This window comes from Nitrosomonas cryotolerans ATCC 49181 (assembly GCF_900143275.1).
GTDB classification, from domain to species: Bacteria; Pseudomonadota; Gammaproteobacteria; order Burkholderiales; family Nitrosomonadaceae; genus Nitrosomonas; species Nitrosomonas cryotolerans.
Genome location: NZ_FSRO01000001.1, coordinates 2,306,855 through 2,364,525, shown reverse-complemented (window position 1 = coordinate 2,364,525; position 57,671 = coordinate 2,306,855). Strand labels below are relative to the sequence as shown.

The window sequence follows — 57,671 nt, the reverse complement described above, 5'->3', positions numbered from 1 at the left end:
CAATCCTTAAAAGATTTTATTCCTTTACCTAATTTTTATCCGGCTGGAAGACTGGATGCAGATAGTGAGGGGCTGGTATTACTGACAGATGATGGTAAATTACAGAGCAGAATCAGTAATCCAAAATATAAATTGCCTAAAACGTATTGGGTGCAGGTAGAAGGCTTGTTAAACCAGGCCGCATTAAGAAAATTGCGTCAGGGGGTAGTTTTAAAGGATTTTAAGACAAAACCTGCTCAATCGTGTTTGATGAATCAACCGGATGACCTTTGGCCACGTATTCCGCCCATTCGTTTTCGTAAGAATATTCCAACATCCTGGATGGAACTTGTACTTTCTGAAGGTAAGAATCGCCAGGTACGGCGTATGACGGCAGCCGTATTTTTTCCTACATTGCGGTTGATTCGTTATGCTATTGGCCAATATACGTTGCAGGGTATTGCGCCCGGTGAATGGCGTATGCAAGATCATTTATTCTGAAATATATGGGAAATGGAACTATTTTTAGTTTTGTATTCTCATAGACATGTGCTTTTAGAGTTACATGGAATTCGGTATTAGATATATATTGACTAATAAGAAGCAATAAGGGTTTGATTTCTTAGGATAGAGATAAATCCTGTTAAACTAATCCTGCGGTACGGCAAGACTAAACTTCTTGAGAGTGGATGAGAAAACCAAATGGCTTGCTTGAGAAATGAACCAGAGGTTTGACTATTTTTTATGAATGGCTTGGAATGATGTAAACAGGAGACTTATAGTTGTTGGTTTAAAAAGATGTATGTAGGATGTATGTATTTTGTTAACAGAATTTCTTGACTATGCATTAGTTTACCTTTAAATTTGGATACGCCTATCTCTTTTTAGAGGTTTTTTTAGAAGGATTTTAATTAAATGATTTCAGAATTTCTTGATTTAATTTCAGGAGTTATCGATTTGCCCTGGTGGGGGTACATCGTTGTTATGTTGATTTTTACACATATTACAATTGCTAGTATAACTATTTATTTGCATCGTCATTCTGCACATAGAGCATTAGAGCTGCATGCTATTCCGAGTCATTTTTTTCGTTTCTGGTTATGGCTAACGACGGGTATGGTTACTAAGGAATGGACAGCGGTTCACCGTAAGCATCATGCAAAGTGTGAAACAGAAGAGGATCCGCATAGCCCAATAATTTACGGTATAAAGAAAGTCTTAAGCGAAGGGTCAGAGCTGTATCGCATAGAATCCAAAAATAAAGAAACATTGGAAAGATATGGATATGGAACACCTGATGACTGGATGGAACGTAATATTTATAGCAAGCGTAGTGTCATGGGTGTTGCAAGCATGCTGATTATTGATGTTCTTTTGTTTGGTCCCATAGGGATTACCATATGGGCAGTCCAGATGATGTGGGCACCTATTACGGCTGCAGGCATTATTAATGGTGTTGGTCATTATTGGGGTTATCGTAATTTTCAGGCAGAAGATGCGAGTCGAAATATAGTTCCCTGGGGAATTTTAATCGGTGGTGAAGAGCTGCATAATAACCATCACGCGTATGCTACATCGGCGCGCTTATCTAATAAATGGTATGAATTTGATATTGGCTGGATGTATATTCGTATTTTAGAAACAATGGGGCTGGCTAAGGTGAAAAAAATTGCACCTAAATTACGCCTTGATAAAGCAAAAACTCAGTGCGATATTGATACATTACAGGCTGTTATTTCTCATCGTTACGAAGTACTTGCGAAATATACACAGTCACTTAAAGCGACATTTGCGAAAGAAATTGATGATTTGAAAGAAGCGGCAGTACACTATGGGATAGATCATCCCACGTTGAAACGTTGGGTATTGGCTGATTCTAAAACCTTGCAGGAGCATGAGCGTGTTAAGCTGAATCAAGTTTTAAGTGAAGCAAAAACACTCGATAAGGTTTATACGATGCGCGATGAGCTTGCTACAATTTGGCAACGTTCTGCTGCATCTAAGGATGAATTGGTAAAACAGTTGGAGGATTGGTGTCGTCGTGCAGAGGAAAGCGGTATTGAGGTACTTAAAACTTTTTCTCAGAGATTGCGATGTTATGCATAACGGATAGTTGAATAGAAATAAAAAAGCCTGCTAATAGCAGGCTTTTTTATTTCTATTTTAGCTTTGTCTCTTTATATTTTACGTGCTTGCGTACAGTTGGATCAAATTTCATGATCTCTATTTTCTCTGGATTTGCACGTTTATTTTTAGTGGTTGTGTAGAAATGTCCTGTCCCGGCGGAGGATTCAAGCTTTATCTTTTCGCGCATAGTGATACTCCTTAACTTACCAAGTGACTGTTAATACTGATTGGGACTTTAGAGGTTTAGATGCTTTTACCTTGTAAACGCATTTTAGCCAATACAGCATCGATACCATTTTTATCTATTGTACGCAATGCAGCATTAGATAAACGCAAATTAATCCAACGATTTTCACTCCCTACCCAAAACTTGCGGTTCTGTAGATTAGGTAAAAAGCGTCGTTTGGTTTTGTTGTTAGCGTGGGAAACGTGGTGGCCTGACATTGGTTTTTTGCCAGTAATTTCACATACTCGTGCCATAATACGTACTCCAGAATTCTGAAAAGGGCTTATTATATCCCGATTAAGAAGATTTCCCAAAATTAAATCAGACCTTGTTCTGCAAATGACATGGTAGACTCATTGCCAATAATAAAGTGATCCAGGACCTTTATATCAATTAATGCAAGTGCTTGTTTCAGCGACTGAGTTAAGATTTTATCGGCATGACTGGGTTCGGCTACGCCAGAGGGATGATTATGAGCAAAAATTATTGCGGCCGCATTATAATATAATGCGCGTTTAACTACTTCACGTGGATAAACGCTAGCTTGGGTAAGTGTGCCACTAAATAATTCTTCGGTAGCAATTGCACGGTTTCTGGCATCGAGGAAAATTCCTATGAAAACCTCATGTTGCTTATCTTTAAGACAAAGACGTAGAAAATCACGTACTAACTCGGGAGAATTCATAACATCTCTGCTCTTCAACTCTTCTTTGAGAGCGCGACGTGCCATTTCTAATACCGCTTGAAGTTGTGCATATTTTGCGGCTCCCATTCCTGGTAATTGACAAAAAACATTTTGCTGTGCGGCGAACAGGCTAGTTAAGTTACCAAAATGCAGCAATAGCTCTCTTGCAAGGTCCACCGCACTTTTGCCCGTAATGCCGGTGCGCAAGAATATTGCTAATAGTTCAGTATCTGAAAGGCTTGCTGCACCATTTGCCAAGAGTTTTTCACGTGGACGTTCAGATTGAGGCCAGTCGGGTATAGCCATGTGAGTAATGTTGGACTATTGAGTTAAAAAACACACACTATAAAAGTGAAAAAATAATTTATTATTTTCTATCAGTATTGAGATTGGTAATTTTGTAATACTACGGCATCCAATTCAGTAATATTGAATAGAATAAAGCAAAATATGTTTGCTAATACTCGTTAAACTATCCGCTGTCTAAAAAGAAAATGAATAATGCAGCTAACAGCATATATATTATTAGCCTACTTCTAAAATTATGATGACCAATCTATCCATGCTTAAGGGTAAGCATTTATTGTTCGGAATCACCGGTGGCGTAGCTGCTTATAAGGCTGCAGAATTGGCACGACTATTGGTTCAGAGTGGTATAGATGTACAAACAGTAATGACTGAATCGGCTTGTCGTTTTGTTGGTCCAGTGACACTGCAATCGTTGACGGGTAAGCCGGTATTTACAGATTTATGGGCAACCAATACAACTGACAATATGGCGCATATTAATCTTTCGCGGAATGCGGATGCTATTCTGATTGCGCCCGCCAGCGCAAATTTTATCGCTAAATTAGCGCATGGATTGGCTGATGATTTATTAGCAACACTGTGTCTTGCTCGTGATTGCCCATTGATAATCGCGCCTGCTATGAATCGACAAATGTGGGAAAACTCAGCTACTCAGCGCAATCTTGCATTATTGCAATGCGCGGGCGTGACAATAGTGGGTCCTGCTGCTGGTGAACAAGCTTGTGGTGAAGTAGGTATGGGCCGTATGCTTGAAGTATATGAGCTGCTAGAAACGGTACAGATTGCATTATTACCGGGCCTGCTGCGAGATAAACATGTTCTGGTTACCGCAGGCCCCACTTACGAAGCTATTGATGCCATAAGAGGTATTACCAATTTAAGTTCTGGGAGAATGGGCTATGCAGTAACACGTGCTGCACTAGAGGCAGGTGCGAAGGTTACTCTAATTTCCGGGCCGACATGTCTCTCTCCTCCGGCATCCGCTAAATTGATCAGCGTAGTGAGTGCGAGAGATATGTTTAATGCGGTGAAAAAAGAAATACTGGATACTGATATTTTTATCAGTGTTGCAGCAGTAGCCGATTATCGCGTGGTTAAAGAGAGAGAACAGAAAATAAAGAAAACAAATGAGAATCTTATGCTGGAGCTTACACCGAATCCGGATATCTTAATGTATGTGGCAAATCTGCCAGCTGCTCCCTTTTGTGTCGGGTTCGCAGCAGAAACAGAAGACCTGGAAAAAAATGCGGAAATTAAGCGTCACAAAAAGAAATTGCCGCTGCTTGTTGCCAATCTGGCTCAGAGAGCCATAGGTTCCGACGAGAGCGCCTTGATTCTATTTGATGATGAAGGTAAGTATTATTTGTCACAAGCGCCCAAAGCCGATCAGGCGCGCCATTTAATTCGGCATATCGCACAATTATATGAAAAACAGAAATCCAAAGATATTACACATGAAAAAAATTGACATAAAAATTCTTGACTCACGTTTGAATGACCAGCTTCCAGCTTATGCTACTCCCGGTTCTGCCGGGTTAGACTTAAGAGCCTGTATTGATCAGTCTGTCACTATAGAGCCAGGAGAAACGAATCTGATTCCAACGGGTATTGCAATTCATCTTGCTGATCCCAATTTCGTAGGGATGATATTGCCACGCTCTGGATTAGGCCATAAGTCTGGAATTGTATTGGGAAATCTGGTAGGTCTGATTGATTCAGATTATCAGGGGCAAATACTCATTTCATGCTGGAATCGTGGACAAAACTCGTTTCAGCTGAACCCACTGGAGCGTATTGCACAGCTTGTCATTGTGCCTGTCATACAGGTAGATTTTAATGTGGTTGATGATTTTGATCAAAGTTGTCGAGGTGATAGCGGTTTTGGCAGCACTGGCCGGCACTGATGCACCTATTTGTTATCCTTTCTGTTTTATTATTGACGACATCGTTAAGTGCTAGCACATCCAAACCTCTTACTGTTCCTCTGAAGATATCTAGCTATACACTTCTTGCAGAAATTGCTAATACTCAGTTATCTCGTGCAAAAGGATTAATGTATCGCGAGTCGCTGGATGAAAATAGTGGCATGCTGTTTGTATTTCCGAAGGTTGGTTATTATGGTATGTGGATGCTTAATACTTATATCCCATTGAGCGTGGCTTTTGTGAGCGAAAATGGCATTATTCTCAATATCGTAGATATGATTCCCCAGACTCAGATAGCCCATAATTCTGCAGGTATGGCTAAATATGCGCTTGAAATGAATCTGGATTGGTTCGCAGCAAGAAAAATTAAGGCAGGCATGCAGATTATCGGAGTGGAGCAGATATCAGCAGAAAACTAGCCTGCATTCTCTAATCTGGGATTAAATTAGATTGGATGAGATATGGTTCTATCCTAGTCGTGGAAGCATTCCCTTTAATCCTCGCATCATTTTTGTCATGCCACCTTTATTCATCATCTTCATCATTTTTCTGGCCTGTTCAAATTGCGATAGCAGACGATTGACTTCTTGAACGGTCACACCCGAGCCTGCAGCGATACGTCGTTTACGGGATGCTTTTAAAATTTCTGGCTTGGCACGTTCTTGTCGTGTCATAGCATTGATGATACCTTCAGTACGAGAAATAACTTTATCATCTACTTTTACATTTTGTGCCGCTTGGCTCAGTTGTGCGGGTAATTTATCCATCATTGCGGTTATGCCGCCCATTTTCTTCATTTGTTGGAATTGCATTTTGAAATCGTCCAGGTCAAATCCTTTGCCCGATTTCATTTTCTTCATCAGTTTTTCAGCTTCACGTTGATCTGTGCTGCGTTGAGCTTCTTCGATCAAGCCAAGCACATCACCCATACCCAGAATGCGTGAAGCCATACGATCAGGATGAAAAGCTTCTAAACCGGTGAGTTTTTCAGCTATACCGGTAAATTTAATCGGTTTTCCAGTAATATGTTGAACGGATAAGGCCGCACCCCCGCGCGCATCACCATCAAGTTTAGTTAGAATAATACCAGTCAGGGGGAGCGCATCAGCAAAAGCTTTGGCAGTATTAACGGCATCCTGTCCCTGCATGGCATCTACAACAAATAAAGTTTCAATAGGTTGCAGTAATGTTTCTAATTGACTAATTTCCTGCATCATTGCATCATCGATACCGAGTCGCCCGGCGGTGTCTACAATCATGACATCATGATGGTGTCTGCGTGCATAATCCAGTGCCGCAGTTGCGATTTCATTTGGTTTTTGCCCGGGTTTTACTGGAAAGAAATCTGAGTTAACCTGTTCCGCCAACAGTTCCAATTGATGAATTGCAGCGGGGCGATAAATGTCACAAGAAACCAACAGTACTTTTTTCTTTTTTTGCTCCATCAACCATTTGGCTAATTTTCCGCTGCTGGTGGTTTTACCCGCGCCTTGTAATCCCGCCATGAGAATGACGGCAGGGGGCACCGTGGAGAGATTAATGTCAGATTTTTCTCTTCCCATAATTGAGATAAGTTCTTGGTGTACTACACCTACTAGCGCCTGTCCGGGTGTAAGGCTATTCATGACTTCGTGGCCAACCGCTTTTTCCTTGACACGAGCAATGAAATCTTTGATGACTGGTAAAGCCACATCAGCTTCTAGTAATGCTAGGCGAATTTCTCGTAGCGCTTTCTGGATATTGCTCTCAGTTAGTCTTGTTTCTCCACGTAATGTCTTAATAACGCCAGATAATTTTCCGGTCAGATTGTCAAACATGTTTAAATCCTCATAAAATAGATTGGGACGTAATACTATTAGAAACTAAAATTCATGAAATATTTGGGTTAGCACTTTGAATTTATTAAGGTGCCATGTAGACTAACCAAATATTTCTGCTTTTTATAGTGTTAATATTAATGCTCAGTATTCTAACTTATCTTACGGCTTCCTTGCTGTATACACTGGTCGGCTGGTATTTCTGGCGAAACAGGTGGAATATCGCTGTTTCACCTGCTAAGAGTCAGGAAGGCGGGGTAGTGGCGATTGTGTGGGAGCGTTATGCTATGCTTGCACCACTGGTGTTGCATGGTATTACGCTTTATCAATCTATGCTTATAGGTACAGGATTAAGTTTTGGTGTTGGTAGTGCGATTTCCTCTATCGTATGGCTCACTGCATTCATTTACTGGTTCTCGAGATTTTTTAATCGCCTGGAGGGATTGCAGACATTAATCGCCTCATTGGCCTTTGTCGCTGCTATAGCCGTATTTCTACCCTTAATCTTTCCTTCGTCCCGTCCTCTAGATAACACAGAGTTACCTGCATTTAAAGCGCATATGCTTGTTGCAATGATGGCATACAGCTTGCTGACTATCGCAGCGCTACATGCATTGCTAATGACAGTAGTGGAACGTCATTTGCATCATCCTGCGCCTCCTTCCATCTTAACTAACCTGCCGCCTCTGTTAACGATGGAAAAATTACTATTTCGTATTATCTGGGCAGGATTTGTGTTACTCACACTAACGCTTCTTAGTGGTGTCGTTTTTTCTAAAGAGGTATTTGGCCAACCACTTACATTCTCACATAAAACTTTGTTTGGTTTTATTTCCTGGGGTGTATTTGCCGCATTACTAGTCGGCAGACAGCTTTATGGCTGGCGAGGAAAAATAGCTGCTCGCTGGACACTCGCTGGCTTCATTGCATTGCTTCTCGCTTATATTGGAAGTAAATTCGTATTGGAGATTGTATTAAACCGATAATAACTTGTTTATCTTAACTCCCGGAAAATCCCGATCTTAAGGCCGAGGATAGATAGGGAGTCAGCTTCGCTGATACTAAAGCCTGTTTTTCACCTATTTCTGTTAAAGTGTGTTAATGGAAATTAAGCACGCATACAAATTCGGGTTTTACCCAACTTTTGAGCAAGAAACTATTCTGGCTCAAACATTCGGGTGCGCCAGATTTATCTATAATCGCATGTTGCGCGTTCGCTCTGATGCTGGGTATACCGAGAAAAAAAGAATCGGATATCATGCTACCTCCTCTTTGTTGACTGAGTTAAAAAAAGAGCCTGAATTTGAATGGCTGAACAAAGTTTCCAGTGTTCCTGTGCAGCAATCTCTCCGTCACCTGCAAGCGGCATTCAGTAATTCTTTTGCTAAACGAACTAAATACCCGTCATTCAAGCGCAGGCATGACAAGCAATCGGCTGAATACACGTCCAGCGCTTTCAAGTGGGACGATAAATCTCTGAAGCTGGCAAAGATGAAAGATCCACTGAATATCAGATGGTCGCGCGCCCTTCCTAAGGGAGCAAAACTAACCACTGCAACAGTCTCTAAAGACTCAGCGGGTCGATACCACGTTTCCATGTTTTGCGACGATTCTGTTGCGTTAAAGCCAAAGGTTAGCGGCAAAATCGGCATTGACTTAGGATTGACGCACTTCGCTATTCTTTCTACGGGCGAGAGCTTGTGGGCATTGACCGATGGTATCCAAGCAGCAAGTGCTGCTCGAGATGTGGACATACCGTAAACAAGATGCCTTTGAATGTGCGCAAATGGACTTGTCCGGAATGCGGATCAATTCATGATCGAGACATCAACGCAGCGCGTAATGTTTTGGCCGCTGGACTGGCGGTGTCAGCCCTTGGAGAATCTGTAAGTCCTGTTTGCATTTAGGTGCGTCCGGGTTGGATTCGTTGAATTGGGAATCTCCTTCGTTTACGGAGGGGGGCAGTCAATTGAATTGCTAATTTAAGCATTTAAACTGATGGCCCTAGACTGAGAGAATAATTCAATATGAAAATATTGCGTGGAAAAGCGCTTCTGGATGATCCAGCACAAACAAAATCAACTGCATTTACGCGTGATGAGCGTGATAAATATGGACTGCGTGGATTATTGCCTTATGATATCGCAGATGTTGAGAAACAAAAGGAGCGTGTGCTAGGTAACATACGTCGTCAAAGTAGTGATATCGAGAAATATATTTTTCTGATTACTTTGTTGGAACGGAATCAGCGTCTTTTCTATCGAACCATGATTGATCATATAGAAGAGATTATGCCATTAGTCTACACGCCAACGGTAGGTGAAGCATGCAAAGAATTTGCACATATTTTTAGAAAACCACAGGGTCTTTATATTACCCCTGAAGATCGCGGCGATATAAAACTGCTATTGGGTAACTGGCCTGAAACTGATATCCGAATTATCGTCGTGACAGATGGAGAACGTATTCTGGGTCTTGGCGATCTGGGTGCGAATGGCATGGGGATTCCAATTGGAAAAATTGCGTTATATATTGCTTGTGCTGGGATTCATCCTGCTCAATGCATGCCAGTCATGCTGGATGTAGGCACCAATAATGTTTCGTTGCGTGAAGATCCTTTGTATTTGGGTTATCCTTTTCCACGTATTAATGGGGTTGTTTATCAATCACTCGTTGATGAGTTTGTGAAGGCAGTTCAGCTTCTGTTTCCTAATGCATTAATTCAATTTGAAGATTTTCTTGCACCAAATGCTTTTGAATTTCTGGATCGTTACGGGAAACAGGCTCGCTGTTTTAATGATGATATTCAAGGGACGGCTGCAGTTACACTCGCTGGAGTTTACACTTCATGCCGTATCACCCGAAAAAAATTTTCCGATTTGACAATTATGTTTCTTGGCACCGGTTCTGCTGCAGGTGGCATTGCGGAGTTAATGGTCGATGCTTTTTGTGCAGCAGGGTTGAATAAAAAGGAAGCACAGGCACGCCTCTGGTTTGTAGACAGAAAAGGTCTTGTTGTAGCCAATCGAGAAGGTATAAAACCACGTATCGAAGCATTCGCACATAAATACGGAAGACATAATTTTCTTGACGCAATCAGCAGTATAAAACCGGATGTTCTGATTGGTGCTACGGGTGTTGCAGGGACATTTACTGAAGATATTGTACGCAAGATGGCTGAAATTAATGAACATCCTGTTATCATTGCGCTATCGAATCCGACTTCCCATACAGAGTGTACTGCGATAGATGCTTATACATGGAGCGATGGACGCGTCATTTTTGCCAGTGGAAGTCCCTTTAAGGCGGTACAGCTTGGAGAGAAATTATTTAAACCAGCGCAGGGCAACAATGCGTATATATTCCCTGGTGTTGGTCTGGGCGTGCAGGCCTGCGCAGCGCGCCTTGTTACTCAAAGTATGTTTCTGGCTGCAGCAGAAGCACTTGCCAATATCGTTTCAGAAGAAGAAATTAGCGTAGGAGCTGTCTACCCTTCTCTCAAGCGAATCCGTGAAGTATCATACACAATAGCAGTGGCCGTGTGTCGCGTTGCGTTAAGTGAAGGTTTGACCGAAGTTGATTTGCCAGATGACTTGGAAACTTATGTAGAGTCGTTGATGTATCAACCTGATTATTGATAGTTGATTATTTATTTTTGCAACCTCGGGTGAATATTAGGAATAACCAACTTATTGGGTCGAGGCTTTGTTGCACTGGCGTAATTATAATTTCTTAAAGAGACACGGGTTGTTATCTAATCCAAAGTTATTTGCTAGCGTCACCCATCTTGGAAGTAGATCTCCTGGTGCGGATGAAATGGAGAATATCTGAGGGTGGTTTGATATAGGATCTTACTGGTTTATTGACTTGCTGAATCATGGCGAAAAATACGGTGTGTTGCTCTCAATACATTCTATTGATCAATATTCAATTAACCAGTAAGCTTCTGCTATAGCGGTGCTCGATTCAATAAGGGATCACCTGAACAAGTTGATAATCCCATCAAGACCCACATGATTGATTGAATAAGTGGCTTGTTGCTGCACAATCGGTTTAGCATGATAGGCTATGCTGATTCCAGCTTCTGCCAGCATGTCCAGATCATTAGCCCCATCTCCAACCGCGATTACCTGCTCTCGTTTTAGCCCCAGTTTATTGCGTATTTGTTTTAGCGCTTCAGCCTTTCCTTGTGCGCCGATAATCTCACCCGCAACCTTTCCGGTTAGTTTTTCATCCTCAATTTCAAGTGTATTAGCGATGGCATAATCCAGTTCCAGCTGCACTTTGATTCTGTCGGTGAAAAATGTGAATCCCCCTGAAATAACCATTGTTTTGAGCCCGGCTGCTTTCAGTTTTTGTAGCATTTCCTCTGCACCAGGACTGAGTTGTAGGCGCTCATCGTAAACTCTTTGTAGTGCGTCTTGATGTAAACCTTGTAGTAACTGAGTACGACGCGTGAGGCTCTCGGCAAAACCAATATCACCTTTCATGGTACTGAGTGTAATCTCAGATACTTGAGGTTTAACGTTGCACATATCGGCGATTTCATCAATGGACTCTATTGCAAGGAGAGTTGAATCCATGTCAGTCGCAAACAAACCAAAATAGGTCAGTGGCATGTCTTGTGCAATAAAAGCGAAATCAAGCTGGGCATCTGCACAGTATTCCGAAATATCTTGTTGTTGATTTGCACCAACCAATCGGAAAGCCTGGCCTGTAATGCGCTCAATAGAACTGGCGCTGGAGAGTTTTGCTAGGTTTCTAAGGTCATTGTTATGGATATCAAGACCCTGGATAATTAAATTCATAGAATTCTCGTTAATTTGTTATTCAATTCTTAAGTGATGGGTTCCATTCTACAATTCTATTTCTACCTGCATGTTTGGCAGAATAAAGCGCGAGATCTGCTGCTTTTAACATATCTTCATGACAGGCGAAACGTATACCGTTATCCATATTGACTGCAACACCAATGGACACAGTTATGTTGATACAAGTGCCATTATCAAGTTTATATGAAATTGCCGCAATATTATCTTTTAATCGGGTGAGAAGTTTCATAGAGATGGCCAGTGTGGTGCCGGGTAAAATTAACGAAAATTCTTCGCCACCATATCGACTTAAAACATCGTCTTGGCGAATTTGACCGAGAATTTTTCTTACAATTGCAACGAGGAGGATATCACCCGCAACATGTCCGTGGGTGTCATTAACCTTTTTAAAGTAATCGATATCAATCATAGCAATCGTCAGTGGAAATGCATTCTCTTGTGAGAGATGAAATTCCTTCTGAAGTGTGTTATCAAAAAATAATCGATTATGTGCGCCTGTTAAGCCATCACGTTGTGTTTTATCTTCTAATTCGCGCACTGTCGTTAAGGAATGGATTGTTAGTAATTCTTTTGCTTGAGCTATGATGTCGGCAATTTCAGTCGGGTGATGGATTGTGACTTCAAATAATTCCGCAACGGAATGAATTTCCGTTTCCATAGTATCGATAATTTCTTTTAATTCCATACTATCGATCCCTAGCCAGCGTTGCACAGCATTGGTAACGGTCGCTACATTGCCGGCTTTTTTAGGATCTAGAAAATAGTCTGCAATATAGCCTGATGCAGCAATGCAATCAAATGATGTTGGCGCCATTGCATCAGGGGCTGGTTGGTGATGGCTTGCTAAGCATGCGATAGAGATATGATCGGGAATATGCCATTGCTTTAAAAGCAAGTAGCCTATTTCGTCGTGTCCTGTGCCAAAGGCTTTACGTTCAGATTTTAGCAATGTACCGTGGTCGCAGGCAGATGAAAAAACCGGGCTGTATTCTTCTGGCATGAGGGCGCTAAGAGCAAGAATACCAATATCTTGCAATAACCCGGCAAGAAACAGATCATCCCATCCTTTTAACTTAAATTTTTCTCCAAGTATGCGGCTGGCGAGTGCCGACACAATCGAACGCCGCCAGAAATTATTATTATCAAAAGGGTAAATATTTTCTTTTTCTTTTGAGTGAGCCATTAATGAGCTTGTTAATGAAAACGACAGCGCGATGACAATCACCGCATGCGTGCCAAGCGTACCGACTGCCTGCCGAATATTATTTGATACGCGTCGCGACTTAAATAAAGGAGAATTGGCTACTCTGAGTATTTTTGTTGCGAGCGCAGGGTCAAGGGAAATATAGTGACAGATTTGAGTGATATCAGCATCTGGATTACTGGCTATTTCTAGAATCTTAATCGCAATCGTTGGTAGGCTAGGTAATGTTGTACAAAAGCGTAATCGCCTTGTCAGGATGTCATTCACTATTTTGTCCTCTTTTTGAGTGTATAAAAAATGATCTCCTTATACATTTTCATACATTCATTATATTAGTGATCTTATTCACTTTAATTGCATGGATAAAACAGACGAATCAACAGGCGGAATGTAATCGTTAATCGTCCTGCTTTGAGTCTACAGATCTGTTAATTCTGGTGCAATGCTGTCGTAGTTAACAAAAGCTTATTTTGACTTTAGATAAGTAGTCCGAGGATAATCGGCAGAAATATGATTTATATGAGATGGTCCGAAGTTTTTTTGAGAGAGGAGTACGACGTGGATTTTGGAATAAAGGTGGGAACCCCTGAGAAACAATCTGGTGATTGTATGGTAATGGGCATATTTGAATCCAGAAAGCTAACCGATTCTGCAGAAATCTTGGATACAATTGCTGGAGGCTATGTTAATGACATATTGCATACAGGTGATATGGATGGGAAAGCAAACACAACTCTGTTGTTACATAACCTACCTAATGCGCAGTGTAAACGGGTGTTATTAGTAGGGCTTGGTAAAGAACCGGTGCTCAGCGATAAAGCATATATCAGTGTCATACATTCTGTTTTTGATGCATTGCATAAAACGGGTATTGCCGATACAGCACTTTTCTTGACGGAGATTCCAGTAAAGGAACGGACCGTCGAATGGAAAATTTCCCAGATAGTTATTGCAGCAATGGGAAGTATTTATCAGTTTGATCGGTTGAAAAGTAAGCTGAAAGAAAATAAACGGTGCTTGCGTAAGGTTGTATTGAATATAGCCGATCGTAAAAATCTTTCCGTAGGCAAGGAGGCACTACAACAAGGACTTGCAATTGCGCACGGCATGAATTTAGCAAAAGATCTAGGGAATCTTGCGCCGAATATATGCACGCCAACGTACCTTGCGAAGCAGGCTGCGGATATGGCTAAAACACATAAACTAAAAATCTCTGTATTGGAAGAGAAGGATATGGAGAAGCTGGGTATGGGGTCTTTATTGGCGGTCGCCCAGGGTAGTCATCAGCCAGCCAAATTGATCGTGCTGGAATACCGAGGAAAGGGAAAAACGGAAAAGCCGGTTGTATTGGTAGGTAAGGGGGTGACTTTTGATACCGGCGGTATTTCGTTAAAACCGGCGGCAGATATGGATGAGATGAAGTATGATATGTGTGGCGCAGCGAGTGTACTGGGTACGCTGACAGCCATAGCTGAAATGAAACTGCCCATCAATGTAGTGGGTATTATTCCAGCAACTGAAAATATGCCGGGGGGGAATGCAACCAAACCGGGTGATGTTGTGACCAGTTTGTCTGGTCAGACTATTGAGATTCTGAATACGGATGCAGAGGGGCGCTTGATTTTATGTGATGCCCTGACCTATGCAGAACGTTTTAAGCCGCAGGTTGTGATTGATATTGCGACCTTAACCGGTGCATGTGTGGTCGCGCTTGGCAATGTAACAACAGGTCTGCTTAGTAACGACGATAAATTAGCACAAGAATTATTGCTTGCGGGAGAACAATCTTCTGATCGTGCCTGGCAATTACCATTATGGGATGACTATCAGGATTTATTGAGAAGTAATTTTGCTGATATTGCTAATATCGGTGGCCGTACCGCAGGCACCATTACCGCAGCTTGTTTTTTGTCGCGCTTTACTGATAAATATCACTGGGCGCATTTGGATATAGCTGGCACCGCCTGGAAATCTGGTAAAGAAAAAGGATCTACGGGGCGGCCAGTACCATTACTCACACAGTATTTGATCGCGCGAGCCAGGAAATCAGATTAAAAACGAACCTGAACATGCAATGCCGTCGCGTCTTATTGTATTCTCTCTGCTCTGATGCGCCTGTTTTGCCTGTAATTAATTAATGACTCAAATCTATTTCTATTCAGGTTCGGCCGATAAGTTGCATACTGCTTGTCGGCTTTGCACCAAAGCATTGGAGCAAGGTTTTAAGGTCATGATTTATACGCTGGATGCAGAGATTGTTGAACAGCTTAATCGATTACTCTGGACTTTCTCCCCAACTGGTTTTATTCCACATTGCCATACAACCGATGAATTGGCTGATGTGACTCCAGTCCTACTTGGTTGCAACATAGAGCAAGTGGCGCATAATGATGTACTGCTTAACTTACATGACGAACTTCCTCCCTCTTTTGATCGATTTCAACGATTAATCGAGATTGCTGGAACCGATGAGCATGATAGGATGGCGGCGCGGAAGCGTTTCCATTTCTACCGGAAAGCGGGGTATGAAATCCATCACCACAAGCTTGAGAGGAAGATAAGCGAATGTTACCTGTATTCCGGATAGTTTTATTTCCATGATGGACGATGATAAAACTGTGGAAGATTCCGATGAAGACAAGATTCTGACAAAATTGAACGGACTGCTGAGTAAATATCAAAGACAGCATCGTTCGATCATGAATACCAAGGAAGCTACATTATCTATTCCGGATTTGGTTCATGCAAATGTGTCGCGGGGAAGCGTACCAAAAGCAGCATCTGACAAGATACCTTTGCTGACAGAGAAAGTAATACTGCGTCCGTTAATTGCGCCGTATTTAACTGAGAATTCACCGCCATTACGATCTATTCTGGATGCCGCGCTGAAAGAAGCAAATATCGATATGAATGTTGTCGATCGTGGTGCATTAGTTGGAGCGCTGCATAAACACTTAATTCGTAAACCCGGATAATGCTCTGTCTGTATATTTTTAGCTGGGCGAGCGTGTACTGGTCAAAAGAATCATCATATTTCCAGATCAGATTAATCATTCCGATATTCATAGGAGCGTCATCCGTTATAATGATCATCTTATCAGTATCATTTAATTAAGCCTTAATTCCATGGAACTCGCAAAAAGTTTTGATCCTAAGCTCATAGAAGATCGTTGGTATTCAATCTGGGAATCATCCGGTTATTTTAAGCCGGAAACCACTGAGGTGAATGCAGCGTACAGTATTATGCTGCCGCCGCCTAACGTGACGGGTACGTTACATATGGGGCATGCATTTCAGCATACGCTGATGGATGCGTTAATCCGCTATCATCGAATGCTGGGCGATACTACATTATGGCAGCCTGGAACGGATCACGCGGGTATTGCGACTCAAATTGTTGTTGAACGGCAATTAGATCAGCAAGATATTAATCGACGTGATTTAGGACGTGAAGCATTTCTGGAGCGCGTGTGGCAATGGAAAGAAGAATCCGGATCTACCATTACTCGGCAAATGCGACGTCTGGGAACTTCCTGTGATTGGTCACGCGAGCGCTTTACCATGGACCCAGTATTATCGCGTGCAGTCACTGAAGTCTTTGTGCGGTTGTATCGTGAGGGGCTTATCTATCGTGGCAAGCGCCTGGTTAATTGGGATCCAGTGCTGCAAACTGCAGTCTCTGATTTGGAAGTGGTCTCAACAGAAGAAAATGGATTTCTCTGGCATATTCATTATCCGCTTGAACAGAAGGATGGCGTGAATATAGAGAAAACAGAAGGATTGATTGTGGCGACCACGCGCCCTGAAACCATGTTGGGAGATATGGCTGTCGCAGTACATCCGGAGGATATACGCTATCAGCACATGATTGGCCGCCATGTTCGTCTGCCATTATGTGAACGGAGCATACCCGTTATTGCGGATGCTTATGTGGATCCGACATTTGGTACGGGTTGTGTGAAAATTACACCTGCACATGATTTTAATGACTATCAGATGGGACAACGTCATCATCTTGTTCCGCTTAATATTTTTACATTGGATGGGAAAATTAATGATCTTGCACCCATTGAATACCAAGGCTTGGATCGGTTTGTTGCCAGAAAAAGAATTCTGGCCGATTTAGAAGCGCAGGGACTATTAACGGAGACTAAACCACATAAACTGACGGTGCCACGTGGTGATCGCACTAATGCAATCATCGAACCGATGTTGACTGATCAATGGTATGTGGCTATGGAGGGTCTGGCGAAGCAGGGGCTCGAGGCCGTAGCTAATGGCGATATTAAATTTACGCCAGACAATTGGCGCCACGTTTACAATCAATGGCTGGAAAATATTCAGGATTGGTGCGTTTCTCGACAATTGTGGTGGGGCCATCGAATTCCTGCGTGGTACGACGAAGATGGCAATATAACCGTTGCCCATGATTATGACGAAGCACGGAAACTGGCAGGTAGTGATAATCTTAAGCAAGATGAAGATGTGCTGGACACCTGGTTTTCCTCTGCACTCTGGCCATTTTCAACATTAGGCTGGCCGGAGCAAACGCCTGAGCTTAAAACTTTCCTGCCCACATCGGTTCTGATTACAGGTTTTGATATTATATTTTTCTGGGTAGCACGTATGGTAATGATGTCGCTGCATTTTACGGGCAAAATTCCATTTAAAGAAGTTTATATTACGGGCTTAATCCGTGATGCAGAAGGCCAGAAGATGAGCAAGTCAAAGGGGAATGTGCTGGATCCACTGGATTTGATCGATGGCATCACACTGCCTGATTTAATTGCAAAACGGACGACTGGCCTGATGAATCCCCGGCAGGCTGAGTCCATTCATAGAAATACGGAGAAGCATTTCCCTGAGGGTATTGCAGCTTTTGGTACCGACGCCTTACGCTTTACATTTGCCAGCCTTGCTTCTCATGGCCGTGATATCAAATTTGATCTACAACGATGTGAAGGCTATCGAAATTTCTGTAATAAATTGTGGAATGCCACTCGTTACGTATTAATGAACTGTGAAGAAAAAGATGTAGGTTTAATCGATACCCTGCCATTAGAGCTTTCTGTTGCTGATAGATGGATGATCAGTCGCTTGCAGCAGACAGAACAGGCGGTAGAGCAGGCATTCAGTAACTTTCGTTTTGATTTGGCGGCGCGGGAAATTTATGAATTAGTGTGGGATGAATATTGTGACTGGTATGTAGAGTTTGCCAAAGTACAGCTGAATAGCCCGAATGAGGGTATACAAAGGGCTACTCGACGTACTCTGATACGAGTATTAGAAACGACGCTTCGACTTGCCCATCCTATTATTCCTTTTATCACTGAAGAACTGTGGCAAAAGATAGCACCGCTTGCTGGTAAAAATGGGGCAAGCATTATGTGTCAACCCTATCCCAAATTCGATTCGACAAAACTGGATGAAAAGGCCGTGGGACATATTCTTCTTTTGAAGAATATTATTGATGCCTGCCGTGCGTTACGTGGTGAAATGAATTTATCTCCAGCATTGAAAGTTCCACTGCTGGCAGCAGGAGATCAGCAGGTTCTAGCTGATTTTTCTCCGTATTTGTTAGTTTTGGCGAGGTTGTCAGATGTAGAAATTATGCAAGATGACCTGCCGAGTGCTGATGCGCCGGTTGCGATTGTGGGTGAATACCGATTAATGTTAAAAATTGAAGTGGATGTAGTTGCTGAGCGTGAACGATTAACAAAAGAAATTGCCCGTATTGAAACGGAAATTACTAAAGCGAATACGAAACTTGCTAATCCAAATTTTATTCAGCGTGCACCAGAAAAAGTGGTGGCACAAGAAAAAGAGCGGCTCGCTGGGTTTGAGGCGACACTGGAGAAATTGAATGAGCAACTACGCAAGCTGGGATAATAGGTCTTTCAACAGCAGATGGTATTTTATTGCGCTCAATGATTTATGTATGATTACACATTCACTCAATTGCCATTAAGCGCGCGGACAGGGTTTTATCCAGAATATAAAATACAATCCGAGACCTTTGCAAAACTCCAATAGTTGAAAACTTATGGCGAGGGCTTTTACAAAAGTCTCTAATAGTGTTCCAGCGCAGGTAATTTAATGAGATTAAACGCGTTCGTTTAGAATCCTGAGGGATCTACATCAAGTACCCAGCGAACGGAACGAGTGGATATGCTATTGAGTTTTCTATACCATTCGGCAAGAAATGCTTGGAGTTTCTTACGTGATGGGGACTGAACCAGTAAGTGAGCATGCTCTAGTCCTTTTAACCGTACCATTGGCGCTGGAACAGGATCAAAAATCTCGATATTCTGGGATACTTCTACCATGCCTGCTGCGCTCGTGAGAAATGCCAGCGCCGTATGAATGTTATGAGCTTCAGCTCGTAATAATGCCTGATAAACAAATGGTGGAAGTGCTGCCTGTTTCCTTTCTGAGAGCAGCATTTTTGCCAGTACATCATAATCATGTTGACGTAATGCATGATAGAGCGGGTGATTTGGAAATGCGGTTTGGATCAGCACTTTACCGGGAACAGCGGCACGCCCGGCTCGGCCTGCTACCTGCATGAGTTGTGCGAATAAACGTTCACTTGCCCGGAAATCGGTGCTGTATAGAGCACTATCTGGATTTAAAATACCCACGAGTGATAGATTGGGAAAGTCATGTCCTTTGGCGAGGAGCTGAGTCCCTATCAGAATATCTACTTGTTGTGCATGGATGGCCTTCAGGGCAGCATGCCAGGTACCTTTACGACGGATGCTGTCCCGATCAATACGTAGAATCCGTGCATCTGGAAAATGTGCCGTCAGTGCTGCTTCCACCCGTTGTGTTCCATGGCCAAAAGGGACGATATTCTGATTGCCACATTGGAGACAAGCTTGTGGAAGGGGGGTCTGATAACCGCAATGATGACAGTACAATTTTCTTTCGCTTAAATGGACGACCAGGCGGCTGGTACAGCGCTGGCAGATTGCTATCCAGGCACATGAATTACAAAACAGGACAGGGGCATAGCCCCGCCGGTTAATAAAGATCAGGCTTTGATGTTTCTGTGCGAGCGTGTTTCTCAATGCCAGAATCATTGGCTCAGATAGACCATCCTTGATTTTGTTGGTGCGAATATCAACACAGTGCACGATCGGTAGAGCGGCGTTCTTTACTGCGCGTGATGATAGGCGCAGGCTACGATAACGGCCGATGGCTGCATTATAGTAGCTTTCCAATGAAGGGGTGGCAGAACCCAATATAATCGGTATATTTCCTTGCCTGGCACGAAATATAGCGATATCCCGTGCAGAATAGCGTAACCTGTCTTGCTGTTTAAACGAATTATCTTGCTCTTCATCGACAATAATCAAACCCATATCGGGCAATGGGGTGAATACAGCTAGACGTGTTCCGAGTATAATTTTGGCCTGTCCATTTTGTGCTTGCAACCAGGCGATTGCACGTTGGGTATCGTTGAGTCCGCTATGTAAGCTGACTAATGGTGTGTTGGGAAATCGTGCCTGGAAAATAGTTTCCAGTTGTGGTGTTAAACTAATCTCGGGAATCAAAACCAGAGTTTGCTTCTCTTGCGATAGTACATGTGCAATTAACCGTAGATATACCTCGGTTTTGCCACTTCCCGTTATGCCCTGTAATAACCAGACATTAAATTCCCTGATTTCTGCTGTAATTGTATTGATCGCATTATTTTGTTCATCTGTAGGTATTGGCGTTGGAGTTGGCTGTACAGTTTCTGCAGGCGCTGGTATGGTTTCTACCCAACCGCACATGATAAATTCTTTTAGTAGTTTTGATGTGCGTGGTGAAATTTGTTTTGCGTCTTGATTGTTGATCGTACCCGATTCTCTAAGTTGTGTGAGTAGGCGACGTGCGACTGTGTTTCGAGTGGGAATGGAATGGATATCTACCGCGTACCCAATATCCGTCAGGCGAAATAAGGTATGCGTTGTCTGTACCGCTGGCTTAATAGGCTTATTGTCGCGCAACCTTCCGGGTAATCCATTAAGGACGATTCTGCCCAATGGATGATGATAATAACGACTGCAAAAATGAAAAATATCCAGTAATGCTGCCGGTAGAGGAGGAATATCTCGAAAAATATATTCAACCGCTTTAAGTTTATCGGCAGCCATATGTGAATTCATATCGATTGCCATGATGACGCCTGTCATCGATTTTTTTCCAAAGGGTACGCGTACACGTAGGCCAATATCCTGCATATTGACATTTGATGCCACATAGTCAAACAAGGTATTTACGGGAATATTGAGCGCGACACGAATGATTGGCATATGACATGAAAAGCGGGTGGCGGGCATATAAAGATCATAGCAGCGGGATTATCCGAAAATCACCTCCTTTTGATTTTGTAATATCACTGATATTTGTTTTGCTGATATTGCCCCAATTATTAAGAAATTAGAGAATTTCTAATAATCGGAACAATAATCAATTTTTATATTTTAAGTAAATTGGATTTATCTGGAGACCCGGTATAGTGTGAATTCCTTGTCCTGTTTATTCAGTGTGGCAAGATTACCTTCTGTATTGATAGTAAATGAAAGTGGCACGCCGCTTGTTTCTGAAAATCCAGCGCAGCCGTTGGTATCATAGGAATAACTGCTTATGGTTAATGTTTTTGCACTCGTATCATAGTCGTATGAAGCAAATTCAACACCTGGCATACCACATTCTGATTGTTCCGATTGATGGGTTTCTCCTGTCGGATCAATTAGCATGAATTTTTTATTCGGGAAAAATAAAAGTGTTTTCGTTTTGATGGAATCCTGATCCAGGACCCACGCGCCTACAATACCTGAGGAAATATTATCCATTTTGTTATAACGTTTTTCACTGACATCAGTGAGAATGGGCTCATCGTCAGAACTGAGTACTATTGGGCTGGCAACATGAAAGAGCTCGCCGAAGAGGCTGCTCTGTTCTCTCTTTCTTTGTACCGTCACAATATCTGAAGTAATCAGTTCGAAGCCATCGGTATGAATTCGCCAGGTTGGGCGGGGGTGTGATAACCCGGCCTGAAGATTGGTATCAATTGTCGGAATGCCGATAATCTTGAATCCTCGGGTATCAAAATCTAGTACATTGGCGACACCGTATTCTACGCCTGCTTTAATGATTGTATTGCCGCCACATACCCGATTTTCGTCACAAGAATCATCTGGTGTGGCGACTCCTTGCAAATATTCGCCGCTATTATCGGTTGCTATTCGTATGACGTTTGCATTTTTATCATCATATTGCACCCAGATATTAGTGCTGAGCAGATTGAGGCCTTGAGACAGAAAGTGAGCATTGGCTTCCTCGGCTGTTTTGGCGGTATTCTTGATGCCACCGGCTTCAAGAATGGTTTGTAATTTAGTCGAATCCACAAATGTGGCCGGATCGCTGTCAAGATTAATTGAGGCACTGACTGCTGCTGCGGTATCAGCTAAAATACTAATGCCGTTGGCAGGATTACCATCCGAATCCAGGGATTGCAGCAAAACTAACAGGTTTTGTAGTTTATTGTCACTGCCATCAGCGAGTGCTACGGGCGTCACAATAGGTGTTGCCTGGATATTGGCCAGTGTCAGATGCCCCAGTTTAAACTCAACGGTATCGCCATGGTTATAGTCATAAATACCTTGGTCGTTTGTAATACCTGCTTTACCGGAAGATGTAGTATAGGAAACGCCGGAAATGAGGGCATCCGTCAATATGCCTGTCGTGGGTCCTGTTGGCAGTTTTCTGTTATTGGTGGGTTTGCTGCTGTCGTCACAAGCGGAGAGGCTCATGATAAATGTGAAGGATAGTAAATATACCCAAACGGCTTTTCTTGTCTTCTTGCTAAATTTCATTAAGATACTCTCTTCTTGTTTAATTGATTAATACAATCCTCATACAATTCAGTAATTTTATGCTGATAACTTGCAGAAGCGTCATGATAACTTTATTACTACAAGAACTCTATTATAGCTAAGGTAATGTTTTCCCGTTTTTCATCTTATGGATATGGGTTTTATGTTTCTAATTTTTCATGTATTTTCTGCGGCTTATTTTTAACTATTCGGAAGATTATAAGTTGTTTATATGTCTAATATGGCTAAGATTTTACAATTGACGGAGACGTCAACACAGTTACCTGTTGATTGGTATTTGAATCCTGAGATTCTTGAATTGGAAAAGCGTTTTTTGTTTGACCAAGGTCCCGGCTACATTGGTCATGAAGTTATGCTGCCCAATGTGGGAGATTATTATGTACCAGAATCGATGGGTGGGGCTAAGGTGCTGGTGCGTAATGAATGTGGTATTGAATTACTTTCCAATATTTGTCGTCATCGTCAATCTGTTTTGCTAAAAGGTCGAGGTAACGCTAAAAATATAGTATGTCCAATCCATCGCTGGACTTATGCAATGAATGGTCAATTACTTGGTGCGCCGTACTTTAAAGAAAATCCCTGTACCGATCTGGGTAAAACATCGCTGCAAAATTGGAATGGCTTATTGTTTACAGGTCGACGACGAGTCGCACACGATATGGCTAAGTTGAGTATGCAAAAAGATTTTGATTTTTCCGGTCATGTGTTGGATCGAATACAGGTAGAGGAATACGCGTGTAACTGGAAGACTTTCATTGAAGTATATCTTGAAGATTATCATGTTGATTCTTACCATCCGGGTTTGAGTAATTTTGTGAATACGGATGCACTGGAATGGGAATTTAATGATTACTATAGCGTACAAACTGTGGGTGTCAATAATGCCCGGCTTCAACGTGCAGGCACACCTGTGTATGCCAAATGGCAAGAGCAGGTTTTACGCCAGAATTCAGGTAAAATGCCACCATATGGTGCTATCTGGTTGCTTTATTATCCCAATATTATGCTGGAATGGTATCCGCACACACTGATCATTAGTACATTATTGCCAACAGGGGTCGAACGTTGCACGAATGTGGTTGAATTCTATTATCCGGAAGATATTGCTTTATTTGAAAGGGAGTTTGTCGAAGCAGAGCAGGCTGCTTATCAGGAAACAGCAATAGAGGATAATGAAATTTGTCGCCTCATTACCGCCGGTCGTCGCGCATTGTATGAGCAAAATATGAACGAAGCGGGACCTTATCAGCCTTCACTGGAAGCAGGCATGATTGATTTTCATCAATTCTTGCAACGGGAAATCAGACCTCATATTGATTAAACAGAGAATTTACTGGATTCTAGTTTCTCTAGCACCTGATATCGACCTCGTCACGCACTTAAGAATAGGTGCCTAAGCCATGCGCCTGCTTTCTGAAGGCGCCGTGAAGCTAGTCATTGTTATTGTATTTTGGAAAATCATGTATTGTAGGGTGATTCACTGATGCGCTCGCTATGGATGCTGGTTGCCGGTTTTATGTTTGCCGGCATGGGTGTGTTCGTGAAGCTTGGTGCCAGCTATTTTACCAGTATCGAACTGGTTTTTTATCGTTCATTACTGGGTGTTTTTGTAACTTATCTGGCGATCCGTCATTATGATCTTGCTCTGACAACTATGCATTGGAAGGTGCATTGCTGGCGTGGGCTTGCTGGTCTCAGCGGGATGCTGTTGCTTTTTTATTGTATTACACAATTGCCGCTGGCTACCGCGATATCCCTGAACTATACCTGGCCACTTTTTCTTGCTTTGTTTTCGACACTTATTTTGAAGGAGCAGCTTCATTGGTCCCTGATTGCAGCAATAACTTTAGGGTTTCTGGGCGTTATCTTATTGCTGCAACCGACCTTACAGGCGGATCATTGGCTTACGGGATTAGTGGGGTTGGCTTCTGGTTTTTTTGCTGCTATTGCGTATATTAAGGTCAAACAGCTGAGTAATCTGGGTGAATCCAATTGGTGTATCGTTTTTTATTTCACTTTGATCTGTGCTCTTGTTACTGGTACGTGGTTGTTATTGACTAGATTTAGTCCCGTTACACTACATAGCATGCTGCTACTATTGGGAATGGGTGCCACAGCCACATTGGGGCAGCTTGCATTGACGCAGGCATATCGTACGGGAAAAATACTGGTCGTGGGTGCATTGGGCTATAGCACGGTATTATTTGCCAGTCTTTTGGGGATGTTGATCTGGAACGAAATATTGCCGTTGCTGGCGTGGTCGGGCATGGGCTTGATTGTGTTGGGTGGGTTCTTGAGCGGTTATTTGAGTCATCGAATTGTATCGGTAGCGGGGCGCGGATAATTTCAAGTATGATAGGAAACATATAAAGAGTTTGCGGCATTACATTGAATTATCTATGATGCACTTATTACTTTCTGAGGTGACCCTATGATTACTATTCAAACAATGGACAATCTGGTAATTGTTGCTGTGATTGGCGAGTTTACATTGGCCGATTATAAGGAGTTTGAGGAACAGGTACTTTATAAGGCTCATTTTGATGGTCAAGTAAACGTATTGTTTGACTGGCGTGATATGTTGGATTACACGGTTGATGTCGCATGGGAAGAAATCAAATTTATGCGCGAGCATGGGCGTGAATTTAATCGGGTAGCGGTGGTTACCGATGATCAGTGGCAAGCATGGAGTGCCTGGGTTTCTAATCTTTTTATCGAAGCAGATGTGCTGGTATTCAGTGATTACGACGAAGCAAAAGATTGGGTGTCAACTGACGAGTAGTATATTAGCGTCGGCATTAATGAATCGTTTGGCGAAGATCTTTGAGAACGGCCCTATCGATTTGCTCGATATTTGTTATGCTGGATCGTTCAAATTGCGAAAAAAATGAAATGGATGAATTTGCTTTAGCTAGAGTACTGCATGTTCTAGGCGTGGTATTGTGGATTGGTGGTGTTGCGATGGTAACGACCGTTCTACTGCCGATTGTAGCACGCATGAAGTCGCCATCTGAGCGCGCTGAATTTTTCGGACGTGTTGAAAACCGTTTTGCAGCACAAGCTCGTTATACTACTTTGCTTGTGGGTCTGAGTGGTTTTTACATGGTATATATTCTTGACGCCTGGCATCGTTTTACTGAGTGGCACTACTGGTGGATGCACGCCATGGTATTGGTCTGGATAGTCTTTACTTTGATATTGTTTGTGCTGGAACCATTAGTATTACGGCGTCAACTTAAAAAGCGTACACAAGATACACCGGAAAAAGCATTTGCCCGGATTCAACGTATGCACTGGGTGCTATTAAGTCTGACTCTGATAACCATAGCCGGTGCAGTAGCTGGCAGCCATGGCTGGTTATGGTTTGGGGAACGATTATGAGCTACACGATACTAAAGCTGATTCATATCAGCAGCGTAATAGTGAGTTATTTGTTATTCTCTCTGCGTGGAATCTGGATGATACGGGGTGCTGCCAACTTACAGCAGCGCTGGGTGAAAATCCTGCCTCATGTTGTAGATACGGTTTTACTGAGTAGCGCCATTGTACTGGCCATTACTATTCAGCAGAATCCACTCAGTGATTCTTGGCTAGCGGCTAAGGTTATCGGATTGCTGCTCTATATCAGCTTGGGCATGATGGCGCTGAGATTCGGTAAAACGCGGCGGGTAAAAGTGGTAGCATGGATTGCTGCTCAGTTTGTTTTTCTTTACATCGTACTGGTTGCGCTGACTAAGAGCCCAGTATTGCATCTACTGTAACGTACTCATTGTACTAATTGCTATCCAGTCGCAATGAAGTCGGCGTAAAAATATAATTGAATTTGATATATATCAGTGAAGCGTGGAATCTCTAACTTGTACTATAAATGATAACTTGATCAATCACCCACAGCCTAGATTAGAAATGGCTCGACCAGATCAAGCGGGTGATATATGTGATTTAATCAATTTATCCTATCGAGGTGAAATGGGTTGGACTAGAGAGACGCATATTGTTCAGGGAAACAGAACTCACCTTGATGAAATAGTGACAGCTATGGATAATCCTGATGCGTACTTATTTGTCGTCAAGCAGAATAGGTGTGTGATTGCATGTATCTGCGTCGAAAAAGAAAAAGACAGAGCATATATCGGCTTATTCTCAGTTCATCCAGATCTGCAAGGAAAAGGAATAGGTAAAAGTGTTTTGCAGCAAGCAGAAGACTATGCATTAACTAAATTGGGTCGTAATAGATGTATCATGTTTGTTGTATCACAACGACCAGAACTGATTGCTTTTTATGAACGCAGAGGATACATTCGTACGGGAAGGGTTGAAACCTACCCACTACACTTAAGTATTGGTATTCCACGTGTGAAGGGTTTGACGATTGAGTATCTGGAAAAGCAGATGTAATGAGATGTTATATAATAACCAGTCATTCTAATTTGTATCTGGTTACTATAGCTCGCTGCTTTTTAAATCCTACACGGCAATAAAAATGTCTTATCTTATTCTAGTTAACAACTCAGATGAGGAGGATATATAGTCATTCAACGCTTTATTCCTCATGAACGGTGTAAGTAATACCGTTAGCAGCAAGAACCCGCCGTGACGACTCAGGTATCGCAGCTTGAGTACAATAGAGCGCTCATTTATTCATGGGGCGAGTATATTTTCAAGGGAAAGATCACCAGGATTTTGATTTAACAGACTGAGCGGGAATTCACTCCGTTCAGGGGGAAGATGAATAGTGCGGATGCCGCAGGCGTCCTTATTGTCGGTCAATCTGGCGTTTGTTGTTCGATGTACTGACGAATGATGGCAATTGGCGCATCACCACAAGAGGCCGAGGAATAAGATGGCGCCATAATGCGCCGCCCGATAGCTTCTTGCGGATACACGAATAGTTCTTTTTGGAAATCATCCGGTTGGGCGTAGCCAGCTCGCCTGCCAAGTGAATGATGCAGTAATGTCGTAGCAACAGGAACTCACCGAAGTCATCTACCCCATTCTGGGATAGAGGCAGCAGGAATCCCTTGTCTTTAAGCGGGGGAGGATGTCAATCTAAACGTAGAGGTTATGTATGGATGATAAAGCACATATAAATTTCTGGTATGTCATGGCTGCTGTACTGGGCATGTTGTTTCTGCAAAATCTTTATATACAATACACTAAGGTTGAGCCTATTCCTTATAGCCGGTTCCAGGTCCTGCTGGAACAGGGCAAAATTGATGAGATTGCTATTACTGAAAATCATATTTATGGAACACTCAGGGAAATGGGTTCGGATGGATTAAAGGATTTTGTGACGACGCGGGTCGAACCTGAACTGGCTGAAGAGTTTGATAAGCACCATGTTGTTTATACAGGTGTCGTGAAGAGTACCTGGATACGTGATCTACTTTCCTGGATTTTGCCGATGGCAATTTTTATCGGTATTTGGTTATTTATCATTCGCCGTATGAGTGGTGGTATGGGCAGTGGATTAATGTCTATTGGTAAGAGCAATGCAAAAGTATTTGTAGAGAAAGAAACCAAGGTTACATTCGTTGACGTTGCCGGCGTCGATGAAGCGAAAGAAGAATTAATCGAGGTGATCAATTTTTTGAAAAACCCAGTGGATTATGGCCGTCTCGGTGGTCGTGCTCCGAAAGGTATTTTGTTGGTTGGTCCGCCTGGTACGGGAAAGACATTATTGGCCCGTGCCGTCGCTGGGGAGGCGAGCGTTCCTTTTTTTTCAATATCGGGATCAGAATTTGTTGAGATGTTCGTTGGGGTAGGTGCTGCAAGAGTGCGCGATCTCTTTGAACAGGCGCAGAAATTGGCGCCTGCGATTATATTTATCGATGAGTTGGATTCACTGGGACGTGCTCGTGGTGCCTATGGGTTGGGTGGGCATGACGAAAAAGAACAAACCTTGAATCAATTATTGGCTGAGCTAGATGGTTTTGATCCTAGGAGTGGGATTGTGCTGCTTGCTGCAACGAATCGACCGGAGATTCTTGATCCGGCCTTGCTTCGTGCAGGACGATTCGATCGCCAAATACTGGTAGATAGACCAGACAAGATTGGTCGTGAACAGATATTGGCAGTACATGTAAAAAAAGTGAGATTGAATACGGATGTAAAAACGGAACAAATTGCTGCTCTGACACCTGGTTTCACCGGCGCTGATTTGGCTAACCTTATCAACGAAGCTGCGTTGCTGGCTACACGCCGTCAGGCGGAATCCGTTACCATGGAAGATTTCAATAATGCAATAGAACGTATTGTTGCCGGCCTTGAAAAACGGAATCGTTTACTCAATCCGAATGAGCGTCGAGTTGTTGCGTTCCATGAATTGGGGCATACGATGGTGGCATTGGCGTTGCCCGGAACTGACGAAGTGCATAAGGTTTCCATTATTCCACGGGGCGTAGGTGCGCTTGGCTATACTATTCAGCGGCCGATTGAGGATCGTTTTTTGATGACCCGAACAGAGCTGGAGTATAAAATGGCTGTATTGCTAGGTGGACGGGCAGCTGAGCAAGTGGTATTTGGCGAAGTGTCGACAGGTGCTTCTGATGATCTGGTGCGCGCAACAAATATTGCACGTGCGATGGTGTTGCGTTATGGTATGAGCAAAGCGTTAGGGAATGTAGCTTATGATCGAGAGCATTCTACTTTCATGCAACCAAACATGCCCATGCCACAGGATCGTGATTATAGCGAAGAAACGGCCAAGGAAGTGGACAATGCGGTACGTACACTAGTTGATCAGGCGCTTGAACGGGCGATAATAATATTACAGAATAATCGGGCATTGCTTGATCAGACTGCGGAAGCCTTACTGAAGGCCGAAACGTTAAATGAACCAGAGCTGGCTCAGTTGAAACAAGCGATCATTCCTGGTATGCCACACTAATCTAAAAAATAGCTCTGATCATTATTCCAGAAACAAGTTTTAGTGGATGAATGCAGATTACGTTTATTCAGGCAATGGTGACGGGATTTATCATCTCAACTCCCGGAAACCTCAGCCTTAAGACTGAGGATGGATAGGGAATCAGCTTCGCTGATGCTAAAGCCTGTGTTTCCACCTATTTCTGTTAAAGTGTGTGAATGGAAATTAAGCGCGCATACAAATTCAGGTTTTACCCAACTTTTGAGCAAGAAACTATTCTGGTTCAAACATTCGGGTGCGCCAGATTTGTCTATAATCGCATGTTGCGCATTCGCTCTGATGCCTGGTATACCGAGAAAAAAAGAATCGGATATTATGCTACCTCTTTTTTGTTGACTGAGTTAAAAAAGAGGCCTGAATTTGAATGGCTGAACAAAGTTTCTAGTGTTCCTGTGCAGCAATCTCTCCGCCACCTGCAAACGGCATTCGGTAACTTCTTTTCCAAACGAACCCAATACCCGTCATTCAAGCGCAAGCATGAGAAGCAATCGGCTGAGTACACGTCCAGCGCTTTCAAGTGGGACGGCAAGTCTCTAAAGCTGGCAAAGATGAAAGATCCACTGAATATCAGATGGTCGCGCACCCTTCCTAAGGCAGCAAAACTAACCACTGCAACGGTCTCTAAAGACTCAGCGGGTCGATGCCACGTTTCCATGCTTTGCGACGACACTGGTGCGCTAAAGCCAAAGGTTAGCGGCAAAGTCGGCATTGACTTAGGATTAACGCACTTCGCTATTCTTTCTACGGGCGAGAGCTTGCGGGTATTGACCGATGGTATCCAAGCAGCAAACGCTGCTCGGGATGTGGGCATACCGTAAACAAGATGCCTTTGAATGTACGCGAATGGATTTGCCCGGAATGCGAATTAATCCATGATCGAGACATCAACGCAGCGCGTAATGTTTTGGCCGCTGGACTAGCGGTTAGCGGTGTCAGCCCTTGGAGAATCTGTAAGTCCTGTTTGCATTTAGGTGCGCCCGGGTTGGATTCGTTGAATTGGGAATCCCCTTCGTTTACGGAGGGGAGCAAGTCAATTTGCCGCAGACAGTGCTTGTTCAATGTCGGCGATAATATCATCTATATGTTCTATACCGATCGATAGGCGTATCATATCTTCACTGACACTGGCAGAAGCGAGCTCTTCAGGATTTAACTGCCGGTGTGTTGTAGACGCAGGGTGGCAGGCTAGCGATTTTGCGTCGCCAATATTGACCAGTCGTAAAATCATCTGTAAAGCATCAATGAATTTTGTGCCTGCATCGATACCCCCTTTTATGCCGAAACTCAATATACCAGAGGCTCTCCCTCCCAGTATTTTATGGCATAAATGATAATACTCGCTGTCTGGTAGACCGGCGTATTTAACCCAGCGGACTTGTTCGTGTTTTTTTAGATATTTAGCCACTTGTAATGCATTATCGCAGTGGCGATCCATGCGCAAACCTAGTGTTTCTAATCCCTGCATAATTAAAAAGGCATTCATTGGTGACAAGGCTGCACCTGTATTGCGCAAGGGTACGACACGACAACGACCAATATAAGCCGCTTCACCCAATGCCTCTGTATAAACCACGCCGTGATAGGATGGGTCTGGTTTGTTCAGCATCGGATAACGATCCTTATTTGTGATCCAGTCAAATTTTCCTGAATCGATAATAATGCCGCCAATAGAAGTACCGTGCCCACCGATGTATTTGGTTAAAGAATGTACGGAAATATCCGCGCCATAATCAAAGACACGGCAAAGATACGGAGTGGCAACGGTATTATCTACAATCAATGGGATACCATTTCTGTGAGCAATATCCGCAAGTTTTTCGATATCGACTACATGCCCCGCCGGATTGCCGATTGACTCACAAAATAGCAGTTTTGTTTTATCATCAATCAGCGCTTCCAGGCCTGCATAATCGTCACAGGAAGCAAAGCGGGTTTCAATCCCCTGATTGGGCAGGGTATGCGCAAAAAAATTATAAGTGCCGCCATATAACTGGCTGGTGCTAATAATATTATCTCCGGTGATTGCGATTGCTTGTATCGCATAGGTAATAGCTGCCATGCCTGATGCCAAGGCTAATGCGCCAATGCCTCCTTCCATTGCAGCTACACGCGCTTCCAATACAGCCGTAGTGGGATTCATAATTCGGGTATAAATATTACCCGCAACCTTAAGATCGAATAGATCTGCGCCGTGCTGAGTATTATTAAAGGTATAGGATGTGGTTTGGTAGATAGGTGTGGTTGCGGCATTGGTCGCAGGATCACCTTTATACCCGGCATGCAATGCAATTGTTTCAAGTTTCATGATTGAGCACCATATTGTTCATTTCATATATTCTTATGAGGCAAACTAATGAACTGTTTGTTTCATTAGCCATGAGGATAAAAGCATTTTGTTTAAATTTTATTTTTTATGGTTATGTAGTTCTAATAATGTATTGAGCAATATTTTGGCATGGTTGATTTTTGGATCTTTTGCAGCATAAACCAGCATGACATTTTGTGTTTGCGAAATAGCTAAGATCTTTTCTAATTCGGCGGCCTTATTTGACAGCTCCATGCGGTAATGCCTGGCGAATTCTTCAAATCGATCTGACTTATGGCCAAACCATTTTCTGAGCTCTGGTGAAGGGGCAATATCTTTGTTCCATTCGTTTAATCGGGCCTCCTCCTTTTTTACCCCTCGAGGCCAAAGGCGATCTACCAGGATTCTGTAGCCATCACTGTCCGATGGCATTTCATAGATGCGTTTTAATTCTATTTTCTTCATAAAGCCAGCTCCATCAGAAAATTAATTAATTTTTTCAGGCTGAACGACTCTATTTCTCCTATCTATGATCATAAATGACTCAAACAGGAAATCCTGTCAGGAGGCTGCCAATCAATGGTTATTGCTGCGAAATAACACATGATTAGATACTCTACCATGATGTCGTGAGAGATGCCAAAAATGCTACATCATGCTTCAGAGTCACTCAGATGAAAGGCATCACTCTCTGAATAGCTGTCTTGTGGTGATATGATTTCGTATTCCCAGCCCTATATTTCCCCATTAAATTTTCGATTAAGGCAACTGGTTTGTTTTTATAGGGGTAGAAAAAGGCAGTGTAATACCGTAATGCTATGAAATTAGCGGTTACAATGCGGGTTTATACTGCTATGAACTAAAATGCCCGCCTTACATTTGGCTTCTGCTGACCTGCGTTTTACGATTGATCCGGACTTACTTGAATTCTCTGATACTTCGGAATTAGTGCAATATCCTTTATCCTGGATCGGACAGGAACGGGCTGAAACAGCCACTCGTTTCGGTCTGGAAATGAATCAGCCCGGTTATAATTTATTCGTATTGGGGGAAGTGGGTAGCGGTCGATCTTCATTGTTGCGACAGGCAATGGCCACCGCGGCTACAAATAAAGCGATACCGCCTGATTTATGCTATCTGCATAATTTTGATGCGCCAGAAAAACCGCAGGCTTTATATTTACCTGCCGGGCAGGGACGTTTATTGCGTCAAGGTTTGGAGTGCATGATTAAATCCTTGCAGTCGCAAATACCGCAGCGCTTGGATGAGGTGGATTTTAAGGCTGAGAGTGAACGCATTGAAAAAGTTTATAAAGAAGCAGAGACGAAGGCCTATGCAGAATTGTGCGCTTCTGCTGAAGCACGCAATTTTGCTATTCGCCGAGAAGCGGGGCGCCTGGCCTTTATGCTGTTGGACAAGAAAGGCCAGGCTTTGGTGGAAAGTGAGATACTCGCTCTGTCAAAGGAACGTCGTGCCGAAATTGAGCAGGCTGAACAGGAGTTACGTACAGAACTGGCTCGTTATTTTGAGAAAATTCGGCCGTTAGAATCCGCTATGAATGAGGCCTTGGTAATCTTGCAGCGTAAAATAGTTAAACCGTTACTGGATTGTGCACGAGAAAAAGTTCGTAGGGGGCTTGAACAACACTTTAACGATGCTACCCGGCTTGACACTTACCTGAATCGGGTAGGACAGAACATACTCGATAATCTGGAACGATTTAAGATTGACAGCACAAATAATGATAACGGACAAGCGGAATTGGCCCAGACAATATCACATTATCAGGTTAATCTGGTGGTAGATAATAGCGCTCTGAGTGGCGCACCAGTAATCGTTGACGATAACCCATTATTTCGTTCGTTATTTGGTAACATTGAGTATCAATCCGTAAATGATGTATTGGTAACTGATTTTACGCGTATTCGTGCAGGCAGCTTGCTCAGGGCCCATGGTGGTTTTCTCATGTTGTATCTACATGATTTGCTGGCGGATGGTTTTGTATGGGAAAAATTGCGCCGTTTTTTGCGCAGTGGCAGACTACAGATTGAGGAGCCGAATACGATCATGACGCCGATACCGACTGTTTCACTTGAACCGGAGGCAGTGGATCTTCATATTAAAATCGTCCTGATTGGTTCACGTGAACAATATTATACATTACAGGAAGAAGATCCGGAGCTTGCCCGCCGTTTTCGGATTAAGGTAGATTTTGCTGAAAGTTTTGCAGCCACTAATGAAACGCGTCGCGCCTCATCTGTTTTTATTGCCCATGCCTGTGAAAAGCTAGGATTGCCCCATTTTTCTGTAGCTGCGGTCGCACGCCTGCTGGAGCACTCGCATCGCGAAACGAGTGATCAAGCCCGCCAGAGTGCAATTTTTGCCCATACCGAAGCATTGATCATGGAGAGTGCGGAATTTTGCCGCATGCGCAGAGGCTGTTTGGTTGAGGTGTCCGATATCGAGGCGGCATTCGAAGCGCGTGTTTTGCGTCATGACTATCCCGAACAATGTATGCAGGAATCTATTGCTGCTGGAGATGTACTGATTAGTGTAGAGGGTGAAGCGATAGGGCACTTGAATGCGTTGACTCAGATAGATCTCGGGGATTATCGTTTTGGTTTGCCAGTGCGGGTTACGGCACGGACCTACGCGGGCGAAGATGGTTTGCTCAATATTGAACGCGAAGTGGAAATGTCTGGACCAATCCATGATAAGGGGGTATTCATTCTGCAGAATTACCTGGCCGCTTTATTCGCCCAGCATACACCACTCTCATTTAATGCGGCTATTGTATTTGAGCAGGAATATCATGGGATAGAAGGAGATTCTGCATCTTGTGCGGAGTTTTTTGTCCTGCTCTCATCCTTATCAGGGCTGCCGCTCAAGCAGGGCATCGCCGTAACGGGTGCAATGAATCAGCATGGTGAAATATTACCGGTGGGCGGGGTTAATGAAAAGATAACGGGTTACTTTCGTACTTGTGAGACAGCCGGGCTGGATGGGAACCAGGGCGTTTTGATTCCATATAGTAACCGGCGGAATCTAATGCTGGATCATAAAATTCTGGCAGCGGTGGCTAAAGGTTTATTTCATATTTACACTGCCCGGCACGTGCTTGAAGGGATTGAATTGCTGACGGGTTGTCCAGCTGGTGTGATGGACATATCGGGAAACTATGCGAATGACAGTGTATTGGGCCATGCACAGGCGACTTTGCTTGACTATCGTCATGCCTGTCATCCATCGGAGCAGTATAAAAATGAACCGAAATGATGACCTGGATAAGATAAACTCGTTGGGCCTGTTGAATCAGACAGATTCCTTTTGTCGCCTGTTGCCGATAGGTTAAATATGCTCAGAAAGCGTTTGATGGACGTAGAATAGCGCTATTGCTACTACCTGTTAGTTGCTGTAATGAAACTATCGGATGAGGGCATTCTGTTGATATTTTGCTTCTACGTCTTATCACGCATCGCCAACAGATAAATCCAGACAATTTTTTGGAATCATTGCGCCTGCGCGTGAGGATTGCAGTCATTGCCATATGTCGCATGGTACTGTGCAGCCGAGACTATTGAAATTATGGATGCCCTGGCTTTGTCAGCAATGCTATCTAGTTGTTTTCCATCCGAGTACCGTTTATAGCGACATGGGTGTTCCGCCACAGGGTGACGCTGATCGTCTGCTGGTACAAGGTTGTTTGAACTGTCACCTCAGATACATGGGTCCAATCATCCTTCAGGTATTGGGCTGATGCGTTAGTTTTTTATGATTTTGGTGTTGAAACAATGGCCTGTTTTCAGATCATCTGTACTGGCAAATGATAGAGAACAAGCATGCAATTCTGTGAGCTCGTTTTGAATGCCAGTTCGCTGATATTCCGAATCGATGATGTTCGGCTAATCTGTTTCTTGAAAAAAAATCTAATGATTTTGCTTAGCGGATAATAAGTTATCTGCTTATTTACCCATGATGGCTTGTATTCTAATATGAATCTCATTGGTCAGCTTGTTCTATAAGCTAACTGTATCACAGACTGAGCATATCATTGGGTACTCGTTTAAGGGATTGAATAATGTGGCAAGCATAAACCGGAAATTCCAAAGTCCGTTTTACCGTTACGATTTTGATGATCTGGAAGGACGTTTTGAGACTCGTTATGGCGTGTGGGAGGATTTTATTCTGACTTATCTGGATTCGGAGTGGTCGGAGTGGTGTCAACTCACGACGAAGAATGGAGAGGTGCCTGAGATATCTACTGAGTGGAATTTAGGGGGATTCATTCTGGATTGTATGCTGGAGGATATAAAGGCGCTTTATGAAAGCAAATTCGATGGATGCATCGGCGTTTATGCAGTTGAACGTTTGCGTGACATTTTTTATCGAGATTGTCATCAGATCGTCTATCCATCAGGACAACGAGAAGATTTGCTGTTTATTCATTTTCTTGTCATAGAACGAAGTCATAATACAAAGTCGGGATCTGTCAGTGCGGCTAACAGATCGCTCTATATTAATCAGAATAATCTGAGTCGATGCGCCTATTGTCGAAGAATAAGCAATATTCGAGAAGTAGCGTATTGGGATTGGCTACCTGAATGGGTGAAGCAATATCCCAGGAATACAATGCATGTATTTTGTCCCGCTTGTTTTGGTTTTCATTTTCCAATACCGGGAAAGTGATTAACATAAAAAGCTTGATCATCATAACAACCGTGCGTAATGAGCACATCCATGTTGTATCTGGATAGTGCCATGACAAGCTTAGAACAAGCGCCGTTTTGGAATGGTCAGTTTAATGCAACGATTAAAGAGACACATATGAAAGAAAAAGAGAGCTTGTAATAAAATCGTGAATCATCCTTTTTCGTTCACTTTATGGGCGTGTTTTTGTACACAGAAATAAGCAAGTCCGCTATTGTGAATTGAGAAAGACCTGGCTTCAGGTTGGCCTTGCGCCCGCTGGTATTCAATCTCAGGCATCGAATGATATTAGATATATATTCCCGCTTATCTCGTGCAAGATAAATTAATCCAGCCGCATACTATCAGAATAGATCCCTTGAATGCGAGTGTCCTGTTAATGAGCAGTACAATCATCCTGAAATTGACAGGCTGACTCACGCTTACTTCCAATTATTTTATATTAAATCATAAACCGGATTGATCGTCATGAATAGGAAGATTAATGATCAATCGCTTGGTGATAAAAGGTTCAATGAATCGATTGATAGACAGGATAGGCTGATAAATCAAACAGACTTGAGCGTCCTGATAGTCTGTGTTTAACAACTATAAGTGGGCTTCAATATTACATAACTATCAAGAATAAATCTATTTGCTCGCAGGAATAAATGAATAAAGGTGACATTATGAATACGTCTGTTCTATTAAGAAAACCGATATCGAAGGCATTTTCACAAGAAGATTCGATGATAGTGAATGGCTTTTTGCCAACAACGCTTTCTCCATCTATAAAAAAGCGTGCCAGGCTTTGGGAGCTTGACGAAATGTATCACTGTTCCGTTATCGGGACTTGTTTATCTGTCAGTGATTTAACAAGATTGGCTCGTTTGTTTAATTTCAGGGCATCGCTAGATGATAAATGCGCGATGCATGTCGAGGCCGTGGGCCATGTTAATACGTGCAATGAAATATCCGAAGCAATCCATAGATTTCTGGATAAGAAACATCAGATTTATATTACTTATTTTGAGCTCGCCAGGAATGATACGGATGTATTGGCGCTATGGAAAAAATATTGCATTAGTGGCGGAGTAGCGGGAGCCCTGTGGGCAGTGTTGACTCATAAAGCAGCAAATCGTGAGATACGAGAAATTGTCCATGCAAATGCGTACATGCTGTCTCATCAGCTAGATTCCGATCGGGCAGCCGATATGCGTCGACTGGCCAGACTGGAGAAAGAAAATACTGAAATTCGATCTACTATAAAGCATCAGCAACAGCAGCAGGCGCGTAGTGAGATCCGGTTACGCAAGCAATTGCAGGCGACTGTGAGTGAGCTCGAAAGATTACGCCAATCTGGCAGTGAAGTCGCAGCGTTACAAGCCCGTGTTGCCGAATTTGAGTCAGGGGTAGCCATGATTGAAATGGGGCAGCGTTTAATGAGTTTGACGACCGCTAATGAACAATTAAAGATCGAAGCGGAGCGCGCCAATAAAACAAGCTAGCTAAGTGATCTGAGGTAGATCACAATATGGCGATTGTACTTTTATCCGAACTCCTGGGAAATCTCGGCCTTAAGACCGGGGATGGATAGAGAGTCAGCTTCGCTGATGCTAAAGCCTATGCTTGTATCTATTTCTGTTAAAGTGTGTGAATAGAAATTAAGTGCGCATGCAAATTCAGGTTTTACCCAACTTTTGAGCAAGACACTATTCTGGTTCAAACATTCGGGTGCACTGGATTTGTCTCTAATCGCCTGTTGCGCGTTCGCTCTGATGCTTGGGATACCGAGAAAAAAAAGAATCGGGTATCATGCGACCTGCTCTTTGTTGGCCGAGTTAAAAAAAGAGCCTGAATTTGAATGGCTGAACAAAGTTTTCGGTATTCCTGTGCAGCATCTCTCTACCATCTGCAAACGGCATTCGGCAATTTCTTTGCGAGGCGAACCCAATACCCACCATTCAAGCGCAAGCATGACAAGCAATCGGCTGAATACACGTCCAGCGCTTTCAAGTGGGACGGCAGGTCTCTGAAGCTGGCAAAGATAAAAGATCCATTGAATATCAGATGGTCGCGCACCCTGCCTAAGACAGCAAAACTAGCCACTGCAATGGTCTCTAAAGACTCTGCAGATCGATGCCACGTTTCCATGCTTTGCGACGACTCGGTTGCATTAAAGCCAAAGGTTAGCGGCAAAGTCGGCATTGACTTAGGATTAACGCACTTCGCTATTCTTTCTACGGGTGAGATCTTGTGGGTATGAGCGGTGGTATCCAAGCAGCAAATGCTGTCCAGGATGTAAGCATACGGTAAACAAGATGCCTTTGAATGTGCGCGAATGGACCTGTCCGGAATGCGGATCAATCCATGATCGAGACATCAACGCAGCGCGTAATGTTTTGGCCGCTGGACTGGCGGTGTCAGCCCTTGGAGAATCTGTAAGTCCTGTTTGCATTTAGGTGCGTCTGGGTTGGATTCGTTGAATTGGGAATCCTCTTCGTTTACGGAGGGAGCAGTCAAGATCAGCATGATTGGGTTTGATAAGGTAATACGGGAATAATAGTAAGCCCAGTCATTGTAATTGACGGATATCAAGGTTGGAATCAATTCGTGAAAAAAATATCACTTAATACACAAATTCTATCGGGTACGTTACTGGGAATTCTGTTTGGCCTGGGACTTGCCACGCTGGGTGAAGATTCGGCCATAACACAAAACAGCTTATATGCCGCACAACTGGTGGGCACGCTGTTTATTGACCTATTGCGCATGGTACTGATCCCATTGGTCTTCACTTCCATTGCCGTGGGTGTAGCTAATTTGCGTTCGCATCGGCAGATGAGTCGGGTATGGCAGGGAACATTGGGCTTTTTTACTTTGACGATGCTGGTTGCAATTTTGTTGGGACTGACTGCTGCAAATCTATTTCAGCCTGGTGCGGAATTGCAATTGACATTGTTTCAGGATGCAATGCGGGATTTTCAGACAACGCAAATGTCGTTGCGTGACTTTTTCGCCCATTTTTTACATTCGTTATTCCAGAATCCAATTGCAGCACTGGCTCAGGGCAATGTACTGGCGGTCGTTGTATTCGCCTTATTGTTGGGAATTGCGCTGGTAATCGGTGGTGAACGCTATCGGAATATTCTGATACTGTTACAAGAATTTCTGGAACTGATGCTGATGCTGGTAGGCTGGATCATGCGGCTAGCACCATTGGGGATTATGGCATTATTACTGCAACTGGTGGTCACGCAAGATGCCAGTCTGTTAACAACGTTGATCAAATTTGTGGCTGTGGTGATCGGCGCAACGCTGCTACACGGCTTGGTCGTTCTGCCGTTGATACTTTATCTTGTCACCGGGATGACGCCACTCAAATTCTGGCGCGGTGCGCGTGAAGCCTTAATTACCGCCTTTGCTACCAGCTCCAGTGCAGCTACTTTACCCGTCACATTGCGTTGCGCCGAACAACATCTTCATGTCAAACGTGATATTGCCGGTTTTGTTATTCCACTGGGTACAACCATGAATATGGATGGCACGGCGTTATACGAAGCTATTGCAGCCTTATTTATCGCCAATATTGTAGGAATTGAGCTCGGCCTGACGCAACAATTGATCGTTTTTCTTACCGCTATGCTGGCTGCAATGGGTGCTCCGGGCATACCCAGTGCGGGTATGGTGACGATGGTGCTGGTATTGCAGGCGGTTGGCCTACCTGCTGAAGCAATTGCTATTTTATTGCCGATTGACCGCATACTGGATACCGTGCGGACGATGGTTAATGTGGAAGGAGATATCGTGGGTAGCCTGGTAGTGCAGAAATGGGTAACGAAATCGACTTCAAGCGATTGATCGACGAGAGACACAACCCGATGATAAGCAATTTGATAAGGAAATCTGGATTCAATGCCTCTACATCATAGATACAATGATTGCATCCATCAGGTTTAGATGGGCGCCTCATCACGAAAGCGTTGCTGAATCTCCAGCACTTTGCTGATATTTTTGAGTAAGGCTTCGACGCAGTCATGATCCAGTTTGGTGCCGGCCAGCTGTCGCAGCATGGCGGTGGCATCATCATTACTCCAGGTTGCTTTATAAGAACGACGCGAGGTGAGCGCGTCAAAGACATCGGCCACGGCACTGATGCGTGCTTCAATAGGAATCTCATCCCCTTTCAGTCCCTTGGGATAGCCGCTGCCATCAATCGCTTCATGATGGTATTCGGCTATATTACGCATGATGCTGACATAATCCAAAGTACTCAGACTAAAATCTTCAAGTATGCTATCAATGATTTCACGTCCTTTCGCCGGGTGAGTCTTCATGATGGCGAATTCGGCTTCGTTCAGCTTGCCTGGCTTGCGCAGAATGCTATCCGGAATTGCAATCTTGCCGATATCGTGCAGTGGAGAGAACAGAAAGATGTGCTCAATTTGTGCGTCACTGATATGGTAACTGGGTGCTAATTCTCGGGCGATGATACGGGCATAGTAGGCAATACGGTCGATATGTGACCCGGTTTCTACATCTCGATAATGGGTCATGCTGCGCGCTGCTCGTACTGCTGACAGTAACGTGCGAATAGCCGTTAACTCATTGATGGTCATTAATGCAATCAGGTGGCCATAAATATCGATCCGACGGAGTGTTTTTGGCTCAAATGGGTGGGGCTGGAGAGAATTAAAGAATAAGAAACCGAGAAAGTGCCCGCTTTGATAGAGCGGCATGGTATAGCTGGCCTGATAACCTTCGGCTGCTATGCGCTGGGTATGTTCATGAGTACCCTGGGCGAAAATATCCAGATCCTGTACCAGACGTGGGCGCCGGTGTTGCATGATAGTGCGCAATGATGGCGCTGTGTCCAGCGATACTTCATATGCGGCGATTGGATTACCATCACCATAGGTGCTGTGTGTATAGGTTTTGAGTGTATTGGTTTTTTCGTCAAAAAGCGCAATAGCCAAGCGATGAATAAAGGAAAAATCCTCGCGGATGATTTGGTGCAGGAAACGTAACTTATCCGATAACGGTAAACTCTCATGCAGTTTAGCCAGTGTATCCTGATGTGGGAATAGGTTTTCTTTTTTTTGATATGGCACGGAACATCCTTCCTGACGAGATAATCGTAACAGTCCTGGCTGCTTGTTCTGCAATCATAAGATAGCAGAATAACAGCCAAAAGCATTTACTCAAAGCCTCTTTTAAGAAATTCAAAACGATCATGTGGCGTGAATGTGCTCAAGTGTGACAAATTGTCGCGCGACAATTTGCCACATTCCCAAATGATTCTTCTCACTTTACAATTTTATTTCACTGGCCTTTACAGTAACAGCGTGATCAGGAAGGTGAACAGGCTAATCGGATTGCAAGAAGGCGGAATATATTCATTATTCATAGAGATATTTCGCACATTATGGCCCGTTTGCAGCCTGCAACTGTAGCTGAGCATGCCAAGGTCATCGTCGATACTGCCGGTACGATTGCTTGTATTGACAGAGAGGTAGCCGGAAAAATTTACAAGAATTTTTGACAGGAGGATAGGGCGGCCATTGTTTGGACTTGCCCGATATAAATACCGATGAAAATACCGAAGAGAATTGAGCCGTTGGTTGAAGAAGGTCTTATTGATGCCGTGCTTTGTCAATTGATGAGTGGTAAGGAAGCCATGATTTACATGGTACGCAGTGGAAAAAATATGCGTTGTGCCAAGGTTTATAAGGAAAGCAATAAACGCAATTTTCACCAAAGCATTGATTATACGGAAGGACGAAAAGTAAAAAACAGTCGCCGTGTCCGCGCTATGGAGCGGGGCAGTCGATATGGCCGTAAAGCGCAGGAAGAAGCCTGGCAGAGTACAGAAGTCGACATGCTTTGTCGTCTGGCTGCTGTTGGTGTCCGGGTGCCGCGTTTCTATAATTTCTTTGAGGGCGTGCTATTAATGGAACTCATTACGGACGGTCAAGGCAACATTGCCCCGCGACTCAATGACGTCAAATTAACCGCAGAGCAGGCCCGCACGTACTATCATCAACTAATCGATCAGGTGGTCCGGATGCTTTGCGCCGGAGTGATACACGGTGATTTATCCAAATATAACGTGCTGCTCGGTCGTGATGGGCCCGTTCTGATGGATTTTCCTCAGGCTGTGAATGCCGTCAGCCACCATAATGCGCACAATTTGCTGAAACGCGATGTCGATAACCTGACGGCTTACTTTAGTCAGTTTGCGCCAGAGTTGGCCGATACGGATTACGGCGCAGAAATCTGGTCGTATTATAAACGGGGTAAATTACATCCCGGAGTTGATTTGACTGGCCATATTGAGCATTCGGACAAGCCGGTTAATATAGATCGTATTTTGCAAATGATTAATGCAGTACTAAAAAAACAAGCGGCCTGGCAGCGTTATAAGGAGGAAAGATGGACGAGTCCCTATTCTCAATGCTAATCGTGATAATCGTGGCCAAGTAAATCAGATGCTAAATATGACCAGTTGTATCGTTAAAGGAAACATTGTTTGACTTGCATGGATTGATTTTGTTAGAATGCCTAACTCAGACGCGGGGTGGAGCAGTCTGGCAGCTCGTCGGGCTCATAACCCGAAGGTCGTAGGTTCAAATCCTGCCCCCGCAACCAAGAATATATTAATGGCGTACAAGTTAACTCTTGTAGGCCATTTTTTTTATCTTGCAGTGTAAGGCTGATGTAAGAAAACCCGGTCTTAGCCGTTAGTATGCACTCATGCTTTAGAAGGCTATAAGAGGCATTCATCCGTAAGCTGAGAAGAAGAAAACTGAATTGGCTTATTGGTTTTTCTAATCAAAATAGCGGTAAAAGGGTAAGTAACCTGCGTAGTGACAATACAGTTTTTACCAGGGCTGACAACAAAAACCTCAATATGTATAACGTCGTCCAGTTCAATTACTTCACTGACTGAAACACGATACCCACCGCTTGGCCTAAATCCGATTCCACCCGCAACCAACTGAAAAGTTTCAAAGTCAATTTGTGGAAGTAAGGCAGGTATCACGGTGAAAGCTTCACTTTCTTCTAGTAATTCAAGGGACATCTCCCATTCTTTTTGGGTGCGAATAATCTGACTCCAAGGCTCTTCACTCTTGAAGCTAAAAGGCGGCTTTAATACTGTGTGAGAGAAAATATTAGGCACTTCTTGAGCCACCGTAACTGTGCTTATTGTCATTAATGCTGTAATGAAGCATATTTTTCTCAACAAACATCTCATAAGATCACTCTCCATTAAACGCATCAGTTGTTTTAGAAAGAGAGATTATATAGATATAGCAATAATTGACGGTAATCTAGTGCTGTTACGTTCCTGCCACTGTTTCGCCAGCGGAGTGCGCCCAAAAAGCATTCCTGTATGCGACACTATCTTGATCTGTTCATAATGCTTTCACTCCGGTTCTTTATAGCTGTAGATTGTACATTCCCCCATTTTCCAATACTCTCTCGCTAGATATTTAAAAGACCGCTGCATAACTGGTTATCTCGGGCTGGGCAAGGTTTTAAGTGTTTGATTTATCAATGCTACAGGTAATCAGAAAAGCTCAAAAACACAGTTATGCAGCGGTCTTTTTAAGTTGATCAAGTTATGCATGAGGAAAAAGTAGAAAATGTTCGAACAAACCTTCAAAAACATTGATGATGTTCTCTGGAAAGAGGCGGGCTGCACCACGGAGCTCGATTACACCGAGCAAACATCATGGATGTTGTTTCTCAAATATCTTGATGATCTGGAACAAGAACGGGCCATGAATGCCGAGCTGGTCGGTAAAGCATATGAATTCATTATTGATGATGCACACCGTTGGTCAAAATGGGCAGCGCCAAAGAAAGCAGATGGATCGTTCGATCATGACACGGCGCTAACCGGCGATGATTTGATTCAATATATCGACAATGAACTTTTTCCCTACTTAAAAGGTTTTAAACAACGCGCGACCAGCCCCGATACCATCGAATATAAAATCGGTGAAATATTTGGCGAAATAAAGAACAAGTTTCAAAGCGGCTATAGTCTCCGCGATGCCTTGGAACTGATGGACGCTTTACGCTTTCGCTCGCAGAAGGAAAAGCATGAGCTCTCCCATTTGTACGAAGCCAAAATCAAAAACATGGGCAATGCGGGTCGTAATGGCGGGGAATATTACACGCCGCGCCCACTCATCCGCGCCATGGTTCAAGTGGTCAAACCCAAAATAGGTGAGCGCATTTATGATGGGGCGGTCGGTTCGGCGGGCTTCTTGTGCGAAGCTTATGATTATCTGCGCCACGGGGTAAAAGGCAGCGAACTAACCACTAGCGAGCTGCAAACGCTGCAAACCAAGACTTTCTACGGCAAGGAGAAGAAAAGCCTCGCCTATGTGATTGCGATTATGAACATGATCCTGCATGGGATCGACACGCCAAACATTATTCATACCAATACACTGGCGGAAAATATCGCCGATATTCAGGACAAAGACCGTTTTGATGTTGTCCTCGCGAATCCCCCTTTCGGCGGCAAAGAGCGCGCAGAAGTGCAACAAAATTTCCCGATTAAAACCGGGGAGACCGCGTTTTTATTCCTTCAGCATTTCATTAAACACCTTAAAGCCGGTGGACGCGGCGCGGTGGTTATTAAAAACACGTTCCTGTCGAACTCTGACAATGCTTCCAAAGCCTTGCGCAAGGAATTGCTGGAAAGTTGTCATCTGCATACGGTGCTGGATTGCCCCGGCGGCACGTTCCTTGGCGCGGGGGTGAAAACTGTGGTGCTGTTTTTTGAAAAGGGTGCACCCACGCGCAAGGTCTGGTATTACCAACTCGATCCCGGTCGTAATATGGGCAAGACCAATTCCCTCAATGATAATGACCTGAAGGAATTTGTTGAACTACAAGCGAGCTTCGCCGAGTCCGAGAAATCATGGTCGGTTGATGTCACGGATATTGATCAGGAGAATTTTGATTTGTCGGTGAAGAACCCCAACACACCGGAAGCCACACCACTGCGTGAGCCGGAAGATATCATTGCCGAGATTGTTGCGCTTGATGCGGAAAGTGCCGATATCCTTGGAAATATTCGAGGTATGCTGTGAGAGACGGTTGGAGCACAGCTAAGCTTGGGGGCGTTTGCCAAATGATAAAACGAGGTATTGCTCCTAAATACACGGAAAACGGCGGTGTGTGTGTTATCAATCAGAAATGTGTCCGTGATCATAAGGTTAACTATGAACTAGCTAGAAGGCATGACATAGGCCGCAAGGGAATAAACGAAGAAAGATATATTCAGGTTGGTGATGTTCTCGTGAATTCAACTGGTACTGGGACTCTTGGCAGAGTAGCTCAAATTCGGAAGAAACCGACTGAACTTACAACTGTGGACACACACGTTACAATTTGTAGACCTGTACCTGAGAAGTTCTTTGAAGCTTTCTTTGGATACATGCTAATTAAGATAGAGGATGAAATAACGTCTAGTGGTGAGGGAGCAAGCGGTCAAACGGAATTAGCAAGAACTACTCTTGAAAACAAATTTGAAGTCTCGTTTCCACACTCTCTCAGCGAACAAAAGCGGATTGTGGCGATATTGGATGAAGCGTTTGCGGGAATTGATAAGGCGATTGTCAATACCCAGCAGAACCTCGCCAATGCCCGTGAGCTGTTTGAAAGCTATCTAAACAGTATCTTCACCCAAAAGGGTGATGGTTGGCATTACGGTGAGTTAGCTGATATTGGTGGCGATATTAGAACCGGTCCATTTGGTTCTTTGCTTCATAAATCAGATTATATTGATAATGGAACGCCGCTTATAAATCCCGCGCATATTAATGCGGGTCTAATAATTCCTGATATGCGAAAAACAGTTGATAGTGAAGCTTTAGATCGATTGAGCAATTATCGTGTAAAAATAGGCGATGTTATTATTGGGCGCAGAGGTGAAATGGGTAGGTGCGCCGCTATAACAGAAGTCGAAGAAGGCTGGTTATGCGGAACAGGGTGTTTCATTATTTCTTCTAAAAATAATAATGAGGCAGAATTCATTGCTTTATTATTAAGTTCTAACTTTTATAAAGAAGAAATTACAAAACTGGCATCGGGTGCCACTATGCTGAATTTAAGTAATGAAGCACTAGGGAGCCTTACTGTCTCTTTACCTTCTCCAAAAGATCAAATTCTAATTCTTCAACAAATAAAAGAAGTTACAAATGATCAGATCAAACTGAATCAGCTATACAAACAAAAACTCACTGCCCTTACTGAACTCAAACAATCCCTGCTGACAAAAGCCTTTTCCGGTGAATTGACGGCAGATGAACTACCGATCAAGAAAGAAGCTACCGTATGAACGAAGCCGAAACCAGAGCGGAGTTGATTGATCCTGCCTTGAAGGCAGCCGGTTGGGGCGTGGTTGAAGGTGGTCGAGTTCGGCGTGAGGCGATTACATTGGGTCGATTGCAGGGCGCAGGCAAGCGGGCGGCGGGGAATGTTGCTGATTATGTGCTGTTTTATAAGGGGCAGAAGCTTGGCGTGATTGAGGCCAAAAAACGCAGTCTGCCCGCTACCGAAGGTGTGGCGCAGGCTAAAAAATATGCCGCCATGCTCCAGGTCCGTTTTGCTTATTCCACCAATGGTGACGGTATTCACTGCATGGATATGCTAACCGGTAAAGAAGGCTGGATTACGTGCTATCCCACACCGCAAGCGCTATGGGATCAAACGTTCTCGGTGGAATATGCTTGGCGTGATCGTTTCGGCGATGTGCCGTTTGAGGATAAGGGCGGACAATGGCAAGCGCGTTACTATCAGCATAATGCCATCAATAAAACACTGGAGGCGATTGCCGCCGGAGAGAAACGCATTTTGTTGACCCTTGCGACCGGCACGGGGAAAACCTTCATTGCCTTTCAGCTCGCTTGGAAATTATTTCATTCCCGCTGGAATTTAAGTGACGAGCCGACTCGCCGTCCGCGTATTTTGTTTTTGGCTGATCGCAATATCCTCGCCAACCAAGCTTATAACTCGTTTTCTGCTTTCCCCGAAGATGCGTTGGTGAGGATCAAGCCAAATGAAATTCGTAAAAAAGGCCGTGTACCTAAAAACGGCAGCATCTTTTTTACTATTTTTCAAACCTTTATGACAGGGCGTGATGCAGCGGGTAATCCGGCACCCAGCTTTGGCGAGTATCCACCGGACTTCTTCGATTTTATTGTGATTGACGAATGTCACCGGGGCGGCGCGAATGACGAAAGTAACTGGCGCGATATCCTGGAATATTTCGAGCCAGCGGTGCAGCTTGGCTTAACCGCTACACCGAAGCGCAAGAACAATGTCGATACTTATGCTTATTTTGGCGAACCTGTTTACATCTATTCCCTGAAGGAAGGAATTAATGACGGTTACTTAACGCCATTCAAAGTAAAGCAGATTGCTACCACCTTGGATGACTATGTTTATACCTCTGATGATCAAGTAATTGAAGGCGAGATTGAGGAAGGCAAGCGCTATTGCGAAGATGATTTTAACCGCGTGATTGAGATTAAAGCGCGCGAGAAATACCGCGTAAAGTTATTCATGGGCTCGATTGATCAAAGCCAAAAAACGTTGGTGTTTTGTGCCACACAAGACCATGCGCTCGCGGTGCGTGATCTGATTAATCAAATGAAGACCAGCAAGGAGCCGAATTATTGTGTTCGTGTGACAGCCAATGACGGTGAATTGGGCGAACAGCATTTGCGGATATTTCAGGATAACGAGAAAACAATACCGACGATTCTCACCACATCACAAAAACTTTCAACCGGCGTGGATGCCCGGAACATCCGTAATATTGTGCTAATGCGCCCGGTGAATTCGATGATCGAATTTAAACAGATTATCGGACGCGGAACCCGTTTGTTTGATGGTAAAGACTATTTTACGGTCTATGACTTCGTAAAGGCTTATGAGCATTTTAGTGATCCTGAATGGGATGGCGAGCCAGTTGATCCGGTTGTAGCGCCAGTTGGCAACAAGGTTGAGCAGCCCGCTCCGCCAGCTTATGGTAATGAAAATACCAAAGCAAATGATGAAGAGTTGCCGCCGCGTTTAAAAATTAAGATTATGCTAGCGGATGGCAAAGAGCGCCGTATTCAACACATGATGGCGACAACATTCTGGAGCCCCGAAGGTAAACCCATGTCAGCCGCCGAATTCATTCAACGATTATTTGGAGATTTGCCCGAACTGTTTAAGGATGAAGATGAGTTGCGTGCGTTATGGGGGCAGCCTGATACCCGCAAGGCATTGATAGAAAGTTTGGCCGAGAAAGGCTATGGCGATGAGCAGCTTGTTGAAATTCGCCGGATGATCAACGCCGAAAAGAGCGACCTCTTCGATGTGTTGGCTTATATCGCATTCGCCCTTGCACCGATAACGAGGGAAGAACGTGCTGAAACGCGCAAGAAACAGATCTTTTCCCAATATGATGTGAAGTTACAGGATTTTATTGATTTTGTACTGGCGCAATACGTTAAGGAGGGTGTGGGTGAATTGGATCAATCGAAGCTCCCTGATTTGTTGGAATTGAAATATCATGCTACCAGTGATGCGGTAATCCTGCTTGGTGGTGTAGCGCAGATACGTGATGCATTTGTCGGGTTCCAGAAGCATTTGTATCAGGAAAATATAACGTGTAATTGAATTAACAATTTGCAGTAAAAAATTCGATCAAATTAATTGCTGAGTCGATAGGAGAAATTATTAAATTATTACACTCATTACGACGTGTCGAAAATGATGATTGGTGGAAATCTTGTCACAATCAATGATGCAGTATTGAATTGTTGGGTGACATTTTCATTCGAAATGTGTGGGGAGCATTGAACCGTTCATGAGTAATTTCGCCCGACAGAAGGAAATAGCTATCCAATATGGGGATATTGTGATTTATTTTTCCATAAAAGCCCGGTCAGTGAATATTGAGAAAATATCAATCAAGGTTCATCCGGATTGCAGCGTGGCGGTGTATGCGCCATTAATAGCTTCTCATGATGAAATCATCGGTGCGGTAAAGAAACGGGCGTACTGGATCTATCGGCAGCAGTGTTATTTTGAGCGGCGGCGAGAATATATTTTGTCGCAACGCTATGTGAACGGCGAAAATCATTTTTACCTGGGCCGTCGGTATCGGCTAAAAATAAGCGTAGATGCCAGATATATACCGGAAGTAAAACTTTATCGTGGCGTACTGGAAGTAAGATCCAGAATGATCCAGCCGGAAAACATTAAATTTTTGCTATTGAATTGGTACAGAGCACGCGCCAGAGAAGTTTTTGACCGTCGGCTCGATGTAATAATTACTCAAACCCACTGGGTCCAACATAAGCCACCGATCAGGCTATTATCTATGCAAACCCAGTGGGGCCGCTGCTCGCTTAGAGGTCGATTAACGCTCAATCCTCATTTAGTCAAAGCTCCCAGAGAGTGCATCGATTATGTGTTACTGCACGGACTTTGTCATATTGCCGAACATCATCATTCCGAACGTTTCTATCGGCTAATGAAACAGGTGATGCCTCATTGGGAGAAGGTGAAGGAAAGATTGAATGGTCTGACCTATTTTTATTTGAATGATGTTTGATCTAGGTGTTTGTGGATCGTCGGTTAGTGGCTAATATTGGATCACCCGATTTCGACCTTCTGTTTTGGCCCGATACAAGGCTTGATCGGTACGCTGAAATAGCGCTGTCGCTGATTCATTGTAGATATATTCACTTACACCAATACTGATTGTTACCACGATATGTTTTCCTGGAATGTCAATGCCTTGACTCTCTATTCCTTGTTGCAGCTTAGCCGCCTGCAGCAATCCTTGCTCAACTGAGCAGGCGGGCAATAGAATCAAAAATTCTTCACCGCCCCAGCGGCAGATTAAATCTGATTGACGCAGCTTTCCTTTTAAGAAATGGGCTACGCCAGTAATAACCTGGTCCCCAATCAAATGACCAAATTGATCATTGATCTGCTTAAAGTAATCGATATCAACCAGTAATGCGCACAATGACTCCCTGCGTCGATTGGCGAGACGTAATATTTGAGTGATTCTGGTCTCAAAGATTTGTCGGTTATCAAGACCGGTGAGCTTGTCTTTAGTAGCCATATTTTCCAAGCGCTGCTGGTATTTACTAATGGTAAGGTGGATCAGCATCAGTACTATCAGTGTAATTGCTAGACTGAATATTAAATTGACCCACAGGGTATTTTGGATTTGCGACTCGGTCTGATCGATTTGTTCTACCAGCAAGAACCAGTTTAGCTCGGGTATCAATCGGGTTTTTAGAAAGACTTCCTGATCGCCGCGCTGATAGGTGTAAGAGCCGCCCGGGCTAGTCAATATCCGCGTCGCTATTGCACTAAGCCCTGGTGCCTGACGAATGTTATCCACCCCTTGATAGTAGTTGCCACGCAGGGCAATATTGCCGCTTTGATCTATAAAATACACCTGACGAGAATAACGCGTTTGGTATAACTCGATCATTTCTTGTACGATACTGGAAGATAGACCGACACCAATCGCACCCAGGTAACGACCGTCAAAGTCATGGATCTTGTGATTGACAAAAAAATTGGTGCGTGACATGTCGGCGGTGTCGATATCAACATTAATTGCAAGATTGTCATGGCTATCGCTAAATCGAAAGTACCACTTATCCTGCGGATCTTCGGCTTTGATTTGTTTCAATACACCGCTAGAATGGTAGTAGTAATGGCTGCTGGCCGAGACAAAAAAGGCGGTGGTGGTCTTATAGTGTTCCTGTATTGATTTGAGATATTGAACTATTTGTTTGCTGTCTTGTTCTCCCATGAGTATCCACGCCTTGACAAAGGTATCTTGCGCCATCAATGAAGAAATGATGATGGTTGGGAGCATATCTCGTTGAATTTCAGAGTAAATATTGTCACTGGTCAGCGGCAGGGTATTGGAGCGTATATGTACTTGCAATGCATGATTAGCGACAAAGTAACTGATCAGACTCGTGGCGGAGAAACCGGCGATCAGTAACAGTGTAACAAGAACAATAAAGCGGGTTTTTCGATGATTCACGTCACAGTTTCTTAATTGAAGAGAGCGAAAAACCGGCAAGCTTAACATTACTGAAAATATTCGCCTAATAATCAATCGGGCTATGGCGAGTAATTTGGTCGATATTAAAGTTACAATGAAGTCGTGTTGGAATCAATGGGCTGTTAGATTGAATAAATAAATATTTAATCAAATCAAATTATTGTAATTTATTTTAATAAAAGCTTGAACTTATCTAAATAAAGTGTATCTTACTACGGTCTTTTGGATTCAAGCTGTTGAATGTGTCACCTCTGGTAACCTTTTTTCCTTGATATTCGATGGCCACATACGGATAACCGTAAGCGTAAATTTATTATTAAGGAAAGTAACATGGCAACAGGTATTGTAAAATGGTTTAATGATGCTAAAGGTTTTGGTTTTATTACGCCAGATGCAGGTGGAGAAGATTTATTTGCACATTTTTCTGCGATCAGTAGTGAAGGTTTTAAGTCGTTGCGCGAAGCTCAGCGCGTTACGTTTGATGTGACAGCAGGCCCTAAAGGTCAACAGGCATCGAATATTCGGCCTGAATAAGAGCTGTATAGAGTGGTAGTAAAAAACCCGGCTGGTCCGGGTTTTTTTTTGGAAAAACCTGGAGACCCGGCTTGAATGCTTTGAAATTAATCCTATGCTGGTTTGGCTCTCAGCTGAACTATTCATATTTTATCAAATAGCGCGTAAAACTTCGTCCTTCAGGGCGGAGATATAAGCGCACAGGCGAAGCCTGTTTAATGCGGTCTTTGCTGTTGTTCAATATATTGCTTAATAATCGAGAGTGGTGCTCCACCACAACTACCCGCAAAATAGCTTGGACTCCAAAGCATATTACCCCAAAGCTTATTTTTAATTTCGGGATAATTCTTTTTGCGAATAAGTCGGCTTGAAACGCCTTTCAAACTATTTACCAAGTTAGAAATAGCAATTTTTGGTGGATAGTTAACTAAAAGGTGAATATGATCATGCTCACCGTTAAATTCCACCAATTCTGCTTCAAAATCCAAACACACGTTTTTAAATATTTCTTCCAAATCAATTAATACCCTTCCGGAGAAAACATCTCTACGGTATTTTGTTACAAAGACCAAATGAGCATGAAGATTAAAAACACAATGTCTTCCTGTTCTTACATCGTTATTAACTTGCATAGACCAATTCCTTTTTGTATAATTATAACCATGAAGCAGATTATGCGCAAAGCCTTTAAATTTCGACTCAATCCAAATTCTGACCAAGCACAGAAGATGGTTGAGTTTGCGGGTGCTAATCGGTTTGTTTGGAATAAAGCCTTAGCAATGAATCTGTTCAGATTAGAGCAGAAACAGCCATTGCTTTGGTACAACGAGTTGTCATTTTGGCTAAAGCTATGGAAATCCTCAGAAGATTATGGATTTCTAAAAACCGTTCATTCTCAACCGTTGCAACAAGCCTTAAAAAACTTAGAAAAAGCGTTCAAAGACGGTTTTGATAAAAAACAGCCTTTAAAACGGATTCCAAAATTCAAGAAAAAAGGTTTGAGTGACAGCTTTCGTTATCCACAAGGATTTAAGCTGGAGCAAGAGTCTAGCAAAGTGTTCTTGCCTAAAATCGGTTGGGTGAAATATCGTAATTCACGCCAAGTCATTGGTGACGTTAAAAATATGACGATTTCCCGTAAAGGCAGTTATTGGTACGTGTCGATTCAGACTGAGTACGAGACCGAGCTAAAGCGTCATAGCTCAACCAGTATGATTGGTGTTGATATGGGCGTTACCCGCTTTGCAACCTTGTCAGACGGCTCATACGTAGAACCTTTAAACAGTTTCAGAAAGTTATCAAAGAAACTGGCTTTTGAACAGCGTAAGCTGTCTAAAAAAGTCCGTTTCTCTGCTAACTGGAAAAAGCAGAAACAAATCATTACCCGACTGCATGAGCGTATTGCCAATGCTCGTTTAGACTTCTTACACAAAACCTCAACCGAAATCAGCAAAAATCACGCAATGGTCGTAGTTGAGAATTTAAAGATAGGAAACATGTCTAAGAGTGCCAAGGGCAGTGTTGAAAAGCATGGTAAAAACGTCAAAGCGAAATCGGGTCTAAACAAATCCATTCTTGACCAAGGATGGGGAATGTTCGTTTCGTTCTTGGAGTATAAACAGGCTTGTTCAGGCGGGGATGTATTGAAGGTAAACCCTCAATACACCTCTCAAACCTGCCCTAGATGTCAACATGTTAGTCGTGACAATCGTAAAAGCCAAAGTGCTTTTGAATGTACAGAATGTGGATTTAAAGCCAATGCCGACTTGGTAGGTGCCTTGAATGTACTTGAGCGAGGACATCGCTTGTTAGCCTGTGGAGTTGAAACGTTAGTTTCGTCTAAGAAGCAGGAACCAGTAGGCAGTAGCAATACAAACCTACTCTTAACGGCTTAATAAGTCGCTAGGAATCCCCTTCGTTTAGGAAGGGGAGGATGTCAACGGGTTAGGTCTGGCGATTATATTCGTACTGGTAATCGCACTTGTAACATGAAGCCAATACTATATTGCGCGACAGAGTAGTTTTAGATTGGACAGTAAGTGCATTGTTTGTGAACAGCGATATACAATCCAGGGTAACCTATTTTGTCTCGTATGTGATGAGACCATCTGTTCGCTATGTTGTACATTGGATGCGCGTAAAAAAGCATGAATCGATTGATCTGGACAATGGCTGGATTGGAGTGAAAATGCAAACGCATGTTTTTCGTTTTATCAGTATTTTTCTGCTTCTTATAAGCTTCATGGGGGCCATTTTTGGGTTAATTTTTTATCAGCAAGTCATTACAGCGTCTTTAGCACCGAATGCACTGGATAGTCTGAAAGATATATTTTTTAGGGCCTATGCGGCAGTTTTTATATTTCTGAGTGTGGGTGTCTGGTGGTTTGTTTTGATGGAGAAAAATTATCAATTAACGCAAGAAGAAGTTGATATACAAAATATTCAATTGCAAAATGAGATCGCTGAGCGGCAATTAGTCGAACGTAGACTGGCCAGGGAGAAACGTGTGCTTGAGGTGGTGGCCAGTGCTCAACCATTCAACACGGTACTTGATACGATTACGCGTGAAATAGAAGCCGAAGATCCAGACTGGCGCTGCTCAATTTTATTACTCTCAACCGATGGCAGACACCTTTGGGTCGGTTCAGCACCGAGTTTACCGGAATCCTATAGCGACACTATTGGCAGCATCGCCCTGAATACAGATATAGATGTTAGCGGTCATGCCGTGTTTATCGGAAAACGTACGATTGTTAAAAATATACAGACACATCCTTACTGGGTTTATTTCAAAGAGGTGGCCAGGGAAGCCGATTTGATGTCGTGCTGGTTGGAACCCATATTGTCTGCACAGGGCCGAGTGCTGGGAGTGCTTGCAATCTACCATCATAGCGTTATATCACCAACTCAGGATCAATTTAATGGCATTACATTTTTTACGCGTCTTGCGAGCTTGACTATTGAACATAAATTGACTGAAGAAAGAAAAAAGCTTTCTAATAAATTAATCTGGCACCAGGCTAATTATGATGTTTTAACAGGCTTGTCCAATCGTAGTATGTGAAGTGGCCTCCTTTAACTAGACAACCTGAAGATAAATTAAGCTCTAACATGGCTGGTTAATCAAGCTCAGGCAGCTTGAGGAATTGCATACTTCTGATAGTAAACTTCATCTGGTGTTAGATTATCAAGACTTTGATGAAAACGTTCTTGATTGTACCAGTTGAACCAAACATTTAAACTTTTTCTTACCTCCTTTAGGTTATTGAATTCCTGGGTATATAAATGTTCGTATTTGACTGTACGCCATAGTCGTTCAACAAAAATATTGTCATAGTAGCAGCCCTTGCCATCCATGCTGATCTGTATACCATTGGTTTTTAGTATTGATGTAAATGCCTCGCTGGTAAACTGCACACCCTGATCACTATTCATGATTTTCGGACAGCCATGATCCTGGATGGCAGCTTCCAAAGCCTGGACACAGAAATCAGCGTCCAGTGTGTTGGATAAGCGCCAGCTCAGTACTTTACGCGAATGCCAGTCCATAATAGCAACAAGATAGCCAAAACCTTTTTCCATCGGTACGTAAGTGATATCAGTCGCCCAAACTTGGTTGGGGCGACTAATGGCCTTATCTTTGAGCAGATAAGGATATTTCTTGTGCTGCTTGGCCGGAATACTAGTTTTGGGCTTTGGTGCTGTGCTAATAATGCCCAGCATCTTCATCATTGAAGTGGCTTTCTTGCGGCCTATCATCATCCTCTGGCGCCTGAACCACGTGGCATAACTACGTGAACCATACTGTGGTGTTTTCAAATACTGCTCATCCATTTGACGCAACAAGATTAACTCACTCCCATCTGTGGGTTGTGGCTGATAATAATACGACGAGCGTGCAACACCCAGTAAATGGCATTGACGCGATTGACTTAGTTTCTCGTGGTGCTCGATCATTGTTTTGCGCTCAGCAACACTTAATGATCGAGCTTTCTGGCTAAAAAATCGCGTTCCACCGTCAATTGCCCAATCACGCGATGTAAATCGTCGGCACTATGACCATTCTTATTATTGGCGTCACTATTCTTGCCAAACAAATCACTGGCTTTTTCAATCAAATGACGTTTCCAGCTATTAATCTGCGTAGGATGGATATGATAACGAGCGGCTAGTTGTGGTACCGTTTCTTCTCCACGTATTGCTGCCAAGGCTATTTTGGCTTTGAATTCTGTTGAATATTGCATACGTTTCTTGCTCATGATTATGTCTCTCTATTTATTTCATATCAGAGCTTAACAATTTGTCCAGTTTTGCGGTACCACTTCAATGTTTCAGGATCGTCTGGAGCAAGAAATTAAGAAATCTCATCGCATTAAGCGAAAAATGGCATTAATGTTCATTGATCTGGATAGATTCAAAGAGGTGAATGATTCACTAGGTCATACTACCGGTGATCGTCTTCCTGTTGAAGTTGCACGGCGCATCAGTCACTGTGTGCGAGAGTCAGATACCGTTGCCCGACTGGGCGGAGATGAGTTCACGGTAATTTTGTCTGAATTGGAGGAAGCGAATCAGGTCGAACGTGTCGCGCAGCATATAATTGATAGTCTGGCAATTCCATTCAAGCTGGATGGTAAGATTGCTTTTATTTCTGCGAGTATCGGCATTACGCTTTTCCCGGATGATGCTAAAACACCCGAATCACTGATGGCCAATGCGGATCATTCGATGTATACAGCTAAGAATGCAGGACGTAATCGTTTTAGTTATTTTACTGCTGCCCTACAGAAAGCCTCGCAAAAACGCTCTCAGCTGATTAATGATCTGCGCGATGCTTTGTCAACCAAACAGTTTGTTTTGCATTATCAGCCGATTATTAAATTAGCGAACGGAGCGATTCAAAAAGCCGAAGTATTATTACGTTGGTGTCATCCTAAACGAGGCTGGATTAGTCCTGCAGAATTTATTCCCCTCGCAGAAGAAAGTGGAATCATTATTGAGATTGGAAATTGGGTGTTCAGAGAGGCTGTCCAGGAGGTTAAATTTTTACGTGCAACAGGCCATCCCGAATTTCAGATCAGCATTAATAAATCACCGATACAGTTTTGCAGTCATTCACTCTTTTTTCAG

Annotated in this window: 55 protein-coding genes, 1 tRNA gene and 1 pseudogene (2 of these 57 running past the window's edge); 40 read left to right on the top strand and 17 right to left on the bottom strand. The window is 43.3% G+C overall.

Annotated features, from left to right (window positions below; genetic code table 11):
• Both BUQ89_RS10540 and BUQ89_RS10535 read left to right on the top strand, forming a co-directional pair.
• Nucleotides 1–480 carry the 3' portion of a pseudouridine synthase gene (locus BUQ89_RS10540; protein ID WP_028460989.1) on the top strand. Its footprint begins 69 nt before the window's first position, so 480 of the gene's 549 nt are visible here — the last part of the coding sequence; its start codon lies beyond the left edge, outside the window; it ends in the stop codon at nt 478–480.
• Nucleotides 481–894: 414 nt separating this feature from the next.
• Nucleotides 895–2,085 (top strand): DesA family fatty acid desaturase, encoded by a 1,191-nt coding sequence (locus tag BUQ89_RS10535; RefSeq protein WP_028460988.1) that lies wholly within the window; start codon nt 895–897, stop codon nt 2,083–2,085.
• Nucleotides 2,086–2,137: 52 nt separating this feature from the next.
• Here the strand turns inward: BUQ89_RS10535 and rpmG are convergent, their stop codons facing one another.
• The 3 genes from rpmG to radC form a co-directional block, all read right to left on the bottom strand.
• Nucleotides 2,138–2,293, bottom strand: a complete 156-nt coding sequence (rpmG, locus tag BUQ89_RS10530; RefSeq protein ID WP_028460987.1) for a 50S ribosomal protein L33 — start codon at nt 2,291–2,293, stop codon at nt 2,138–2,140.
• Nucleotides 2,294–2,349: 56 nt separating this feature from the next.
• Complete coding sequence (gene rpmB, locus BUQ89_RS10525; RefSeq protein ID WP_028460986.1) at nt 2,350–2,586, bottom strand: 50S ribosomal protein L28; 237 nt, start codon at nt 2,584–2,586, stop codon at nt 2,350–2,352.
• A gap of 62 nt (nt 2,587–2,648) precedes the next feature.
• Nucleotides 2,649–3,323: a RadC family protein gene (gene radC, locus BUQ89_RS10520; protein ID WP_028460985.1), complete on the bottom strand. Its 675-nt coding sequence runs from the start codon at nt 3,321–3,323 to the stop codon at nt 2,649–2,651.
• Nucleotides 3,324–3,564: 241 nt separating this feature from the next.
• Between radC and coaBC the strand changes: the two genes are divergently transcribed.
• The 3 genes from coaBC to BUQ89_RS10505 are packed head-to-tail and all read left to right on the top strand — an operon-like array spanning nt 3,565 to nt 5,670.
• The gene (gene coaBC / locus BUQ89_RS10515; RefSeq protein ID WP_036572702.1) at nt 3,565–4,794 is read left to right on the top strand and encodes a bifunctional phosphopantothenoylcysteine decarboxylase/phosphopantothenate--cysteine ligase CoaBC; all 1,230 of its coding nucleotides are present in this window, start codon (nt 3,565–3,567) and stop codon (nt 4,792–4,794) included.
• Entirely contained in the window at nt 4,781–5,230 is a 450-nt protein-coding gene (gene dut / locus BUQ89_RS10510; RefSeq protein ID WP_028460983.1) for a dUTP diphosphatase, read from the top strand. The genes coaBC and dut overlap by 14 nt, the downstream gene beginning before the upstream one ends.
• Nucleotides 5,230–5,670 (top strand): DUF192 domain-containing protein, encoded by a 441-nt coding sequence (locus BUQ89_RS10505; RefSeq protein ID WP_028460982.1) that lies wholly within the window; start codon nt 5,230–5,232, stop codon nt 5,668–5,670. Before dut ends, BUQ89_RS10505 begins: the two co-directional genes overlap by 1 nt.
• A 48-nt stretch (nt 5,671–5,718) precedes the next feature.
• Here BUQ89_RS10505 and ffh read toward each other — a convergent pair whose 3' ends face one another.
• Nucleotides 5,719–7,068 carry a signal recognition particle protein gene (gene ffh, locus BUQ89_RS10500; protein WP_028460981.1) on the bottom strand — a complete coding sequence of 450 codons (1,350 nt, stop codon included), beginning with the start codon at nt 7,066–7,068 and terminating at the stop codon, nt 5,719–5,721.
• A gap of 140 nt (nt 7,069–7,208) precedes the next feature.
• Between ffh and BUQ89_RS10495 the strand changes: the two genes are divergently transcribed.
• From BUQ89_RS10495 to BUQ89_RS10485, 4 genes are all read left to right on the top strand, one after another.
• Complete coding sequence (locus tag BUQ89_RS10495; protein WP_028460980.1) at nt 7,209–8,054, top strand: cytochrome C assembly family protein; 846 nt, start codon at nt 7,209–7,211, stop codon at nt 8,052–8,054.
• Between the two features lie 115 nt (nt 8,055–8,169).
• Nucleotides 8,170–8,829 carry an RNA-guided endonuclease InsQ/TnpB family protein gene (locus BUQ89_RS10490; RefSeq protein WP_051537529.1) on the top strand — a complete coding sequence of 220 codons (660 nt, stop codon included), beginning with the start codon at nt 8,170–8,172 and terminating at the stop codon, nt 8,827–8,829.
• On the top strand, nt 8,769–8,975 hold the full coding sequence (locus BUQ89_RS13980) for a zinc ribbon domain-containing protein (protein WP_218146731.1): 207 nt from the start codon (nt 8,769–8,771) through the stop codon (nt 8,973–8,975). The genes BUQ89_RS10490 and BUQ89_RS13980 overlap by 61 nt, the downstream gene beginning before the upstream one ends.
• A 120-nt stretch (nt 8,976–9,095) precedes the next feature.
• A complete protein-coding gene (locus tag BUQ89_RS10485) occupies nt 9,096–10,706 on the top strand; it encodes an NAD-dependent malic enzyme (protein ID WP_028460979.1) in 1,611 nt (536 codons plus the stop codon).
• 339 nt (nt 10,707–11,045) lie between these two features.
• On the opposite strand, the gene serB is transcribed toward BUQ89_RS10485, so the two are convergent.
• Nucleotides 11,046–11,876: a phosphoserine phosphatase SerB gene (gene serB / locus BUQ89_RS10480; protein WP_028460978.1), complete on the bottom strand. Its 831-nt coding sequence runs from the start codon at nt 11,874–11,876 to the stop codon at nt 11,046–11,048.
• 22 nt (nt 11,877–11,898) lie between these two features.
• On the bottom strand, nt 11,899–13,371 hold the full coding sequence (locus BUQ89_RS10475; protein WP_245812999.1) for a sensor domain-containing diguanylate cyclase: 1,473 nt from the start codon (nt 13,369–13,371) through the stop codon (nt 11,899–11,901).
• 291 nt (nt 13,372–13,662) lie between these two features.
• Between BUQ89_RS10475 and BUQ89_RS10470 the strand changes: the two genes are divergently transcribed.
• The 4 genes from BUQ89_RS10470 (at nt 13,663) to BUQ89_RS10455 (ending at nt 18,993) form a co-directional block, all read left to right on the top strand.
• Nucleotides 13,663–15,159 carry a leucyl aminopeptidase gene (locus BUQ89_RS10470; RefSeq protein ID WP_028460976.1) on the top strand — a complete coding sequence of 499 codons (1,497 nt, stop codon included), beginning with the start codon at nt 13,663–13,665 and terminating at the stop codon, nt 15,157–15,159.
• An 82-nt stretch (nt 15,160–15,241) separates the two neighbouring features.
• Nucleotides 15,242–15,691, top strand: coding sequence for a DNA polymerase III subunit chi (locus BUQ89_RS10465; RefSeq protein ID WP_036572700.1), 450 nt, complete (start codon nt 15,242–15,244; stop codon nt 15,689–15,691).
• 10 nt (nt 15,692–15,701) lie between these two features.
• Nucleotides 15,702–16,079: a hypothetical protein gene (locus BUQ89_RS10460; RefSeq protein ID WP_051537528.1), complete on the top strand. Its 378-nt coding sequence runs from the start codon at nt 15,702–15,704 to the stop codon at nt 16,077–16,079.
• 151 nt (nt 16,080–16,230) lie between these two features.
• Entirely contained in the window at nt 16,231–18,993 is a 2,763-nt protein-coding gene (locus tag BUQ89_RS10455; protein ID WP_028460974.1) for a valine--tRNA ligase, read from the top strand.
• A 227-nt stretch (nt 18,994–19,220) separates the two neighbouring features.
• Here BUQ89_RS10455 and BUQ89_RS10450 read toward each other — a convergent pair whose 3' ends face one another.
• Entirely contained in the window at nt 19,221–21,431 is a 2,211-nt protein-coding gene (locus BUQ89_RS10450; RefSeq protein WP_245812998.1) for a primosomal protein N', read from the bottom strand.
• A gap of 159 nt (nt 21,432–21,590) precedes the next feature.
• Complete coding sequence (locus BUQ89_RS10445; protein ID WP_028460972.1) at nt 21,591–22,970, bottom strand: hypothetical protein; 1,380 nt, start codon at nt 22,968–22,970, stop codon at nt 21,591–21,593.
• A 232-nt stretch (nt 22,971–23,202) separates the two neighbouring features.
• On the opposite strand from BUQ89_RS10445, the gene BUQ89_RS10440 reads away from it, so the two are divergent.
• From BUQ89_RS10440 to BUQ89_RS10415, 6 genes are all read left to right on the top strand, one after another.
• Complete coding sequence (locus BUQ89_RS10440) at nt 23,203–24,312, top strand: aromatic ring-hydroxylating oxygenase subunit alpha (protein ID WP_028460971.1); 1,110 nt, start codon at nt 23,203–23,205, stop codon at nt 24,310–24,312.
• Nucleotides 24,313–24,474: 162 nt separating this feature from the next.
• Nucleotides 24,475–25,335, top strand: coding sequence for a DMT family transporter (locus BUQ89_RS10435; RefSeq protein WP_028460970.1), 861 nt, complete (start codon nt 24,475–24,477; stop codon nt 25,333–25,335).
• Nucleotides 25,336–25,422: 87 nt separating this feature from the next.
• The gene (locus tag BUQ89_RS10430; RefSeq protein ID WP_028460969.1) at nt 25,423–25,773 is read left to right on the top strand and encodes a SpoIIAA family protein; all 351 of its coding nucleotides are present in this window, start codon (nt 25,423–25,425) and stop codon (nt 25,771–25,773) included.
• Between the two features lie 77 nt (nt 25,774–25,850).
• Complete coding sequence (locus BUQ89_RS10425; protein WP_245812996.1) at nt 25,851–26,372, top strand: hypothetical protein; 522 nt, start codon at nt 25,851–25,853, stop codon at nt 26,370–26,372.
• Nucleotides 26,369–26,752, top strand: coding sequence for a SirB2 family protein (locus tag BUQ89_RS10420; RefSeq protein ID WP_028460967.1), 384 nt, complete (start codon nt 26,369–26,371; stop codon nt 26,750–26,752). The genes BUQ89_RS10425 and BUQ89_RS10420 overlap by 4 nt, the downstream gene beginning before the upstream one ends.
• 145 nt (nt 26,753–26,897) lie before the next feature.
• The gene (locus tag BUQ89_RS10415) at nt 26,898–27,389 is read left to right on the top strand and encodes a GNAT family N-acetyltransferase (protein ID WP_028460966.1); all 492 of its coding nucleotides are present in this window, start codon (nt 26,898–26,900) and stop codon (nt 27,387–27,389) included.
• 368 nt (nt 27,390–27,757) lie between these two features.
• On the opposite strand, the pseudogene BUQ89_RS14270 reads toward BUQ89_RS10415, so the two are convergent.
• A pseudogene (locus tag BUQ89_RS14270) lies at nt 27,758–27,852 on the bottom strand (transposase); the annotation flags it as partial.
• A gap of 207 nt (nt 27,853–28,059) precedes the next feature.
• Here BUQ89_RS14270 and ftsH point away from each other — a divergent pair.
• The 3 genes from ftsH (at nt 28,060) to BUQ89_RS14655 (ending at nt 31,021) form a co-directional block, all read left to right on the top strand.
• Entirely contained in the window at nt 28,060–29,880 is a 1,821-nt protein-coding gene (gene ftsH, locus BUQ89_RS10405) for an ATP-dependent zinc metalloprotease FtsH (RefSeq protein ID WP_028460965.1), read from the top strand.
• A gap of 197 nt (nt 29,881–30,077) precedes the next feature.
• The gene (locus BUQ89_RS10400) at nt 30,078–30,737 is read left to right on the top strand and encodes an RNA-guided endonuclease InsQ/TnpB family protein (protein WP_051537527.1); all 660 of its coding nucleotides are present in this window, start codon (nt 30,078–30,080) and stop codon (nt 30,735–30,737) included.
• Nucleotides 30,638–31,021 (top strand): zinc ribbon domain-containing protein, encoded by a 384-nt coding sequence (locus tag BUQ89_RS14655; protein WP_218146733.1) that lies wholly within the window; start codon nt 30,638–30,640, stop codon nt 31,019–31,021. Before BUQ89_RS10400 ends, BUQ89_RS14655 begins: the two co-directional genes overlap by 100 nt.
• On the opposite strand, the gene BUQ89_RS10390 is transcribed toward BUQ89_RS14655, so the two are convergent.
• Nucleotides 30,950–32,224: an O-acetylhomoserine aminocarboxypropyltransferase/cysteine synthase family protein gene (locus BUQ89_RS10390; RefSeq protein WP_028460964.1), complete on the bottom strand. Its 1,275-nt coding sequence runs from the start codon at nt 32,222–32,224 to the stop codon at nt 30,950–30,952. The genes BUQ89_RS14655 and BUQ89_RS10390 overlap by 72 nt on opposite strands.
• Nucleotides 32,225–32,323: 99 nt before the next feature.
• Nucleotides 32,324–32,689: a DUF488 domain-containing protein gene (locus tag BUQ89_RS10385; RefSeq protein ID WP_028460963.1), complete on the bottom strand. Its 366-nt coding sequence runs from the start codon at nt 32,687–32,689 to the stop codon at nt 32,324–32,326.
• A 399-nt stretch (nt 32,690–33,088) separates the two neighbouring features.
• Here BUQ89_RS10385 and BUQ89_RS10380 point away from each other — a divergent pair, with 399 nt between their 5' ends.
• The 8 genes from BUQ89_RS10380 to BUQ89_RS10355 all read left to right on the top strand — a co-directional run bounded on the left by BUQ89_RS10380 (nt 33,089) and on the right by BUQ89_RS10355 (nt 40,771).
• The gene (locus BUQ89_RS10380; RefSeq protein WP_028460962.1) at nt 33,089–35,500 is read left to right on the top strand and encodes a Lon protease family protein; all 2,412 of its coding nucleotides are present in this window, start codon (nt 33,089–33,091) and stop codon (nt 35,498–35,500) included.
• Nucleotides 35,501–35,732: 232 nt separating this feature from the next.
• Nucleotides 35,733–35,981, top strand: coding sequence for a cytochrome c3 family protein (locus tag BUQ89_RS14650; protein ID WP_425434880.1), 249 nt, complete (start codon nt 35,733–35,735; stop codon nt 35,979–35,981).
• 323 nt (nt 35,982–36,304) lie between these two features.
• Nucleotides 36,305–36,910: a hypothetical protein gene (locus BUQ89_RS10370; RefSeq protein WP_143071217.1), complete on the top strand. Its 606-nt coding sequence runs from the start codon at nt 36,305–36,307 to the stop codon at nt 36,908–36,910.
• Nucleotides 36,911–37,599: 689 nt separating this feature from the next.
• Complete coding sequence (locus tag BUQ89_RS10365) at nt 37,600–38,418, top strand: hypothetical protein (protein WP_143071218.1); 819 nt, start codon at nt 37,600–37,602, stop codon at nt 38,416–38,418.
• Between the two features lie 149 nt (nt 38,419–38,567).
• Nucleotides 38,568–38,768 carry a helix-turn-helix domain-containing protein gene (locus tag BUQ89_RS14645; RefSeq protein WP_218146734.1) on the top strand — a complete coding sequence of 67 codons (201 nt, stop codon included), beginning with the start codon at nt 38,568–38,570 and terminating at the stop codon, nt 38,766–38,768.
• A gap of 6 nt (nt 38,769–38,774) precedes the next feature.
• A complete protein-coding gene (locus tag BUQ89_RS13965; RefSeq protein ID WP_028460959.1) occupies nt 38,775–39,176 on the top strand; it encodes a transposase in 402 nt (133 codons plus the stop codon).
• The gene (locus tag BUQ89_RS13960; RefSeq protein ID WP_218146732.1) at nt 39,157–39,372 is read left to right on the top strand and encodes a zinc ribbon domain-containing protein; all 216 of its coding nucleotides are present in this window, start codon (nt 39,157–39,159) and stop codon (nt 39,370–39,372) included. Before BUQ89_RS13965 ends, BUQ89_RS13960 begins: the two co-directional genes overlap by 20 nt.
• A gap of 151 nt (nt 39,373–39,523) precedes the next feature.
• Nucleotides 39,524–40,771, top strand: coding sequence for a dicarboxylate/amino acid:cation symporter (locus BUQ89_RS10355; RefSeq protein ID WP_028460958.1), 1,248 nt, complete (start codon nt 39,524–39,526; stop codon nt 40,769–40,771).
• A 95-nt stretch (nt 40,772–40,866) separates the two neighbouring features.
• Here BUQ89_RS10355 and BUQ89_RS10350 read toward each other — a convergent pair whose 3' ends face one another.
• On the bottom strand, nt 40,867–42,021 hold the full coding sequence (locus BUQ89_RS10350; RefSeq protein WP_028460957.1) for an HD-GYP domain-containing protein: 1,155 nt from the start codon (nt 42,019–42,021) through the stop codon (nt 40,867–40,869).
• A gap of 479 nt (nt 42,022–42,500) precedes the next feature.
• Between BUQ89_RS10350 and BUQ89_RS10345 the strand changes: the two genes are divergently transcribed.
• Together BUQ89_RS10345 and BUQ89_RS10340 are read left to right on the top strand one after the other, a co-directional pair.
• Nucleotides 42,501–43,370: a PA4780 family RIO1-like protein kinase gene (locus tag BUQ89_RS10345; protein WP_028460956.1), complete on the top strand. Its 870-nt coding sequence runs from the start codon at nt 42,501–42,503 to the stop codon at nt 43,368–43,370.
• 111 nt (nt 43,371–43,481) lie between these two features.
• Nucleotides 43,482–43,558, top strand: a tRNA-Met gene (locus BUQ89_RS10340).
• Between the two features lie 118 nt (nt 43,559–43,676).
• Here the strand turns inward: BUQ89_RS10340 and BUQ89_RS10335 are convergent.
• Complete coding sequence (locus BUQ89_RS10335) at nt 43,677–44,123, bottom strand: protease complex subunit PrcB family protein (RefSeq protein WP_028460955.1); 447 nt, start codon at nt 44,121–44,123, stop codon at nt 43,677–43,679.
• A gap of 433 nt (nt 44,124–44,556) precedes the next feature.
• Here BUQ89_RS10335 and BUQ89_RS10330 point away from each other — a divergent pair, with 433 nt between their 5' ends.
• The 4 genes from BUQ89_RS10330 (at nt 44,557) to BUQ89_RS10315 (ending at nt 50,543) form a co-directional block, all read left to right on the top strand.
• The gene (locus BUQ89_RS10330) at nt 44,557–46,020 is read left to right on the top strand and encodes a class I SAM-dependent DNA methyltransferase (RefSeq protein ID WP_028460954.1); all 1,464 of its coding nucleotides are present in this window, start codon (nt 44,557–44,559) and stop codon (nt 46,018–46,020) included.
• Nucleotides 46,017–47,270 carry a restriction endonuclease subunit S gene (locus BUQ89_RS10325; RefSeq protein WP_074202597.1) on the top strand — a complete coding sequence of 418 codons (1,254 nt, stop codon included), beginning with the start codon at nt 46,017–46,019 and terminating at the stop codon, nt 47,268–47,270. Before BUQ89_RS10330 ends, BUQ89_RS10325 begins: the two co-directional genes overlap by 4 nt.
• Nucleotides 47,267–49,603: an EcoAI/FtnUII family type I restriction enzme subunit R gene (gene hsdR / locus BUQ89_RS10320; RefSeq protein WP_028460953.1), complete on the top strand. Its 2,337-nt coding sequence runs from the start codon at nt 47,267–47,269 to the stop codon at nt 49,601–49,603. The genes BUQ89_RS10325 and hsdR overlap by 4 nt, the downstream gene beginning before the upstream one ends.
• A 190-nt stretch (nt 49,604–49,793) precedes the next feature.
• Nucleotides 49,794–50,543, top strand: a complete 750-nt coding sequence (locus BUQ89_RS10315) for a M48 family metallopeptidase (protein WP_028460952.1) — start codon at nt 49,794–49,796, stop codon at nt 50,541–50,543.
• Nucleotides 50,544–50,573: 30 nt separating this feature from the next.
• Here BUQ89_RS10315 and BUQ89_RS10310 read toward each other — a convergent pair whose 3' ends face one another.
• Nucleotides 50,574–52,007: a sensor domain-containing diguanylate cyclase gene (locus tag BUQ89_RS10310; protein ID WP_028460951.1), complete on the bottom strand. Its 1,434-nt coding sequence runs from the start codon at nt 52,005–52,007 to the stop codon at nt 50,574–50,576.
• A gap of 351 nt (nt 52,008–52,358) precedes the next feature.
• On the opposite strand from BUQ89_RS10310, the gene BUQ89_RS10305 reads away from it, so the two are divergent.
• Nucleotides 52,359–52,562, top strand: a complete 204-nt coding sequence (locus BUQ89_RS10305) for a cold-shock protein (protein WP_028460950.1) — start codon at nt 52,359–52,361, stop codon at nt 52,560–52,562.
• Between the two features lie 194 nt (nt 52,563–52,756).
• Here the strand turns inward: BUQ89_RS10305 and tnpA are convergent, their stop codons facing one another.
• Nucleotides 52,757–53,173 (bottom strand): IS200/IS605 family transposase, encoded by a 417-nt coding sequence (gene tnpA / locus BUQ89_RS10300; RefSeq protein WP_074202596.1) that lies wholly within the window; start codon nt 53,171–53,173, stop codon nt 52,757–52,759.
• Nucleotides 53,174–53,203: 30 nt separating this feature from the next.
• On the opposite strand from tnpA, the gene BUQ89_RS10295 reads away from it, so the two are divergent.
• Together BUQ89_RS10295 and BUQ89_RS10290 are read left to right on the top strand one after the other, a co-directional pair.
• Nucleotides 53,204–54,436: an RNA-guided endonuclease InsQ/TnpB family protein gene (locus BUQ89_RS10295; protein WP_074202595.1), complete on the top strand. Its 1,233-nt coding sequence runs from the start codon at nt 53,204–53,206 to the stop codon at nt 54,434–54,436.
• A gap of 203 nt (nt 54,437–54,639) precedes the next feature.
• Complete coding sequence (locus BUQ89_RS10290; protein WP_083399587.1) at nt 54,640–55,605, top strand: GAF domain-containing protein; 966 nt, start codon at nt 54,640–54,642, stop codon at nt 55,603–55,605.
• Between the two features lie 65 nt (nt 55,606–55,670).
• On the opposite strand, the gene BUQ89_RS10285 is transcribed toward BUQ89_RS10290, so the two are convergent.
• Nucleotides 55,671–56,498 (bottom strand): IS3 family transposase, encoded by an 828-nt coding sequence (locus BUQ89_RS10285; protein ID WP_074202594.1) that lies wholly within the window; start codon nt 56,496–56,498, stop codon nt 55,671–55,673.
• Between the two features lie 20 nt (nt 56,499–56,518).
• Nucleotides 56,519–56,800: an IS3 family transposase gene (locus BUQ89_RS10280; protein WP_074202444.1), complete on the bottom strand. Its 282-nt coding sequence runs from the start codon at nt 56,798–56,800 to the stop codon at nt 56,519–56,521.
• 67 nt (nt 56,801–56,867) lie between these two features.
• On the opposite strand from BUQ89_RS10280, the gene BUQ89_RS10275 reads away from it, so the two are divergent.
• Nucleotides 56,868–57,671 carry the 5' portion of a putative bifunctional diguanylate cyclase/phosphodiesterase gene (locus BUQ89_RS10275; protein WP_036573816.1) on the top strand. Its footprint extends 429 nt past the window's final position, so the window shows 804 of its 1,233 coding nt (coding positions 1–804); it begins with the start codon at nt 56,868–56,870; the stop codon falls past the right edge of the window.

Excerpts from the sequence above, each read along its gene's own strand:
- BUQ89_RS10465 (WP_036572700.1), top strand. The coding sequence starts at position 15,242 with ATGACTCAAATCTATTTCTATTCAGGTTCGGCCGATAAGTTGCATACT.
- BUQ89_RS10400 (WP_051537527.1), top strand. The coding sequence starts at position 30,078 with ATGGAAATTAAGCGCGCATACAAATTCAGGTTTTACCCAACTTTTGAG.
- BUQ89_RS10305 (WP_028460950.1), top strand. The coding sequence starts at position 52,359 with ATGGCAACAGGTATTGTAAAATGGTTTAATGATGCTAAAGGTTTTGGT.
- BUQ89_RS10365 (WP_143071218.1), top strand. The coding sequence starts at position 37,600 with ATGAATACGTCTGTTCTATTAAGAAAACCGATATCGAAGGCATTTTCA.
- BUQ89_RS10285 (WP_074202594.1), bottom strand. The coding sequence starts at position 56,498 with ATGATCGAGCACCACGAGAAACTAAGTCAATCGCGTCAATGCCATTTA.
- BUQ89_RS10435 (WP_028460970.1), top strand. The coding sequence starts at position 24,475 with ATGCGCTCGCTATGGATGCTGGTTGCCGGTTTTATGTTTGCCGGCATG.
- BUQ89_RS13965 (WP_028460959.1), top strand. The coding sequence starts at position 38,775 with ATGGCTGAACAAAGTTTTCGGTATTCCTGTGCAGCATCTCTCTACCAT.
- tnpA (WP_074202596.1), bottom strand. The coding sequence starts at position 53,173 with ATGCAAGTTAATAACGATGTAAGAACAGGAAGACATTGTGTTTTTAAT.
- BUQ89_RS10490 (WP_051537529.1), top strand. The coding sequence starts at position 8,170 with ATGGAAATTAAGCACGCATACAAATTCGGGTTTTACCCAACTTTTGAG.
- dut (WP_028460983.1), top strand. The coding sequence starts at position 4,781 with ATGAAAAAAATTGACATAAAAATTCTTGACTCACGTTTGAATGACCAG.
- BUQ89_RS10450 (WP_245812998.1), bottom strand. The coding sequence starts at position 21,431 with ATGCCCGCCACCCGCTTTTCATGTCATATGCCAATCATTCGTGTCGCG.
- coaBC (WP_036572702.1), top strand. The coding sequence starts at position 3,565 with ATGACCAATCTATCCATGCTTAAGGGTAAGCATTTATTGTTCGGAATC.
- BUQ89_RS10335 (WP_028460955.1), bottom strand. The coding sequence starts at position 44,123 with ATGACAATAAGCACAGTTACGGTGGCTCAAGAAGTGCCTAATATTTTC.
- BUQ89_RS10415 (WP_028460966.1), top strand. The coding sequence starts at position 26,898 with ATGGCTCGACCAGATCAAGCGGGTGATATATGTGATTTAATCAATTTA.
- BUQ89_RS10390 (WP_028460964.1), bottom strand. The coding sequence starts at position 32,224 with ATGAAACTTGAAACAATTGCATTGCATGCCGGGTATAAAGGTGATCCT.
- rpmB (WP_028460986.1), bottom strand. The coding sequence starts at position 2,586 with ATGGCACGAGTATGTGAAATTACTGGCAAAAAACCAATGTCAGGCCAC.
- BUQ89_RS10295 (WP_074202595.1), top strand. The coding sequence starts at position 53,204 with ATGAAGCAGATTATGCGCAAAGCCTTTAAATTTCGACTCAATCCAAAT.
- BUQ89_RS10535 (WP_028460988.1), top strand. The coding sequence starts at position 895 with ATGATTTCAGAATTTCTTGATTTAATTTCAGGAGTTATCGATTTGCCC.
- ftsH (WP_028460965.1), top strand. The coding sequence starts at position 28,060 with ATGGATGATAAAGCACATATAAATTTCTGGTATGTCATGGCTGCTGTA.
- BUQ89_RS10315 (WP_028460952.1), top strand. The coding sequence starts at position 49,794 with ATGAGTAATTTCGCCCGACAGAAGGAAATAGCTATCCAATATGGGGAT.
- hsdR (WP_028460953.1), top strand. The coding sequence starts at position 47,267 with ATGAACGAAGCCGAAACCAGAGCGGAGTTGATTGATCCTGCCTTGAAG.
- BUQ89_RS10420 (WP_028460967.1), top strand. The coding sequence starts at position 26,369 with ATGAGCTACACGATACTAAAGCTGATTCATATCAGCAGCGTAATAGTG.
- BUQ89_RS10425 (WP_245812996.1), top strand. The coding sequence starts at position 25,851 with ATGCTGGATCGTTCAAATTGCGAAAAAAATGAAATGGATGAATTTGCT.
- BUQ89_RS10460 (WP_051537528.1), top strand. The coding sequence starts at position 15,702 with ATGATGGACGATGATAAAACTGTGGAAGATTCCGATGAAGACAAGATT.
- BUQ89_RS10505 (WP_028460982.1), top strand. The coding sequence starts at position 5,230 with ATGCACCTATTTGTTATCCTTTCTGTTTTATTATTGACGACATCGTTA.
- BUQ89_RS10345 (WP_028460956.1), top strand. The coding sequence starts at position 42,501 with ATGAAAATACCGAAGAGAATTGAGCCGTTGGTTGAAGAAGGTCTTATT.
- BUQ89_RS10385 (WP_028460963.1), bottom strand. The coding sequence starts at position 32,689 with ATGAAGAAAATAGAATTAAAACGCATCTATGAAATGCCATCGGACAGT.
- BUQ89_RS10495 (WP_028460980.1), top strand. The coding sequence starts at position 7,209 with ATGCTCAGTATTCTAACTTATCTTACGGCTTCCTTGCTGTATACACTG.
- BUQ89_RS10290 (WP_083399587.1), top strand. The coding sequence starts at position 54,640 with ATGAGACCATCTGTTCGCTATGTTGTACATTGGATGCGCGTAAAAAAG.
- ffh (WP_028460981.1), bottom strand. The coding sequence starts at position 7,068 with ATGTTTGACAATCTGACCGGAAAATTATCTGGCGTTATTAAGACATTA.
- BUQ89_RS10430 (WP_028460969.1), top strand. The coding sequence starts at position 25,423 with ATGATTACTATTCAAACAATGGACAATCTGGTAATTGTTGCTGTGATT.
- BUQ89_RS10380 (WP_028460962.1), top strand. The coding sequence starts at position 33,089 with ATGCCCGCCTTACATTTGGCTTCTGCTGACCTGCGTTTTACGATTGAT.
- BUQ89_RS10280 (WP_074202444.1), bottom strand. The coding sequence starts at position 56,800 with ATGAGCAAGAAACGTATGCAATATTCAACAGAATTCAAAGCCAAAATA.
- BUQ89_RS10445 (WP_028460972.1), bottom strand. The coding sequence starts at position 22,970 with ATGAAATTTAGCAAGAAGACAAGAAAAGCCGTTTGGGTATATTTACTA.
- rpmG (WP_028460987.1), bottom strand. The coding sequence starts at position 2,293 with ATGCGCGAAAAGATAAAGCTTGAATCCTCCGCCGGGACAGGACATTTC.
- BUQ89_RS10330 (WP_028460954.1), top strand. The coding sequence starts at position 44,557 with ATGTTCGAACAAACCTTCAAAAACATTGATGATGTTCTCTGGAAAGAG.
- serB (WP_028460978.1), bottom strand. The coding sequence starts at position 11,876 with ATGAATTTAATTATCCAGGGTCTTGATATCCATAACAATGACCTTAGA.
- radC (WP_028460985.1), bottom strand. The coding sequence starts at position 3,323 with ATGGCTATACCCGACTGGCCTCAATCTGAACGTCCACGTGAAAAACTC.
- BUQ89_RS10455 (WP_028460974.1), top strand. The coding sequence starts at position 16,231 with ATGGAACTCGCAAAAAGTTTTGATCCTAAGCTCATAGAAGATCGTTGG.
- BUQ89_RS10440 (WP_028460971.1), top strand. The coding sequence starts at position 23,203 with ATGTCTAATATGGCTAAGATTTTACAATTGACGGAGACGTCAACACAG.
- BUQ89_RS10485 (WP_028460979.1), top strand. The coding sequence starts at position 9,096 with ATGAAAATATTGCGTGGAAAAGCGCTTCTGGATGATCCAGCACAAACA.